Below are 57,671 nucleotides of genomic sequence, written 5' to 3' on the forward strand. Positions count from 1 at the left end.
GCATACAATTGAAAAGCTGTCGCAGTATGCAACTTACTTTCATATTCTCGTTTTCCGTTAGAATCTAATGCTGCTTTACGTTCGTTTAAAGATGATAATCCGGAAGAATCGTAATAGCTGTCTTTTATCCAGATTCCTAATGTTAATCCTTCTTGTACAGCATATAATGTTTGATTTAAATAAACCGGAATTGCAATAGAATCTGGTAAAAGCCTTTTCTTTAAACCTAAAATTGTTTTCGAAACTGATGTAATTTCTACATTACTACCAGAATTAGCTCTTGATAAATACAATAAAATAGAATTGTCTTTTGCGTCTTTATCTTTATTTTTTGCTCTATTACTTTGTTCCCATTGTACACTTTTTAAATAACCAGAAGCTTCATCGCGAAGCATGTCTAATTCGTTTTGTTTTATAGGAAATGTTGAGTTGTGTTGCATTCTTTTTCTAATTTTACTATGATTCTAAGACAGTTAGCAATTTATGTCTTTAAATTTCTATTGTATTTTTAAACTAGCTAATTCTATTGGGTTTCTTGCTAATTTATGTAACGCTTCTGGCGCATTATTGTGTAAAAGCTGAATAATTCTATGCGGTGCAAAAACATATTTTTGCTGAATAACTTCACTCCATTTTTGCATGGTTTGTTTTGAGAAAAATCCGCCTTCTGTAAAGGTTTCTCCAGAAAAAACCTCATCTATCTTTAAAGATAAAGCATACGATTCTAACGGAATTTCTTTTCTTGCAATTGCGCTTAAAATTGCATGCGTAATTTTATTTTCGTCTTTTGCAAAAACATTATGCAATGGTCCTAAATCTATTCTTTTGATATGTTTAGGTTCTAAATCGACTAATTTTCTGTCGATATTATATGCCATTGTATCTAAAGACATTTCTCTATCTGCTGTTTCTTTTAAAGTTTGATAAATCTTATCTCTGTCTTTTAAAACATTGTTACCTTTATAATTAAAATACATATAGCAAATAAAAGGCCTATTTTGGCTAACGTCGTAAAAGCTCCAACTTGTTAAATATTGATGATTTGCGTCTTCTGGTGCTTCTAAAATTTTACCTTGCACAAATCTGTTAAATATATATTTTTTATCTACGGATGAATAGTAGACTAAAGACGATGCTTTAAATAAATCTAACCTTCTAATTGGTTCTTTTTTAACTAAAAGCGTATTTAAAAAAGATTCTTTTAATGCATCTACACTTGTAAATTTATCTAAATACTCATTTCTTAATTCTAGATCGTTGTATAAAAATCGAAATTCTAAATAATTAGGAAAACCAGAATCTGTTAAATCTACTTTCATATTATCTTCTTCGTCATACATATATTTTATACGCATGGCTTCTATAGAATATAAAAGTAAATCTGAATATTGTTTAAAAATAAGCAACTCTTGTTGTGTACATAATTTTTCTTGCTGAACACTTACAATAAGTTCTTTTAAAACAAAATCTACCATTTTATGATAAAAAACATATTGTTCTTTTGAGTCTAATACCGCAGAATCTAAAGGTGTTGTAATCATGTTTTAATTTGATATTCTTAAAGCTAATAAATTGATTTGTTTTGGCAAAAAAGCCTGCGTTAAGGATTGTAATGGCATCCTTTTTTGAGGTACGATAAAAAGATATAATGAAAAGCCTGACCCCGATTTTTCATCGGGGAAACGCCCTGATTATTTTAAGACAACATATCGTCGTTAGAACTTGTTTGTTTTGGAGTTTCTGCTGGTGTAGCATCGTCTCCTGTTGGTGAATTTGCATCTGCTTTATAGTAATCTTCAAAAATTTCTTTCATATCGATACCATATCTATCTGCAAAGTTCTTTTGTATATCTACGTCTTTCTCTCTTATTTCATGTAATGCTTCTGCGTAAGTACTATAAACTCCTTTCATTACTTTTTCGTGAACCGGAATGTTATCCATCATATCTTGACGCGCTCTTGCACTTGCAGAGTGCATAGATGCTAAAGTTTCTCCGATATGCTCATCTGTTTTTACACCTAGATGCTCTAAAATTGCTGCAAATTCTTGATCTGTTCTTGCTTTTAAGGCAACAATATATCCGTCGTAATACTTTAATCTTTCTTCTGTATCACTTTTTAATTTTGCTCTATGCGTTTGTAAATTAGAACGTAAAGAAGTTAAAACTTTAATAGTTAAATTGTGTTTATGCACAAAACTATCTTTACTTGCTGCTAATGTTGTGTACGCATTTTTAAGACCTTCTAACTCTTCTACTTTTTGCTCTATTGCTGTTACTTTACCTATTGCTTCTGAGTATGCTGTAGATTGCTTGTCTGCAATTTCATCTAACTCTTGTCTTGCTTGTTTTAAAAGCGCATATTGCTCTTCTAGCTTATCTTCTACTTCTTTCTTTTTCTCTAAAGCTTTGGTATGGTTTTTAGAAGCTTCTACAATGGCAGTTTTTAGTTTTTCTTCTACTTCTTTTATTTCTACTTCTCTGTTTTTTAAACGTGTAACCGCTGCTTGAGATTTAAAAGAAAGTTCTCCTAATAATGTTTGAATATCTGCACTTTCTATACGTTGCTGAAATAATGCTTTTGCTTTATTATCTGCACCAGCACGTTCTTTTTCTGCTGCAGCAAATTCTATTTCTTCTTTTTTAATTTTAGATTTTCTTCCCCATAAATTGTTCCACCAAGTATCTGGTTTGTTTTGTGCATCTTCTAACTCTACTCTTGCTCTTTCTAAAGCTTTTTGTGCATCGTCAATTACTTTTTGCTCTGCTTCGTTTAATGCTGAAAACCCTTCAAACTTAATACCAACTTCATCTTGATAATCTGTTAAATCTTTAATAGCATCTAACAAAGAAGTTCTGTCTTCTTTTGCCATATCAACAACATCATCTAAAGTAGCATTTAAAATTTTTTGACGCTTTTCTGGGTCTTCTTCTTGAGAAAGTTTCGATTTCATGGTATCTATGGCTTTCCCCCAATTAACATCTACTTTTTCTGTTTTTTGTGTTGAATTCGTTTCTAATAAATCAAAATCATCAGACATATTGCATTGTGTTTTTTAAGTTGAACAATTTTTTTAAGTGTAGCAATTTCGTTATTTTTTTTCAAAAAAAGAATATTTACTTTACATATATGTTGCCTTAAATTCTTTTTTGTTACAAAAAAAATAAAGTTTTTAAAAGTTTATAAAATATTTCTTAATTTCTTGTTATTTTTAACTCAAATATTTTTTTTGCATGTTAAAAAAAACAACCTTAATCATCTTTTTTTTTGCAATCTGTTTTACTCTTGTAGAAAACAGCTATGCTCAATTAAGTAAAAAACACTTTATACCGCCATTAACTAGTTCAGAATTTGGTAACGCCAATCCAGAAAATCAATACTTATATATTTCTACGCCAAGTAATTCAAATGTTACTTATAAAATTATTCCCGTAGGCCAGCCGAATTCATCTGTAATTGAAGGAGTAGTAACAAAAAACACTCCAAAAAACCACCTAACAGGTAATGGTAATAGCCAATTATTTGTAACTTCTGCTGCTACTAGTCAAATAACAAATAATAAAGGTTATATAATTGAAGCTGATGATGCTATTTATGTATCTGTAAGAGTTTTAGCTGGCGGCGGTGCACAAGCAGGTGCATTGGTAAGTAAAGGAAATGCTGCTTTAGGAAAAATCTTTAGAGCAGGAATGTTTACTAATGAAAATCCTCAAGACAATTATTTAAGTTTTATCTCTGTAATGGCTACAGAAAATGAAACAGAGGTGATATTTTCTGATATTCCAACAGGAATTTCAATAAAAAATTATACCGGTTCATTACCAATTACTGTATCTTTAGATGAAGGCGAAAGCTATATTGTTGCCGCAAATAGTTTTGAAAACACCATAAATAGAGATGGATTAATTGGTGCACTTATAGAATCTGATAAGCCTATTGTTGTTAATTCAGGTTCTACAAACGGAAGCTTTCATAACGGAGGTGGAAGAGATTATGGTTTTGATCAAATTGTAGGTATCGAAAAATTAATTGTTCCTGGTAAAACTGGTAGTGAATATATATTTGTAAAAGGTGACGGAAATGATAATTGGGAAAATGTTTTAATTGTTGCTCACGAAGACAATACCGAGGTAAGAATTAATGGTGGAGGAATTTTTACGACTCTTGATAAAGGAGACTACACTCTTATAGAAGGAAATGAATACAATACGTTTGGCAATATGTTTGTAAAAACTTCTAAACCTGCTTTTGCTTACCAAGGTGTTGGCGCTAATAATAGTGAAGCAAACCAAGGTTTATTTTTTGTGCCACCCTTAAATTGCGAAAACAGAGGTAAAGTAGATAATATTCCAAATATAGAAAATATTGGTGGTGTAAATTTTACAGGTGGTGTAACAATTGTAACTAATAAAAATGCAACTCTTAGAATAAACTCTCAAGTTTTATCTAACTTTAACACAACCGGACCATTTAATGTTGATGGAAATACAGATTATGTAACCTATCAAGTCTCAGATTTAACCGGAAATATATCCATCGAAAGTAGCGAAGAGCTTTACTGTGCTTATTTTAACCAAAACGGTGCCGCTTCTTCTGGTAGTTTTTATTCAGGTTTTCCCTCGAATCCAGAAATAAATTTTGATGTTAACATCTCTTCACTTGGAAATTGCTTAGGAAACGACCTTACTTTAAATGCGGCAAACACAACTGTTTTTGATGGTGGAATTGAATGGCAATATTTTAACGAACTCATAAGTGATTGGACTTTTAAAAGTAACGCCACGTCATACAAACCTTTAATGTCAGAACCTGGCAAGTACAGGTTGATAGGAAAAATAACTTGTTCTAACAACGAATATATTTCAAATGAAATTTTAGTAAGTATTTGCCCTGATGATTATGATAATGACGGAATTATAGATAATATTGATTTAGACATCGACAACGACGGAATTCTAAATTGTGATGAATCTCTTGGCAACGCCAATGTAAACCTTTCTAACCTTAATACGCCTAACGTAGTTTTAGAAGACGGAACCGTTAAAAACATAATTTCAACCTCTTTTCTTATGCAAAGTGACACTAGTAATTCTTTTACTGGCACTAATAACGGTGATTTTACAAGCACATTAGTAAATGATATAAATGCTGTAAATGAATTTAAATTAAGTTTTTCGCAAAGTATAAACCTCCGCTTAAAACAAACAAATTCTACAACTCATCAAGTTAAAGAAAATGAATATTTTATTATAAAAATCAAACCAGAAAATAAAAACATCACACTCTTAAATCCAGACAATCAATTATTGGTAGATACAAATAATGATAATATATATGAATCTGGAATTACTGAATTTTCTGCTTCCGAAATAAAATTTAAATACAATACATCAATTGCTGGTACAGCAAGCACATTCAAATTTTTAGCAAATCAAATCGATGAAATTCATTTTTATCATTCAGCAACTAACACAGATGCTTCTACTTTTAGCGGTAATTATACAATTACTTGTTTTGAGAAAGACTCCGATAATGATGGTATAGAAGATATGTTTGATCTTGATTCTGATAACGATGGAATTCCTGATCTTTTTGATGCGTATGGTAAAGAGATAACTTTATTAAATACTGATGCAAATTCTGATGGTATTGATGATATTTTCAATTCAATTACAACCAATTTAGACACAGATAATGACGGCATAAAAAACTACTTAGATGTAGATGTAGACAATGATGGAATTTTTGATGGAACTGAAGCAAATCATGGTAAAATCATCAACTCTAACGGAATTTTAAATACTTTCATCGATACTAATAAAAACGGATTAGATGATTCTGTAGAAGATTCTAGTGCTCTTATAAATTATACAATTTTAGATACAGATGCAGATTCTATCTTTAATTTTGCTGAATTAGACGCAGATAATGATGCTTGTTTTGATGTTTTAGAAGCCGGTTTTAACGACAATGATAATAACGGAATTCTAGATACATCAACTTTTGATGTAAATAACAATGGTAAAGTAATTAATAATTCTGACGGATATACTTCTCCTAATTTAAACTACACAACCTCTGCACCAATAATTATAAATACACCCTTTGAAGATTTTATTTTGTGCGAAGAAACCATCGGTATTTTAACAATCGACGCCACTGCAGATGCTTACGAATGGCAACTATCTACAGACAATGGTAGTAATTTTACAACCTTAACTAATAATACAATTTATAGCGGCGCAGATACAAAAGACCTTCAAATTAATAATGTTTTACAAAGTTATAATAATTATCAGTTTAGAGTCATTTTATCGAGAACTGGTAACGCATGTAATTTTACTTCAAATGCTATAAAGATTACTGTTAATGGTAAACCCGAAATTTTAAATCCGGTGGTAACAATTTTACAATGCGCAGATGATCCAAGCGAAAACACCGTGGTAAACCTTACCGAAGCTGAAATAAATATAAGCAATAATACAACTCATAGTTTTAAGTATTTTAAAACAGAAACAGACGCTATTAATGGTGTGGCAGAAATAACAGATAAAGAACATTACCCGGTAATTGCTGGTTATGCAGAAGCTTGGGTTCGTACAATTTCTGAATCTGATTGCCATACAATTTCTAAAATAGAAATTAATGCAGCTTACGTTACTGATGTAGATTATGACAAAACATTTGAATCTTGTGATGATTTTCTAGACAAAAATGGTAATAACAATGTTGATAATTCTGACATTGACGGTATTACAAATTTCAATTTTAGTTCTGCAAGACAAGATATTATAAACAAATTTCCAACTGCAATTCAATCTGATATAATTGTTTCATTTTATAAAAATGCAGATAATAGAAACGCTGCTGTAAACCCAATAACTAATATATCAAATTATAGAAACAACTCAGATCCGGCTTTCGCTTTCAATCAAACTATTTTTATCAAAATTAAAAATAAGAACAACAATAATTGTGAAGGGATTGGTAAACTCTTTTTAAAAACGAACACTATCCCTGTATTTGAAGTTGAAGGTGAAGCACCAAACGACCCTATAATTATTTGCGCTAAAAATATTCCGTATAATTTAGAAGTGAAAAAACCTGTAGATGATTACAATTATGTTTGGAGAAATGAGAATGGAACTCCAATAGGTGGAAATTCAACATCAATACAAATTTCTAACGGAGGAAGCTATACAGTAACTGCATTTAGTAAAGACAATACAATCTGCGAAAACACTAAGACAATTGTAGTTCAAAAATCTGACTTTGACCAATTAGATGAAACATTTGTAAAAATTATAGATGATTTTACAAGTTCTAGTTCTGGTTTTAGTATCGAAATTGATATTCCGAAAACCCAAACAATTAACCAAACTTTTGAATATGCTTTAGAAGATGAAAATGGCAACATAATCCGTTCTTTTCAAGAAAATAATATTTTTTCTAATCTAAAGGGAGGAATTTATAATGTTGTTGTCGAAAATAAAAATGGTTGTGGTACCGCCAAACTTTTAGTTTCTTTAATAGAATATCCAAAATTTTTTACACCTAATGAAGATGGTGTTAATGATACGTGGCAAATAAAAGGGATTAATGATAAATTTTATAAACCTACTACTCTAAATATTTTTGATAGATATGGAAAACTTTTAGCCGAAATACCTATAGATAGCAACGGCTGGAATGGTACAAGTAATGGTAAAACACTTCCCTCTGGCAGTTATTGGTATTCGGTAAATTTAATTCCAGTAGATAGCAGTAAACCCATCATTTCTAAGAAAGGAAATTTCTCTTTGCTAAGAAAATAGCAATTAAATTACATATTTAGCAAAAATCATTAAACATTTCCTTAAAAACTAGAGGTTTTAAGAAGAATTTCACAAGTATATTTATTAATTTAGCAAAAACTAAGAAAAGATTTCCTATGGATATTAACTTCAATAAAAACGAAGATTATAACAAGCTTTTAGCTTCAGACTTACGTAAAAGATTAGTAAAAGTAAATTTAGGTGGCGGACAAAAAAGAATTGATAAACACCACGAAAAAGGCAAATTAACTGCCCGTGAAAGAATTGATTATTTATTAGACAAAAATGCTAAATCTATAGAAATAGGAGCTTTTGCAGGAGATGAAATGTATGAAGAACATGGCGGTTGCCCTTCTGGTGGTGTCGTTGTAAAAATAGGATACATTAAAGGTAAACAATGTATTGTTGTTGCTAACGATGCTACAGTTAAAGCTGGTGCTTGGTTTCCTATTACAGGAAAAAAGAATTTACGTGCTCAAGAAATTTCTATCGAAAATAAATTACCTATTATTTACTTAGTAGATTCTGCTGGTGTGTACTTACCAATGCAAGATGAAATTTTTCCAGACAAAGAACATTTTGGTAGAATTTTTAGAAATAACGCAATAATGAGTAGCATGGGGATTACACAAATTTCTGCCGTTATGGGCAGTTGTGTTGCTGGTGGCGCTTATTTACCTATTATGAGCGACGAAGCTTTAATTGTAGATAAAACTGCAAGTATATTTTTAGCCGGAAGTTATTTGGTAAAAGCTGCAATTGGCGAATCTATAGACAATGAAACTTTAGGGGGAGCTACTACTCATTGCGAAATATCTGGTGTAACAGACTATAAAGCCAAAGATGATAAAGATGCTTTAGATAAAATAAAATTTATCGTTGATAAAATTGGTGACTACGACAAAGCTGGCTTTAGTAAAACAGAAGCTTTTCCGCCAAAAGAGAATGAAGATGATATTTTCGGAATTTTACCAAGAGAAAGAAATGCGCAGTACGACATGTTAGAAATTATTAAGCGTTTGGTAGATAAATCTGAATTTGAACAATATAAAGAAGGTTACGGTCAAACAATAATTACTGGTTATGCTAGAATTGATGGTTGGGCAGTTGGTATTGTTGCCAATCAACGTAAATTAGTAAAAACTAAAAAAGGAGAAATGCAGTTTGGTGGCGTAATCTATAATGATTCTGCTGATAAAGCTACTCGTTTTATTGCCAATTGTAATCAGAAAAAAATTCCATTAGTTTTCTTGCAAGATGTTACTGGTTTTATGGTAGGTTCTAAATCTGAACATGGCGGAATTATAAAAGATGGAGCAAAAATGGTGAATGCCGTAAGTAATTCTGTGGTACCTAAATTTACAATTGTAATTGGTAATTCTTATGGCGCCGGTAATTACGCAATGTGCGGTAAAGCCTACGACCCAAGATTAATTGCTGCGTGGCCAAGTGCAGAGTTAGCTGTTATGAGTGGTAATTCTGCTGCAAAGGTTTTATTGCAAATAGAAACTGCTTCGTTAAAGAAACGTGGCGAAGAAATTACTCCAGAAAAAGAAGCCGAATTATTTGATAAAATTAAATCTCGCTACGATAAACAAATTTCTCCATATTATGCAGCCGCAAGAATTTGGACAGATGCAGTAATAAATCCGTTAGACACCAGAACTTGGATTTCTATGGGAATTGAAGCTGCAAACCACGCCCCTATTGAAAAGCAATTTAACATGGGAGTTTTACAGGTTTAGATAAAATAAAAGCTATGAAAAAGAAAAACATTTTATTTATACTCTTATTATTCTCTCTTTATACATTTTCTCAAGTTGAAAGAAAAAAGAGACTTATTAAAATTGAAGATTTTAGAAAAAAATATCCAAATAAAAAATTAGATTTATCAACTCACTTTTTTCATATTTATAAAAAAGACACATTAGTAGAAGATAACGATAAAAGATATTTAAATGCAAAATCTGTAGAGTATGAACCTAAAGATTCTTTGTTTTTAGAGGTATACAAAGATATAGTATATCAAAAGTATCAAATATCAAGCGTTAAAAATCAGAGAATGAAATTATGGAAAGAACCTTTAAAGATTTATTTTGCGCCATCTTTAAATCAATTTTATAGAAATAAAATAGAGGATGCAGCTAATAATCTATCTCAGAATATAGATTCTTTAGAAATTAGGTTTGTAAACAACATTAACGCATCAAATTATATTATTTATCAATTAGACGAAAATAATTCTAAAAAATATTCTGACGATATTAATAATAATGAATATGTTAATTATTACATTAAATGGAATCGATCTAGAATTTATGATGCAAAATTAGAACTTAACCTTAATAAGTACAAAAATGTAAATAGAGAAGTCAATGCCAATTTTTTACTTGTAAACTTTTACAAAACTTTAGGTCAATTTCATAATACATCAAAAGTTTCATGCGAAAGTGTCTTTTCTACTTGCAATTCAAATAAAAAAGAATTGACAGATTTTGATTTTGAAATTATTAAATATCAATATTCTTATGGAATTTGTAAATTCACTAATTTAGAGGATTTCGAAGAAAACCATAAAATAGCTAAAGAGAGAATTAGTAGAGGTGAAAAAATGATATTTATACATTTAGAATAAATAGGAATTATATCAAAATAAATAATAAATGACTAATATCACAATTAGTCATTTTTTTATGCCTTATTTTTGTAAAACAATACATTTAAAACATGAGTAAAGCTATATATATTGCTACGGTAGAGTCAGATAGTGGTAAATCTTTAATTTCTTTAGGTTTATTAAGAATGATGTTAACCAAATCTGCTAAGGTTGGTTATTTTAGACCAATTATTAATGAAATTGATGAAAATGGTTACGATGAACACACAAACACTGCAATAAATTTTTTCAACTTAGAAATAGATTATAAAGATTGTTACGCATATACACAAAGTGAAGTTGTTGAGCTCTTAAGTGAAGGAAAAGAAGATGAAGTAATACATTATGTAATAAAAAAATATAAAAAATTAGAAGCTAATTATGATTATGCACTAGTAGAAGGTACCGATTTTTCTGGTGGCGGAGGTTTTACAGAACTTGACGTAAATCTAATGATTGCTAAAAACTTAAATATACCTGCTTTAATTGTGGGTTCTGGAAACGGTAAAAGAAAGAAAGACTTTATAAACACAATGCAACTTTCTTACAGTTCTTTTATTAACAAAGAAGTAGATGTTATTGGCATTGTTGCTAATAAAATTGAAGAAGATGAAGTAGATTATATTAAAACAGAGTTAACAAATAGTTTTCCAAAAAAATTACAAATAGACATTATTCCAAAGGTAGATTTTCTTTCATTTCCTACTGTAAAAGAAGTTTTAAAAGCTTTAAATGGTCGTGTACTTTTTGGTGAACAATTTTTAGAAAATGCAATTGGTAGTTACAGTACTGGTGCCATGCAACTAAGAAATTATTTAACAAGAATTAAAGAAAATGCCTTGGTAATAACTCCAGGTGATAGAGCAGATATTATTTTAGGTGCTTTACAAGCAAATGCGTCTAAGAATTATCCAAAAATTGCTGGAATCATTTTAACAGGAACATTAATTCCTGAAGAATCTATTATAAAATTAATAGAAGGTGTGCAATCTACTGTTCCTATTATTTCTGTTGATGGTGGTACTTTTGGTATTTCTAATAAAATTGGAAATGTAAAATCTAAAATATACGCAACTCATAATAAGAAGATTCTTTTATCATTAGATACTTTCGACAAATATGTAAATGCAGAAGGTTTAACAAACATTTTAACTTCACATAAATCTGACAAGTTAACGCCTAGCATGTTTCAATATAATTTATTGCAAAAAGCTAGAGTAGAAAAAAAACATATTGTTTTACCTGAAGGAGATGACGAACGCATATTAGCGGCTGCAGCTCGATTACAATTATTAAATATTGTTGATTTAACTTTACTTGGAGACAGAAACACAATTCAATTAAAGTGTGATCAAATTGGATTACAAATAAATCTAGATGAAATTAATATTTTAAATCCTGAAGATTCAATACACAATAAAAGTTTCGCCAATACTTTATATCAATCGAGAAAACATAAAGGAATGACAGAAACAACTGCACTAGATTTAACTAGAGATGTTTCTTATTATGGTACTTTAATGATTATGGAAGGATTAGCAGACGGAATGGTTTCTGGCGCTGTACACACAACAATGCACACCATAAAACCGGCGCTACAATTGATAAAAACCAAACCCGGAGTTTCTGTAGTTTCGTCTGTATTTTTTATGTGCTTGTCAGACAGAGTTTCTGTTATGGGAGATTGCGCAGTAAATCCTAACCCAAATGCAGAACAATTATCAGAAATTGCAATTTCTTCTGCACAATCTGCAGAAGCTTTTGGAATAAAAGCTAAAATAGCTATGCTTTCTTACTCTTCTGGAAGTTCTGGTAAAGGTGAAGAAGTAGAAAAAGTTAGAAAGGCTACAGAACTTGTTAAGACTAAAAATCCTGAATTAAAAATTGAAGGACCAATACAATATGATGCAGCAGTAGATATGTCTGTAGCAAAAACCAAAATGCCTAATTCTGAGGTTGCAGGACAAGCATCTGTTTTAATTTTTCCTGATTTAAACACTGGAAACAATACTTACAAGGCAATACAAAGAGAAACTGGTGCATTAGCAATTGGCCCTATGTTACAAGGTTTAAATAAACCTGTAAACGATTTAAGTAGAGGCTGTACTATTGATGATATTTTTAACACTGTTTTATTAACTGCAATTCAAGCAAACCAACAATAATTATGAATATTTTAGTTCTAAACGCAGGTTCTTCTTCTTTAAAGTATCAAGTTATAGAAATGCCAAACGAAACAGTTAAATGTGTTGGTCTGGTAGAACGAATTGGTATGAAAGATGCTATTTTCAACCATGAAGTCGATGGTAAAAAACACCAGGAAGTTCTTCCTATTTTAAATCACGACATTGGTTTACAAAAAATTGCTAAAACTTTATTAGACAAAAAAAATGGTGTTTTAAATTCTGTTGATGACATAAAAGCGGTTGGACACAGAGTTGTACATGGAGGAAACAAATTCAATAAAACAGTAGTTATAACACAAGAAGTTAAAGACAATATTCGAGACTTATTTGATTTGGCCCCATTACATAATCCTGCTAATTTAACTGGAATTGAAATTGCTGAAACAATTTTTACTTCTGCAAAACAAATTGCCATTTTCGACACTTCTTTTCATCAAACAATGCCAAAAGAAGCTTATGAATATGCAATTCCTAATAAATATTTAGAAGAAAATCATATTAGAGCATATGGTTTTCATGGCACTAGTCATAAATATGTTTCAGAAAAAGCAATTGAATATTTAGGTCAAGAAAAATCAGAAAATATTATTACTATCCATTTAGGTAATGGCTGTAGTATGTCTGCCATTAAAAACGGAAAAAGCATAGAAAACTCATTGGGTTTTGGACCTATGAATGGTTTAATAATGGGAACTCGTTCTGGAGATATAGACCAATCTGTTATTTTCTTTTTGATGAAAAAATTAAATAAATCTGTAGAAGAAGTAAATACATTACTACAAAAAGAATCTGGAATGCTCGGTTTAACTGGTTTTTCCGATTTAAGAGAAATTACAGAAAAAGCGGCACAAGGAAATGAAGAATGCCAAAGGGCATTAAAATTAGCAGGTTATAGAATTCGCAAATATATTGGAAGTTACACAGCTATTTTAAATGGGTTAGATGCCATTATTTTTACAGCAGGTATTGGAGAAAACTCTTCTATTATGAGAAAATTAGCATGTGAAAATTTAGACTTCTTAGGCATCAATTTAGATTTTGAAAAAAATAAAATCCGATCTAAAAAAATAAGAGAAATACAAAAACCGAATTCAAAAGTAAAAGTTTTAGTAATTCCAACAAATGAAGAAATTGAGATTGCGAAACAAGCTTATCAATTATTAACCTAATAAAAAACCACGATTTTTTAAATTTAAAAAATCGTGGTTCGTTTTAATAATTTTATTTTTTTACAATTTTTGTCGTTCCAATTTTTCCTTTATCTGTTTCTATTTTTAGAACGTACACACCTTTATTTAAGTTTTTAAAATCTAATTGATTTTGTGTTGTAGAAAGCACCTTTTTCCCTAAAACATTATATAGACTTAGACTCTTAATTACAAAATTAGAATTATCAATAGTTAAAAAATCTTTTACAGGGTTTGGATATGTTTTAAAATCTGTAAGTAAAACATCTTTTACACTTGCTGTTGCTCCATTGTAAAGATATGTTGTTCTAAAATTATTATCACTACTTATTCTTGATACTATTTTATTAACAATACCATTAGAATTAACTAGAAAATCTAGACCAGATTTATCTTTAAAAGGATGAGCATATGCGGACATTTGTTCATTTAAGTCAAAAGTTATTGTCTCATTAGCAGCCACTACAAAAACACCATTTTCTAAGTATGATTCTTTTTCTACAACTATATTACCGTTAGCATCAAAAGTATTTTCTAATTTATAATCAGATACCCAAACAGAACCATTCCAAGTTTGTGAATCTTCTAAAACAACCCTTTTATTGGCATCGTAAGTATATAAAGTTCTACTATCATCTACCCAAGCACTTCCATTCCATGCTTTGTTTATAAAAGCACTAATAGTTCCATCAGAATTATAATTAATTGTAGTTTCAGAAGAGTCTTCATCGAAAACCCAAATACTTCCATTCCATTCATAACTTAAACCACCAGTAACTTTTCCGTTAGAATAAGTAAGATCTATTTTATAATCGTTAACCCAAGAATTGTTTTCATATTCCTCATCTAAAATTTGTATAACATTACCATCATTATTATAAGTGTATTTCGTTCTATATTGATAAGAAATTTGTGTTGTACCATTTGAGTATGAAACGTAAGAATAATTTGTAACCTTATTATTAGCATTATAACTATAAGAATCTTCAAAACTTTTTTCCCAATCTTGTAAAGTTGAATTCCAATAATAACCAGTTTCTAAGGTAAGATTATTATTTGAATCGTACATAAAAGTGCTTTTACTACTATTTGTCCAAGCAGTTCCGTCATATGATTCACTTAAACTAGAAGTCAATTTATTTTGAGCGGAGGTTATTAATCCACAAAAAACAAAAAGTATAAGAGTAATTTTTTTCATAATTGATAGTGTTTTAGAATAGATATAAAGCTATCTTAAAAAGTTAACTGAAACAATACCTATAAGTAGGTATATTTTAATAATAATTGAAGTTTAAAATAATTGTAAAACAAACTTCAAATTTTTACATTTGTAGCTATAATTTTAAAGAAAAAAGAAATGGGTAGAGCATTTGAGTTTAGGAAAGCAAGGAAGATGAAACGTTGGTCTGCAATGGCAAAAACATTTACCAGAATTGGTAAAGACATTGTAATGGCTGTGAAAGAAGGTGGCCCAAACCCAGAAACAAACTCTCGTTTACGTGCTGTTATTCAAAACGCCAAAGCGGCGAATATGCCAAAAGATAATGTAGAGCGTGCTATTAAAAAAGCTACAGACAAAGACACTGCTAATTATAAAGAGGTACTTTTTGAAGGGTATGCACCTCACGGAATTGCAGTTCTTTTAGAAACTGCAACAGACAATAATAATAGAACTGTAGCAAATGTTAGAGCAGCGTTTAATAAATGTGATGGAAACTTAGGAACTTCTGGTTCTGTTGTTTTTATGTTTGACCATACCTGTAATTTCACTTTGAAAAAAGAAGATATTACCATGGATATGGAAGAATTAGAACTAGAATTGATAGATTTTGAAGTTGAAGAAGTTTTTGATGACGAAGAAGGTGTTATTATTTATGCCCCTTTTGAGCAGTTTGGTGCAATACAATCTTTCTTTGAAGAAAATAATGTAGAAATTTTATCTTCTGGTTTTGAAAGAATACCAACTACAACAACTAAATTAACAGAAGACCAACAAGCAGATGTTGAAAAGTTATTAGAAAAGTTAGAGGAAGATGATGATGTACAAAATGTATACCACTCAATGGAAATCTAATCAAACTAACATTTCTGTAAAATAATAAAAGTCGTGATAATTAAATCACGACTTTTTTTGAATGTCTTATGCAATAAGTTCAATCCCCCAATCTTATTATTACATAGCTTATTCACTATTACCACAAATATAATATACTTTTTTTAAAATGTTAATTTTTAGCATCAATTTATCTACTACAAAATTAAAATAATAACAATTTAACTACTATATTTGCATTACAACAAAACCTAATAAACTTTAAATGAACGCATTAGTGGTTAAGAAAAAATTAACTATATTTTTATTATTATTTAATATTATTCTAATATTCTCTCAAGAGACTTTAATAAAAGATCAAGATAATTGGTTTTATTATGATAAAGGATACTTAGAAAACGATTGGGCAGAAATTATAAATTTATCAAAATGGCAAAAAGGTTTGACCCCAATAGGTTATGGAGATAAGAAGTTAACGACAATTATTAGTTATGGTGGCAATAAAAAGAAAAAACACATTACTAAATATTTTAAAAAAAACATAGTTATTAATGATGATTTTGTTGCTTATGAATTTAGACTAAAAAGGGATGATGGTGCTGTTGTATACATAAATGGTAAAGAATTGTTTAGAGATAATATGCCTAATATTACCATTGGAAAAACTACTTTAGCAAGTAGCACAACAAAAGGTGCTGAAGAAAAAAAATATTTTCAACATTTTTTTGAAAACAATATTTTTAAAAGAGGATTAAATACAATAAGTATCTCTATTCACCAAGCCTATGAATACTCAAGCGACTGTATTTTTAGTCTAGAGTTAATAGGTCATAAAAATCCAGAAATTTTATCTTTTGTCATTGAAAATAAAGACAAAACTAATAACGAATTATCTAATAAAATTAAAGTTCTAAATTCTAAGTTAGAATTTGACAAAATTTCTATACAGAAAGACAATCTAGAAAGCACTAATTACAATCTAAAAATTATTGTTCTTCTAATAATAGTACTTTTTATTATAGCTATTTTCGGATATTATTTTACTTTATTGAATTTTAAAAAAATAAATAAAGAAAAAAACAAAAAAATTGCTTCTTTAAGCGCAAAGAATAATAATAGAGACAAAAAAATTATAGTTTTAACTACAAACTTACTTCACAATAAACAATATTTTAAAGAGATTAAAGCAGACATTAAAGGTCTAAAAACCGAAGATAAAAAAACAGTAAAAAATATTGTTAATCAAATAGATAATGTATTAGAAAAGGATGAAGATTGGAAAACACTTACACAACACTTTAATGCCTTACACAACAATTTCTATGATAAATTAATTGAAAAACACCCTAGCATTACAGAGACAGAACTAAGACATTGCATGTTTATAAAACTACACCTGCAAACAAAAGAGATTGCAAGAATTTTTATGATAGACCCTAGATCTGTGCAAACTGCTCGTTATAGAATAAAAAAGAAATTAAATTTAAACGAAGACGAAAATTTAAGAGATTACCTTTTAAATTTTGATTAAAAACCTATTAGACTTAAAGTTTCATTTCTTTGTATTTTACCAGATTCTGTATACTTAAATTCTGGTAAAAAATAAATTTCTTTGGGTATTTCAAATTTAGTAAACACACCTAATGATCTCATGTTGTTTATAATATCTATTTTCAATTCTTGGGTATTTGAAATAAAATCTTCAACAACTAAGATTAATTTACTACCAAATAATTCATCTGAAATACCTGCAACAAAAAAAGGTTTTTCTAGAACTTTAACCAACTTACTTTCTATTAATTCTGGTTGTAATTTTACGCCTCCAGAATTAATTACGTTATCGAATCTACCCAACCATTCAAATTGCGTATCAGAAATTAATCGAACTACGTCATTTGTAAATAATATTTTTTCACTAACCTTTAAAGCTTTAATTACCAAACAACTTCTTTCATCAATATAAATGCTAACATTTGGTAAAGTTGTGTAATAATTAGATTTATTAAAATTGGTTTTTAATGGAGAAAAATTATTCAACTTTTTTACAGCAATATGTGTTATTGTTTCCGTCATTCCGTAGGTAGCAAAAACATCCGTAGAAACATTTTGTAGTTTTATTAATAAAGGGTTTGATACTACACCACCACCAACAATAAGTTTACGTATCTTATCTAAATAACTGATAGAATTTTCTACTTGCAAAGGTACCATCGCAGAAAAATCATACATTTTAGAAACATTCTCTAAAGGATTCGCATTTGATTGAACAATGTCTAAAGACCAACCTAAAGTAAGTGCTCTAATTAACATCATTTTACCCGCAACATAATTAATGGGTAAACATAACAAAGCTGTTGTTTCTGCTTTTAAACCAAAGTAATTCCCTGTTGCTATTGCAGAATTGAACATCTTCTCTTTTTGAAGTTCGATGTTTTTAGGCTTTCCCGTAGAGCCCGAAGTTCGAATTATTACAGAATTACTTTCTGAAAACCATTCTTCTAGAAACAGAAAAACATCATTAGATATTTTAGCAGTATAATTTAATACCTCTGTAAAGTTGGTAAAAGAGTTTCCGTTTAATCGAAAGCTATTGTGAATAAAATTCTTGCTATAATTCATCTATAACCCTGTAATTTTCCTTTAAATTAACAGGTTTTACTATAGATCCTGTTAACTTTTCTTTCCAATTAGACCAACCATATTTTTTTGAAAATAAAAACAGCATTAAAGGATATAAAACGAAAACTGGTAAAAACATTTCCCAAGTTACAGATGGCTCTGAGGTATCTATATATAAAGCGTCCGTTTGAAAAACTGTCCAATCTGTAGTTATAAAAAAGGCTGCAGTTATATTGTTTATAGCATGCAAACCTAACGCAATTTCTGTACCCTCATCCATTAGAGTTACAATTCCGTAAAACAAACCTGTACCAATATAAAAAACCATGGTAATTTGACCTAGCTTAGCAACTTCTGGATTAGCGCCATGTAAAAGACCAAATACAACAGATGTAAAAAGCAACGGAAACCATCTATTTTTTGCTAAAATACCTAAACCTTGCATCAAATAACCTCTAAATAACAACTCTTCTAGAGTGGTTTGAAATGGTAAAAACAAAAAAGAAATTGCCAATAATGTAAAAAATGGCTTCGCATTAAAATTCCAAGTATAATTTTCTGGAGCCATTAATATACCTATGTAAGAAAGTACAATTGCTAAGATTCCCCAGACAAAAAATCCGTAGAAAAAACGTTTCCAATCTACTTTATTTCTGCTGGTTATTAATGATTTAATTGTTCTTTTATGAATAAATTTAATACTAATAAATAGAAACATTAAACCTACAAAGAAAGTTGTTATCATTAGAAACAATAATAAATTTTTGTCTAAACCAGAAGTCATAAAGTTACTTTCTGCAAATTCCACAAATTGGTTTATATCTTTTGATTTTGCGGCAACAGCCATTGCTAGAGGAATAACACCTAATATTTGCCATCCAATAAAAACTAATATAATTGTAAAAACCCAATGATACCATTCATTTTTACCTTTATATGCTTGTTGTATAAAATTCATTATTTATAATTTAAAATTCCAATTTACAGAATTATTATATTTTAAAGCCCCATTATTTACCTCTAACGGACTTTCGAAATTATTTGTAAATAAACTACCAGTACCTAAACCTTGTGGCAAATTATTTTGCAAACTAAATGTGTATTGTGCAATTGCGTTTAAGCCAATATTACTTTCTAAAGCAGATGTAATCCACCAATTTATAGATTTTTTTTCTGCTAATTCAATCCAAGTATCACTTCCTTTAAATCCGCCTATTAAACTTGGTTTTAAAATAATATACTGCGGATTCACCATATCTAAAACATGTTTCTTTTCTTCTGTTGAAAAAACACCAATTAACTCTTCATCTAAAGCGATAGGTAAAGGTGTTTCATCACATAATTTAGCCATTTCTTCTAGTTGGCCTTGTTTTATTGGTTGCTCAATTGAGTGTAAATCTAATTCTGATAGCTGTTTTAGCTTTTCTAAAGCTTCCTTTGGGCTAAAAGCACCATTTGCATCAACTCTTAACTCTATTTCTTCTGAAGAAAATTCTTTTCTAATAGATTTTAAGAGATTTAATTCAGTTTCAAAGTCTATAGCACCAATTTTCATTTTAATACAAGTAAAACCTATTTTAAGTTTCTCTTGAATTTGAGTTTTCATAAACTTTTTATCGCCCATCCAAACCAAACCATTAATGGCTATTGATTTGTTCCCTTTTGTAAATTCTGAAGGAAATAAATTAAAACCATTACTACTTTCTAAGGATAAAAAAGCTTGTTCTAAACCAAATTGAATGGATGGATAAGTTTTTAACTCGATTAAAAGATGTTCTAATCCTAAATGAATATTATTACATACCCAAATTAGTTTTTCTTCATAATCTGCCACATCATCTATACTTAAACCTCTAAACAAACCCGTTTCTCCGAAACCTTTTTTACCGTCTTTATCAAGAATAATAAACCATGTTTCTTTAGTTCTTAAAACTCCACGTGATGTTCCGCTTGGGTTCTTAAAATTAAGAATGTATTTTTTATAGACTGCCTTTATCAACTTAAAACTATTTATTTTCGATGAAATCTTTAAAATTATTTAGATATGTTTGATCTTGTTCTTTAAAAGTACTTTTAAAATAAGGAAACATACATGCCATTATAAAAGAATCACTTTGGCAATTGGCATTTAAAGTAATTGTTGTTTTTCCGTTTTTTTCTGTAAAAAGATAATCATCTTTTTTTAACATATTTTCTGCGTCGTAAAACAACGTTAGTTTTTCGTTAGGAATATATGCAACAATTTTTTCTGTTAAATTAATTTCTTGTTCTTGATTGATAACTACAACATTATAAATACTACCTGTTATACCTGGGTTTTTCTTTACAATTTTTACAGATTGCACTTCAGGAATCCAATTTTTAATACTGTCAATTTTAGAAAAATTATTAAATACTTCTACCAAAGGTTTGTCTATTTCTACTTTAGCACTGTAGGTGGTTTCTTTAACTATTAGACCCGTAGCTAAAAAGGCTAAAACCAATACCGAAATAATTATTAAGATAATTTTTATTGTTTTCATTTGAGAATTTTAAAGGAGTTGACCCACAGAAAATAAAATGGCAAACAAAAAAGTACTTAAAGCAACTTTTTTTAATTCTCCATCTAATTCTGAAGGTATTTTATTTTTAGAAACGGTGTTTATATTTTTTATTAATGGTATAAATGCCATTAAAAATACTACTTGATAAATAGAGGTGAAATCTATAAAAACATACATAAATGTAAAAACTAATGCAGATATAATTAAAAAATAATGATATTTTTTAGCTTTAGATGTTCCTAATTTTACGACCAATGTATTTTTATTATTTACCTCATCTTCTTCTCTATCTCTTAAATTATTTAAATTAAGAACTGCTGTACTAAGAAAACCAACAGAAATAGCAGGTAAAAAAATATTGAAATTTAATTGTTTTGTATATAAAAAGTAGCTACCAACCACACTAAGTAAACCAAAAAATAAAAACACAAACAAATCTCCAAATCCGCTATAACCATAAGCAGATTTACCAACAGTATATTTTATTGCAGCAACAATAGAAGCTATTCCTAATCCAAAAAATAAGATTGAGTACGCGAAATTCTCACTACCAAAAGCAACGTAAATAAGCAACAAAGCGATTAATAGCGTAATTATTGCAGTAACAATCATTGCGATTTTCATTTGTTTAGGAGTAATTGCTCCAGAAGAAACCATTCTTGCCTCTCCTGTTCTGTTTTTATCACTACCTTTTATACCATCTCCATAATCGTTTGCAAAATTAGACAATACTTGAAACCCAATTGTTGTTAAAATAGCCAACCAAAAAATTGGCGATTTTAAGACCGAACCTACAGTATTTATTTCATTAAAGCCTAAAGAACTGCCTATAATAATTCCAGAAATAGATAAAGGAAGTGTTCTTAATCGAGCTGCTTTTATATAACTTTTTACATCCATGATTTACTACTAGATTCTATTTTAAACAATGTATAATTATATATTTTATTAGCATTTTCAAACGAAATACAAGGTATTTTAACTTTACCTGAAGCTGTTTGGAAAACAATGTCTGCAACACCTCTGTTTACTTGAAAAATATTTTGCTTTAAGGTTATGTTTTGAACTTTAAAAAAAGGCAAAAAAGTTTTATGAGTTTCTACAGTACCTCTAGCAAGCATAATTATATTATCATTAAAATAATAATATCTCTTTTTATAATTAAGCTCTATAGAAAACACAAAAATAGGTAGTAATATAATATTTAACCAAAATATATTAACATTTTCGATACCAAAATAGAACCCAAGATTTAATATTATAAAAAATATAAAACTTCTGTTATAAAGTCTAAATCGATAATATGGTTCTGCTTTATTTTTATTAAAATCGTTTAAATTTTCTTTGGGAAAAAGTAAATTTTTGATTGCTGTGATATGTATAGACTCACAACCCACAATTTTTATAGATTTATCTTTTTTCTTATTTACTTTACCACTAACCGCTTGTTTAAAAGTAATGAAAGAAATTCCTAATTTCTTTTTAACAGGATTATGAGAAATAGTTATGTGTTGTACCTTTTCTTTTTTTAAAACTACAGAATTCTTTGTAGTTAAACCTTGATAAATTTCAAAAGCATTATTTTTAAGATACATAGTTAAATTAAAATGTCTTAAAAAAACACGAACAATAGAACTAATTACAGCTACAATAGATAAAAACACTAATAAACTTATAATTAAAATAACACTTGTTTTTAATGCGGATGTATTATTCGATATAAAATTACTTAATTCTTCTTTTTTACCTAAACCTTTAAATAAGTCGTTTACTTGCTGAAAAAAACCGACTAAAAGTGCAAACAATAATAATAAACTTTGCAAATGATTTTCTGTAAGACTAACTTTTAACAGCGATAAAAAACCTATTTTTAATAGAGGTTTCTCTTCTTCTATTTCTATCTGGTCTGCTTTTAAATTTTGCTTTTTATTAATTATCGTAACAATATTCTTTAAATCTTTTGCATCTTTAAAAGTTAAGGCTTTTATAGAAATTTCTGCTTTACTAGACCCTGCAGTTTCAACATTAACTTCGTGTACATTTATAATTTGTTGAATAATATTCTGCTTAAAATTTATGTTCTGAATTCTATCAAAAGGAATAGAAGTATTTGTTTTTTTTATAATTCCTTTTTGTAAAACAAAGTGCTTGTCTTCTACTTTAAATTTAAAGTTTTTGAAAATTAAGTAAGCACGTATCAGTAAAAAGATTAGTAAAACTGCAACTCCTAAATAAATATATAAAAGCGTTTCTTGAGTAATTTTAGAAAATTTTTGAATAAATAAAAATAGTAGAATCCAAAAGGCTTTTAAAAATTTATAAATTAAGTTAAGATAAATTACAATAATTCCTTTTTTAGATTGTCTTCTAAATTGGCTAAAATCGTTTATATTATCCATCTATTTTGTTCGTGATGAATTCTTTAATTTGTAAAGATTGTTCTTTTAAAAGGCCTTTAATTTTTAAATCGTCGCTACTATCACCTGCTGTAAAAACACTTAAAGTTGCTAATCCGAAGAAACGAGAAATTGGGCCTTGATCTATTTCTATATGCTGAATTCTATTAAAAGGTACTGTGGTTAAACTCTTATATAAAAATCCTTTTTTGTAAGAAATATCTTTTTCTCTTACAGCATATTTTCTCTTTTTAAAACCTATAACTTCAAAAATAAATGTAACCACTAAAAGTAATATAAGTGCGGAAAATATCCATATATAATGTTGCCCTAACTCTAACCAATCTTTATAGATTATAAAAGATGCAACAGCAAACAAAACTAAGAACACTAAAATAAGGTTAATTAATATTACCTTAAAATAATTCTTTTCTATTTTTTTAAAATCTATACTTTCTATTTCTGGAAAAGAAAAAACCTCAATATTTTGAAAAGAATCTGTCATTAAATTAATTATGTAAAGCTTCTGAAATCGCTATAGGTTTATCATTTAACAAAGCTTGCACAAAAGCTCCTTGATACTTTTTTCTTAAAGTTCTACAAGATTCTTTTGCTTCTTGATACGTACTAAATGCCCCAAATCTGTATTTAGTTAACGAATTTTCTGAGTATAATGATACTCCTTCTAAGTTTTCTAATGATTGATTTGCATTCTTTAAAGCAGCAATTTGAACTGTAAAAATTAAAGTATTTTCTTTTATCATAGGTTCTATAACTGAAACTATAGAATCTTTTGGTTGAATTACTTCAACTGGTTTTTCTTGTTTCTTTTCTGTTTTAGAACAAAAAAGAAAGAGAAAAGAAAAACATAAAAAAAATACTTTTTTCATCTTTATAAATTATTTGCTTCTGCAATTAATTCTGCAATATCTTTTACAACAACCTCTGCTTCTTTTTCTTTAAATTTTATACCATCTGTCATCATAGTATTACAGTAAGGACAACCTGTTGCTATAATATCTGGTTTTGTTTCTAAAGCATCTTCTGTTCTTAGAATATTAATTTCTTTATCTCCTTTTTCGGCATCTTTAAACATTTGAGCACCACCAGCACCACAACATAAAGCTGTAGATTTGTTACGTTTCATTTCTGTTAAATTAACACCTAATCTTCTAATTAGATCTCTTGGAGATTCATAAACCTCGTTTGCTCTACCTAAATAACAAGGATCATGAAAAGTAACTTTTTTTCCTTGCAAAGTAGTGTCATTAATATTTAAACGACCTTCTGATATAAGGTTTTGTATGAATTGTGTATGGTGAAGTACTTGATATTTACCACCTAAATTAGGATATTCATTTTTTAAGGTATTAAATGAATGCGGATCGCAAGTAACAATTTTCTTTACTTCATATCCGTTTAAAACTTCAATATTCATCATTGCTTGCACCTGAAAAAGAAACTCGTTTCCTGCTCTTTTTGCTGCATCTCCTGTAGAAGATTCTTCAGTTCCTAAAACTGCAAAATCTACATTTGCTTTATGTAAAATTTTTACAAAAGCTCTAGATATTTTTTTAGCTCTATCGTCATAACTTCCTGCTGCTCCAACCCAAAACAACACTTCTGGTTGTTTACCTTGAGCCATCATATCTGCCATTGTTGGTACGTTCATCTTTTAAGATTTTAGTGTTTCATTTTAATTTCTAAACTAGAAAATTAAAATCAAAAAAATTAATTCTATTCTTCGTTAGCCCAATTTAACCTATCTTGTTGATTGTATGGCCAAGGTGCACCGTTGTTTTCTATGTTTGTCATCATAGAATTTAATTCTTGTGGCGCAGCACTTTCTTCCATAACTAAATATCTTCTCATATCCATTATAATAGAAAGCGGATCGATATTAACAGGACATTCTTCTACACAAGCATTACAACTTGTACAAGCCCATAATTCTTCTGGAGTAATATAATCGTTTAATAATTGTTTACCGTCTTCTTTAAAAGCACCACCATTAGCATCGATATTTCTACCAACTTCTTCTAAACGATCTCTTGTATCCATCATAATTTTACGCGGAGACAACTTTTTACCTGTTAAATTCGCAGGACAAGAAGATGTACAACGACCACATTCTGTACATGTGTAAGCATTTAAAAGCTGAACTTTATTAAGATCTAAAACATCTGATGCTCCAAACTTTTCTGGCACCTCTTCCTCTGCTCCTTCTACAGGTGCAGCATAAGGGTCTGCATCCGGGTCCATCATTAACTTTACCTCATTAGTTACAGATTCTAAATTTGTAAATTGTCCTTTCGGATTTAAGTTTGCAAAGAATGTGTTTGGAAAAGCTAATAAAATATGTAAATGTTTTGAATAGTATAAATAATTTAAGAATACTAAGATTCCTAAAATATGAATCCACCAAGCTGCTCTCTCGATAAGGTGTAAAGTTTCTGCTGTGAAACCATCAAATAATGGCGCCACAAATTGACTTATTGGATTTCCAATTCCGGCTTGCTGGAAACTTGTATCTGTGGCGTTCATCACAATAAAAAGTGTCATCAAAACCATTTCGAAATATAAAATCATATTCCCGTCTGCTTTTGGCCAACCTTTCATTTCAGAGCTTAAAAAACGTTTAATATTTGCAACGTTTCTTCTTGTCCAGAAAATAATTACAGCTACAAATACTAAAAATGCTAAAATTTCGAATGTTCCAATAAGAAATCCGTAAAAAGCGTCTCCCAAGAAACCTAAAAAGATTCTATGCGTTCCAAAAAGACCATCAATAATAATTTCTAAAACTTCTATATTTATAATGATAAAACCAACATAAACAACAATGTGTAAAAATCCAGAAAATGGTCTTTTTACCATTTTAGATTGCCCTAAAGCAATCTTTATCATATTTTTCCAACGTTCTGGTTGGTTGTCTGTTCTATCAATTTTTTTACCTAAATTAATATTTCTATATAATTTACGAATATTCATCACAAAAAAGCTGATACCAGCAATTAATGCGATAGCAAATAGGATATTTGGTAAGTACTGCATGTAAATAGGGCTAATTATTAGTTAAAATTAGGTTTTATTTCTTCGTCGTAAGGCTCTGGACTTTTACCAAAGATAGAAAAATGTATATATCTTTTTGGATTAAGTTTAATATCTCTTAGCAATTCTTCTAGTTCTTTAGTAGCGGCTTCTAAATTATCGTACATTCTTTTGTCGTTAATTAGTTTACCGATTGTACCTTCACCAGAATTTATTTTTTTAGACATCGCATTAAAATTACTAACCGCTTCTTCTGCTTTTCTAATAATTTTATTAAAGTCTACAGTATTTAAGCTATCAGAAACTTTACTGAAGTTTTCTGTAATATTTTTTGTGTTTTCGAAAGTAACTTTTAAATTTTCTTGGTTATCTACAACCATGGCATTAACAGCTTGTATTGTACTTCTAATATCTGATATTGTACCAGATAAATTAGATACAGAACTATTTATACCGTTAATTGTTTTATCGTTTAATATCTTGTTAACACCACTAAATAAAGTATCTGCTCTAACAATTACCCTTTCTATTTTTTGTTGCAATGGGTTTAATCTTTCACCGATTGATGTAAAAAGACTCTCTTCCATTTCACCTTCTAAAACATCTCCAGAAACTGCCATTTCCCCTTCATAGTTTGGCACAATTGCCAAATTAGAACCACTTAACGGATTAGGTGAGTAAATTTTTACAATACTTTTTTTAGAAAACTGAAAATCATTATCTACAATAAACGTTACAATTAAATGCCCTCTTTTTTCTTCACTTGTATCAAACTCTATCTTGTCTACTTTACCAACTTTTAAACCATTAATTGTTACGGCGCTAGATCTAGAAAGACCTCCAATTTTAGCGTATTCTACTTTAAAAGTTCTTGAACCAGGATCTAGTATATTTTGTCCTTTTAGGAAATTAAATCCCCAAACAAAGATTACAATAATGATTAATGCAATTATTCCTGTTTTTAATTCTTTAGACATGTCTAGACGTTTTACAACAAAATTAGTGATAATTTTTGTTAGAATCTGTTTATTTTACTGCATTTTTAAAGCCTCTTGAACAGAAATTTTTTGTCCGTTATTAATAGCCACAATAAATGCACTTTTGTAACCTTTTGATTTTGCAAGAGATAACGCCTTCTTAACTAAATTATAAGAAGTAGAGTTGCCATAATAATATTTATAATAACTACCAACTTTAACGCGTTCTATGTTTTTTAAACCTTTAAAATTATAAGATTTAGTTGCAATTTTATTTTTACCAGATGCAACTTGTACTTTAAATTCTACTTCATCAAAATAATTTTTACTAGTTACATCTTCTAAAACTGTGTTTAATTTTTGATTTTTGATATAATTATAAATAGCGTCTGCAATTTCATTTGCCATTTTAGTTTGACCGCTACTAGAATTTAAAAACCTACCTTCTTTTTTATTTGTTAAAAAACCCAATTCTACCAAAACACTTGGCATAATAGTTTCTCTTAAAACCTGAAAGTTATCTTGCTTTACTTTTCTATTATTTCTCTTTAAATTAAAAGTGAAGTTATTCTGAATAAGGCTTGCAATAGCTAAACTTTTATCTAAATTTTCTTCTTGTAACAAAGACAACCCAATTACAGATTCGGCAGAATTAGAATCGAAACCTTCATATTTATTTTGATAATTATCTTCTAGTAAAATTGCAGCATTTTCTCTTTTTGCTATTTCTAAGTTTTTTTTATTTCCTCTTAAACCTAAAACAAAAGTTCCTGCTCCGTATGCATTTGATGTATGCGAATCGCAATGAATTGATACAAACAAATCTGCTTTGGCATGATTTGCAATATCACCTCTTTTCCAAAGATCTATAAAAACATCCGATTTTCGTGTAAAAATAACTTTAACGTCTTTGTACTTCTTTAAGTTAGCACCTACTTTTAAAGCTACCTTTAAAGCAATATTTTTTTCTTTATATCCGTTACCTAAATTACCAGGATCTTTGCCTCCGTGGCCAGCATCTAAAACCACTACATACTCTTTTTGAGCATGTATTGCTACGCTGTTTCCTACAAATATGAAGAGTAGTAGAAAAAGAATTTTACTTTTGATGATATTTTTGTGTTTTTGTTGGGATTGCATCAATAAAATTTAACTAATTTTGAATTCTTAAATTTGGTGTTTCAAATATTACGCCATATTTTTATTCATTTACAAAAATAGTATTAAAAGCATTGCAAACAAACCTATCATATATACTTTTATTTTGCTGCTTCTTTTTTACAAAGTTAGGTTTTTCTCAAGATATTAAACCTACTAAAAAAATAGTAGTTCCTATAAAAAAGAAAGATACTATTCCGAATAAAAAAAGAGATAGTATTTTATCTGTAAAAAAAGACTCTTTAGCTATCAAACAAAAAGATTCTGTGTCTATAGATTCTATAAAACCTAAAGAAACTATAGAAGATCTTATTACCCACGTTGCTAAAGATTACACTATTCAAAATGCCAAAGACAAATCTGTAACGTTATATAACGAAGCCAATATTACATATACAGATATCGATTTAAAAGCAGGTATTATAAAAATAGATTATACTAAAAACACCCTTTTTGCAAAAGGAATTATAGACAGCACAGGTTATACACAAAGGCCAATTTTTAAACAAGGCAACGAAGAATCAGAACAAGATTCTATCATCTATAATTTTAAATCTAAAAAGGCAATAATTTACGGTTTAAAAACCAAACAAGGTGAAATGTTTACGTTTGGTAATAAAACTAAACGTGTAAACGATTCAACAATTTATGTAAGAGATATAAAGTTTACAACTTCAGAGAAATTAGACTATTATATTGGCACAAATAAAGCTAAAATTATTCCTGGTAAGAAGATTATTGTTGGTGGCAGTCAATTATACATTGCAGATATTCCAACACCTATTTATTTACCTTTTGCTTATTTTCCAATTACACAAACCAGCATCTCTGGTTTCTTAATTCCGGCTTTTGATACAGGTAGTAGCGATCGAGGAATCGGATTTCAAAATGGTGGTTATTATTTTGCAATTAATGATTATGTAGATTTAGGTATTACTGGTGATGCATATTCTAATGGTAGTTGGGGGTTTAGAGCAAATTCTAATTATAAAGTTCGTTATCGTTTTAATGGTTCTTTTAATTTTAGTTACGAAAACAATATAAATGGTATTAGAGGTTTTGATGATTTTAGTAAAAGTAATAACTTTAATTTAAGGTGGTCACATAATCAAGACACAAAAGCAAGCCCTAATTCTCGATTTACAGCTTCTGTTAACCTAGGAAGTAGTAAGTTTTTTAGAGAATCTCAAAATCAATTTAACATTGCACAAACACAAACCAACACGTTTAACTCTTCTATAAATTATAGTAAAACTTTTGTAGGCACTCCATTTAACTTAAATGTAACTGCCCAACATCAACAAAATACAAATACAGAAAAAATTACTATGACGTTGCCTGCTTTAACTTTAAACATGAATAGAATTTATCCGTTTGCAGGTAAAAATGGAGTAAAAAAGAACGCGATTCAGAAAATGGGTTTTAACTACATTTTAGATAGTAAATACCTTATCAATACTACAGATGATGATTTTTTAACGGCTAAAATGTTTGAAACGGCTAGAGCCGGTATGCAACATAGAACTGGTACAAATACAAATTTTAAAGCGTTTAAATATTTTACAGTGTCACCAAGTGTAAATTACGAAGAAACTTGGCAATTTGACTATATTGATAAAAAATACGATGCTGTTAATGAAACGGTAGTTACAGATACAATTAGCGGATTTAAAACATTTAGAGAATATAATGCAGGTTTAAGTTTATCTACTAATATTTACGGTACTTTTAATATTAATAAAGGTCGATTAAAAGCAATAAGACATACAATTAGGCCTTCTATTTCTTATTCTTACAGACCAGATTTTGAAGAACAATACATTCGAAAAGTACAAGCCAGTACAGATCCTAATGATTTAGAGGAATTTACAATTTTTGATCAAGGTATTTACGGTTCTCCTTCTTCTGGAATAAGTAATTCAATCGGAATCACATTAAATAACGTTTTAGAAGCTAAAGTTGCACCTAAAGATCCTAATAGTGATGCCGAAGATGAAAAAATATCAATTTTAAATAATTTAAATTTTAGCAGTTCTTATAATATTGCTGCAGACAGTTTGCGTTGGTCTAATGTTAATTTTTCTGCAGGAACAAGACTTTTAAAAGACAAATTATCAATAAATTTTAGTGGTTCTATAGATCCTTATAAAGTTGTTGCTTCTGCCTCTGGATCTCCAATTAGAATTAACGAATTTAACTCAAACTTTTTAGGACGATTATCTAACGCAAGCTTAACAGCCAATTACTCTATTTCTAGCTCTGATTTTAAAAAAGATAAAGAAGGTAAAAAAGAAAACAACAGAGACCCTAACAATACACCAGATATTACAGGCGCAAATATAGATCCGACCAACAGATTCGGACAAGTAAACAATGCAGTAAATAACACAGAAGAAGACAAAAATAAATCTGCAAAACTATACCATGCAGACATACCATGGACATTAAGTTTAGCTTACTCTACAAGTTATGTAAATAACGGAATTGATGGCGGAAACATTGGTATACATAGTATTATTTTTAATGGAAATATAGAATTGTCTCCTAAATGGAAGTTAGGATATTCTTCTGGTTATGATTTTAAAGATGGTGCATTTACTTTTTCTAGATTTAATTTTACAAGAGATTTAGATAGTTGGAATTTTAACTTTAATTGGGTTCCTTTCGGTACAAACTCTTCTTATACATTTTTTATTGGTGTAAAATCTTCTGTACTATCAGACTTAAAATGGGATAAAAACAAACCGCCAGATAGAAGACTTTTTTAAAATGAATGTAATCTCTTTTTTAGGTTTAACATCATTTGGGTTTTATTCAATTTATACAGCAATTAAATCTTTAGATAAAATTGATTTATTTTATAAGGAAGGAACAAGAAAAGAAGCTCTTGTAACAAAAATTAGAGAAGTAGAAACAAAAATTGATAATACTTTTGATGAAGATGGTTTTGTAATTAATCATGAAAAAATAAATTATTTCTACACCGTTAAATTTATTGATAAGAGAGGGAGAGAAATTGAACAAGAATTGGAGTTTTCTACTACAGAAAATCAGAAAAGAAACCCACCTTTTAATATAAGCATTATATATAAATCTAATAAAAATCAAGAAACAGAAATCATTTTAGAAACTAATAAGTCTAGAAGAAATTTTTATTTTTTATTTATTATGGGCTTAATATTTCTTTTTAACGCTGCATATAATTATGATGGAGAAATTGAAATTATATTTAACTTTATAAACAACTTACTACAATGAAAAAAATAATTACAACTAAGAACGCACCTGCTCCTATTGGGCCGTATAATCAAGCAGTTTTAACAGGAAACACATTATACACTTCGGGTCAAATTGCAATTAATCCAGATACAGGAGAATTAGTTTTAGATTCTATTGCAAATGAAACAAAGCAGGTAATGGAAAATATGAAACAGGTTCTATTAGCGGCAGAAATGACTTTTGAAAACGTTATAAAGTCTTCAATATTTATTTCTGACATGCATAACTTTTCTGAAATAAATGCGATTTATGGTACTTATTTTAATGAAGAAACGGCACCTGCTAGAGAGACTGTAGAAGTTGCAAACTTGCCTAAATTTGTTAATGTAGAAATTAGCATGATTGCAGTTAAATAATCCTTTAAAAATATTCATAAAAAAACCTGATAGAAGATTCTATCAGGTTTTTTTTTATAATCTATTGTGCATCTTACAAAGTTGCAGCATATTCAATTAAATCTACAATTTTAGTAGAATATCCTATTTCGTTATCATACCAAGAAACTACTTTTACAAAGTTATCGTTTAAAGCAATACCTGCTTTAGCATCAAAAATAGAAGTTCTTGTGTCTCCAACAAAATCTTGAGAAACAACCAAATCTTCTGTATAACCTAAAACACCTTTCATTGGTCCGCTTTCTGATGCAGCTTTCATTGCAGCACAGATTTCATCATAAGAAGCAGATTTTTCTAATTTCACAGTTAAATCAACTACAGAAACATCCATAGTAGGAATTCTAAATGCCATACCAGTTAATTTACCGTTCATTGCAGGAATTACTTTTCCTACAGCCTTAGCAGCTCCTGTAGAAGAAGGTATTACGTTACCAATTGCGGAACGCCCACCTCTCCAGTCTTTCATAGAAGGACCATCAACAGTTTTTTGTGTTGCAGTTGCAGCATGTACAGTTGTCATTAAACCTTCTACAATACCAAAGTTATCGTTTAAAACTTTTGTAATTGGCGCTAAACAGTTTGTTGTACAAGACGCGTTAGAAAATATTTTTTGATCTGCTTTTAATTCAGTGTTATTAACACCCATTACAAACATAGGAGTATGATCTTTAGAAGGTGCAGATAATACTACTTTTTTTGCACCAGCTTCTAAGTGTTTACCAGCTGTTTCTTCTGTTAAGAAAAAACCTGTAGACTCTATAACATAATCTACATCAACTTCATTCCACTTTAAATTAGCAGGATCTCTTTCAGCAGTAATTCTAATTTCGTTACCGTTAACAACTAACTTACCATCTTTAACTTCTACAGTACCATCAAAAGCACCGTGAACAGAATCGTATTTTAACATGTAAGCTAAATAATCTACATCTAATAAATCATTAATTGCTACTACTTGTACATTATCTCTTTTTACTGTAGATCTGAATGCTAATCTTCCAATTCTTCCAAATCCGTTAATTCCTACTTTTATCATTTTTTTTACTTTAATTACTAGTTAATATTATGTTGTCATTATATCAGAAACTCTTAAAAGTTCTTGATTGATAGAATGACCACCTTTTATTGCTTCTGCAATACTTGTACTAATTACTTCGTTGTCTTTTAAACCTACCATAAGGTTCGTCTTACCGTCTAACAATAATTCTACAGATTTAACACCTAATCTACTTGCTAAAACTCTATCAAAACAAGAAGGAGAACCACCTCTTTGCATGTGACCAAGTACAGAAACCCTTACGTCATATTCTGGTAAATTCTCTTCTACATATTGCGCTAATTCATAAACATTTTTACCCGATTTATCACCTTCTGCAACTACAACAATACTAGAAGATTTACCTGTTCTTCTACTCTTTTTAAGAGACTCTAACATTCTATCTAATCCAAGATCTTCTTCTGGAATTAAGATTTCTTCTGCTCCTGCACCAACACCTGCGTTTAAAGCTATAAAACCAGCATCTCTACCCATTACCTCTACAAAGAATAATCTGTTATGAGAAGACGCGGTATCTCTAATTTTATCAATTGCTTCTACTGCTGTATTTAAAGCGGTATCATATCCTAATGTATGTGATGTACCAAAAATATCGTTATCTATAGTACCAGGAATTCCTATAATTGGAAAGTTATATTCTTCATTAAAAATTACAGCTCCGGTAAAAGAACCATCTCCACCAATTACAACCATGGCTTCAATTTCATTTTCTTGTAAGTGTTCAAAAGCTTTTGCTCTTCCTTCTTTAGTTCTAAATTCTTGCGATCTTGCAGATTTTAAAACGGTACCACCTTTGTTAATGATGTTATTTACGCTTCTTGCTGTAAGCTCTATAAAATCACCTTCAATAAGCCCTTCATACCCTCTATATATACCTACACAACTTACTCTGTAGTATGCACAAGCTCTTACTACAGACCTTATTGCTGCATTCATTCCAGGAGCATCTCCCCCAGAAGTCATGACTGCTATTTTTTTAATTTTCTTCATATTCTATATTGTAAAATTACTGCTTTTTAAGCACTTAAATAAATAAATCTACGAAATCGTTTTAGCCTATTTCCCCTTTATTACAAAGGAATCTTTATTAAAAAACAGACTAAAATTAGATGTTTTTAGTAAAAGTAATAAATAATTTTGAGGCCTATTTAAACAAGAAGTTATCAAACTAAAATTGATAAAACTTTATTTTAAAAAATATATAAATTAAGACTAATGATTAATTTCCTTCAAAATTGTCAGGTAAAATCACCTTTGTTTTTATTGTGTCTTTCTTTTGTAGTTTGCTCTTTTCTAATTTGTTTTTTTTCTTAAAACCTAACTTTTTTAAGAGCCCAGAAAGTGTATTAAAATTAACTTGATAAGATAAACCAACACCTTGCGTATAGCCTTGGTCTTCGATTGTATATTGAATTTCGTTTTGCCTATTAAAAATAACTCCTCTAAAATTGCCTTCTTTATTTAATAGAACCTCTACTTTAACTTCACCAACAACACTAGACTGAGTCTGTGCTCCAATAGGAACGCCTACCTTACCATTTATTATAACTCTATCACTTACTTGAGTACTTACAGATAAATCTACTTGATTATCTGTATTTAATCTGTCTAAATCGTTATTACTTTGCCCTTGCTGATAATCTACACCCAATTGAAATTTACTATCAGGACTATTAAATAAACTAGAAAAAGCTGCTGCAATTGCACTAGAAGCAGTACTTGTTATGGTTGCATTGGCATCAAAATTTACTTTATCTGGATTTACAAAATTACCAAATGCAAGTAAAGAGATAAACTGTGTTGTTTTTTCATTTACATTATTGTCATTTAATATAAATTCTAATTCGTTTGCAATTGTTGGATCTACATTTGTAAGCTGAATATCTAATTCTTGCTTCGAATTAAACAAACCGCCGGTAATTCTTGTTACTAAGTCTACTTCTATATTTCTGTTCGAATTAAAATTTTCTAATAAAACTCCAGGATTTGCTTTTGCTTTATAAACTGCCGTTACATCTAAATTTGCGTTTGCCGGATTCCCGTTCCAAGAAACGGTTCCTCCTTTTTGAATTACAAATGGCTTATTTACAAAACCGCCATACTTAAAATCGTAAACTCCGCTATCTACCACATAATCGCCAAACATATTAAATTTACCACGTGTGTTAATTTCTATTTGTAGATTACCCGAACCTTTACCAGATAATTGGCTTCCGTAAACCTCATCAATAACAACCTGGGCTACAGCATCTTTTGTTACTTCTAAATCGATGTTTAAAGACAAACCTTTTAATGCTTCTAAAGCGATTTCATTTTGTCTTTCTTTTACAACTGTTTCATCCGACTTAAAATGAATTAAGCTAAAGCTGTCCACAGTTTCTACATCTTTTAATGGAACCACAAAAATTGTCCCAGGCATTGTTTTTGCATTTACATCTATAGTTAACCTATCTGTTAACCCAAAAATATCTGCAGAACCATCAATATACGCTGTACCATAATACAAAGCTTCTTCTTCATTTTTGGTATCTAAAACCATTAGATTGTCACTTTCAATTTTTAACCTTAAAAACCATTGCTTAAAATTAAAATGAGAAATATCTCCTCTTAAAATTCCTCTTGTTTTATTTTTTGTGTCTAATAATTTAAAGTCTTCTAAAATAAATGATTGTTGCAATAAAGTAATTTCAGATTCACCTTCAAAATCATAATCTACATTTAAATAAGGAAATTTTAATCCTGCATTTTTAAGACGCAAGCTCCCTTCCATATCTGGGTTGCTTAAAAAACCTCTTAATGTAAAATCTCCAGAGGCTGTTCCTCTTAAAGATGACAATACATCTTGCCCTAACGGACTAAAAGCGTCTAATTTAAATTCTTCTAAAAAAACATTTAAATCTATTATTGGTCTTTGTGCAGAAAAATCTAAAGCACCAGTTGCTGCAATACTTTTAACGTCTTTATTTTCTATCGATAAATCTACGCGATATTTTTTATAAGAATTTTCTCCTTTAACATTTACAAACAAATTACCTTGTTTAAAATCATTTACTTGAAAATCTTTTACAGTTAAAGAACCTTCTGGCGTGTAGTTACCTTCGTTTTGAACAAAATCTAAATGCCCAGACAGCACACCTTTTAAAGCTAAACTATCTATTTTAGGTAAAAAACTTTGCAATTTAACCTTTGTAAAATCTGCCAAAAGTATTTTTTGCTCTGTACCTTTTAAATTACCCGTAAATTCTATTTTTTGTTCTCCGGAAACAAATTTGAATTGACTAAAGTTAAATTCGTTTGTATTTAAATCAAAAGTTATTTTATCAGTATTCTTTTTATCTGGATTAATATTCCAGGTGTTTTCTTTAAAAACAAAAGATGATTTTTCGAAACCTAAAACAGATTTACCTTCTGGATTAAAAGTATAGAAGAAATCTAAATTAAAATCTTCATTTTTCTTTTTCCCTCCTTTAAACACAGATTTAAAATACAACGTATCATTTTCTGTTCTGTTTAACAAGTTTAATTTAGATATATTGTAGTAATCGGTATTAATTTCTTCTGCAGTTAAAGAAGTGTTGTATAAAGGGTTTTTATTATCTGTTCTTAAAGAAATTGTTTTTACTTCTGTACCGTAAGCATCAATTCTTGGCGAATTAAATGTTAGTCTAAAGAAATTTTCATCAGAAATTATTCTTCCTTTTAATTTTGTTTTATCGTCAATTGAAATTTTAGGAAAAAAAACATTTACAATTTGGTTGTAAACAGTAAAATTAAAATCTAAAAACTGATTAGGAGCTACCGTGTATGGATTGTAGTTTGTATATATACTTCCTAATGCGTTCTGTGCTACTTTTGGCAACTCGGAAAACGAAAACTTACCAGTAATATAACCTTGCGCAATATCTTTAGATGCAACATCAATCGTTTTAACACTATCTTTAATAGATGATGTAACTGCAAATTCTTTAAATGTATATTCTTTTTTCTGATTAGTGTATAACACATTTTTAAAAACTGCTTTACCAAGAATATCATCAAAAGTATTACCTTCTATATCTAATTCTATGTTCCCTTTTACTACAGCTGTAGAGTCTCTAACAAATAAATTAGTTTCTTTAAGGTTTAAGTACTCGATATCCGACTTAAAATCGAACTTATGAACTTTAGCTGATAAATCTGCCAATCCATTAAACTTCATTTTAAAATTCGCATCATCAATAACTAAATCTCCGTCGAATTTGTTATTCTGATACTGGCCATTTGCAACGATATTTTTGTAAGTATACTTATTAAAATTTAGTTCAGAAATATTACCCACAAACTTTGTATTGATATTTTCTAACTTAAAACCGCTACCATTAACATCACCCACTAAAGAAACTTTACCAAACAAAGGATCATTAAAAAAAGTACCAATATTAAAATTAATCAATTCTATATCACCAACATAAGAAGCTGTATCAATTTCATCTATATTATCAATTTCTAAATCTGAAACCACACTACCAATTTGAGAATTCATTCGTAATGAAGCTCTCATTCTAACCGGAGTTACATTTACATTTCCACGAATTCTAAACAAACCTAATTTATTAAATTCTGTAGGCAAATTTTTACCTAACAAATTAGGCAGAATACTTTTTAAATCGTTATATGTTGCTGTTAAATTATTTAAATCACCATCAAAAACAAAACCTCTTTCGGTATTAACTACGTTTTTAAAAGCTAGATTTCCGTTTAATTTAATTCCTTTTTCTGATGACAGATTTAAGTTATTTAATTTAAAATCGTTTAGTTTACCGTTCATATCTCCAGAAAAACTAACTACATCATTTCCATTTAACTCTTTGTAGAACTTATTTAAATCTTGAATCTTAATACTACTTTTTTCAAATTTTGCACTTATATCAACTTTATCATTAAAATCTTTTAAATCTTCTCTCTTGTATGTAAAATCGATATCACCAAAAACATTCGAATTTTCCGTTTGTAATTGTGTATCGTAAAACTTCATATCCGTTTTAGTAAACTTGTAATCTGTAGTAAAATTGGTAATTTCTAAACCTTGATTCGTTTTAAAATATAAACCTCTTGCATTTATAGAAACATTAGCCCCTTCTATAGATAAATCTTGTACATTACCACCAGTATTGTATGCCGCAAAACTTAAGGGAGTTGTGTTATTCTCGTTTACTAATTTAAAATCTAAATTTTGTACATAAACATTGGTTGCTTTTAAAATAAATTTTGGTGCTAAGGAATCTTTTTTCTGATTATTATTGAAAGAATTTAAAAAAACAGCCATATTATCTTCTGTTTCTCCTTTATAAGTTTTCATGTAATAATATGCATCTTGCAGTGTAATATCACCTAATAACAATTGATTATTTAAAACTTTTTTAGCACTTAACAACGAAGTATTTAATGCAGAAACAAAAATTAAAGTATCTTTATGATGATCTCTAATTTGTACATCTTTAAAAGCTACACTGCCTAAAAAAGACAGGTTTACCTTACCAATACTTAAATTAGTATTGTAACTTTCATTAATTTTTTTAGTAGCATATGCACCTAGTTTTGTTTGCACAAAAGACGTAGAAAGCAAAATGCTTATTAATAGTAGAAAAAGTACAAAGTACCCTAACCATTTTAATATTTTTTTACTAAAGTTTTTAATGATAGTGTATTTTAGTTTTTATAGAATATTTAAAGAAAAGTAATCAAAAATATTGCCACATATTACAAAGAACGTGCAAATTTAACAAAGAATTAAATTTCTATTATTAAAAAAGGAAAATCAACTTAAAATTATACTTAATTTTGCAAATTATATAGCTTTTTAATTTTTATGAAAACACCCATTTATATTTTAGGTATAGAATCTTCTTGTGATGATACAAGTGCATCTGTAATTTGTAACGGAAAAGTACTAAGCAATGTCGTTGCAAACCAAGAAGTGCATTCTAAATATGGTGGTGTTGTACCAGAATTAGCATCTAGAGCTCATCAACAAAACATTGTACCCGTTGTGCAACAAGCGTTAGAACAAGCTAATATTGAAAAAGAAAAATTATCTGCAATTGCATTTACACGCGGTCCTGGTTTAATGGGTTCGCTTTTGGTTGGCACATCTTTTGCTAAATCTTTAGCACTTGGTTTACAAATTCCATTAATTGATGTAAATCATATGCAAGCTCATATTTTGGCTCATTTTATAGAAGATGAGGATAGTAAAATTCCGCCATTTCCTTTTATTTGCTTAACAATTAGTGGCGGTCATACGCAAATTGTAAAAGTTTCTGATCATTTTAAAATGGAGGTTTTAGGTGAAACAATTGATGATGCTGTTGGAGAAGCTTTTGATAAATCTGCAAAAATTTTAGGATTGCCTTATCCTGGTGGACCTTTAATAGATAAATATGCGAAATTAGGAAACCCGAAAGCTTATCCTTTTACGAAACCTAAAGTAGGCGATTTAGATTTTAGCTTTAGTGGTTTAAAAACCGGAATTTTATATTTTATTCAGAAGCAACAAAGAATAAACCCAAATTTTATTGAAGAAAACCTTAACGACATTTGTGCTTCGATACAATATACAATTGTAGAAATTTTAATGACCAAATTAAAAAACGCGGTTAAACAAACAAACATAAAACACATAGCAATTGCTGGTGGTGTATCTGCAAATTCAGAAATTAGAAATCGATTAGGATTAGCAGAAAAACATTTTGGTTGGACAACTTACATTCCAAAATTCGAATACACTACAGATAACGCTGCAATGATTGCCATAACAGGTTATTTAAAATACTTAAACAAGACCTATTCTGATGTTACTGTAACAGCAAAAGCTCGTTTAAAAGTTACAGATTAATATCATGAAAAACCTTGCATACAGACTTTCATTTATCATCTCCTATTTTTTAATTTGGATTGGTTATTTTGTCTTTGCTCGTTTGTTTTTTTTACTTTTTTATGTTTCTGAAACTTCAAAACTAGATTTTATTACCATCTTAAAAACCTTTGGTTATGGTTTACGACTAGACGCTTCTTTTACCTCCTATTTAAGCATCATTCCGTTTTTTCTTGTCGTAATTTCTATTTTAACAAGTCCTTTACAAATTAGAAATATTATTAAATGGTATTCTTATTTCGCCATTACAATTATAACTTTATTTTTAATTATTGATGCAAGTCTTTATGCTGCTTGGGGCGTTCGTTTAGACACTACTTTTTTAACGTACCTTAACACCCCAGAAGTAATGATTGCTTCTGCTTCTAATTTTCAAATTATTTCTGGATTAATTTTATGGCTCTTAATTTCTTTTGCCTTTATCAAACTTTTTCAAAAGATTATTAATAAAAACTTTAAAATTTCAAAAACTAAAAACTTATTACAAATACCTATATTTATATTACTTACAGCTTCTTTAATTATACCTTTAAGAGGTGGTTTACAAGAGATTCCTATAAATCAAAGCAATGTTTATTTTTCTAAAAAAATGTTTGCAAATCATGCAGCTATCAATTTTATTTGGAATTTTTCTAACACAATAACTCATAAAACAAGTAACATCAATATTTATAAACAGTTTGATAAAGAGGTAGCCGTAAACATCATCAATAAAACTAAAAATCAACTTTTAAAAAGTGATAGAGATTCTATTTTAAATATAAAAAAACCCAACGTTATTTTAATTATTTGGGAAAGTTTAACTGCCAAAGTTGTTGGCGCCTTAAATGGCGAACCAAACGTAACAGAAAACTTAAACAGATTATCTAAAGAAGGTATTTGGTTTACAAATTTCTACGGAAATGGAGATAGAACAGATAAAGGAATTCCTGCAATTTTAAGTGGTTATTATCCGCAGCCAGTTAAAAAAATAATGAGAATGCCCAACAAATCTAGAAGTTTACCAATGCTACCTAAAGAAATGAATGCCTTGGGCTACAAAACGTCTTTTTATTATGGTGGCGATTTAAACTTCGGGAATTTAAACACTTATTTAAGAATTGCAGAAATAGATAAAATTGTTGATGGTAGTGAATTTGATAAAAAAGATTGGAACTCTAAATGGGGTGCTTTTGACAATGTATTTTTAGAACGTTTTGGTAACGATTTAGCTAAAAAACAAGAAAAACCTTTCTTTGCTATTGCCTTAACATCAACTAGCCATGAACCGTTTGAATTAAACGACACTTATAAATTTGGCAAAAAAAATCATGACGAACTGTTTAGAAGCTCTCATGCTTACACAGATAAATATATTGGAAAATTTATTGATTTTGCCAAGAAACAAGATTGGTATAAAGAAACACTAATTGTTATTATGGCAGATCATGGACACAGTTCGCCTAAACATGAAGGTGAATACTTTTCACCAAAAAAATTTCAAATTCCGATGCTTTGGCTTGGTGGCGCATTGCAACAAAAAGGAGTAAATGTTGATAATATAACAAGCCAAGTAGATTTTTCTTACACACTTTTAGATTTATTAAAAGGAAATAATACCGAATTTAAGTTTGGCAAAAACCTCTTTAACAATTCAGACAAGCAATATGCGCATTATGTATTTAATAAAGGCTTTGGTACTTTAAATAAAGATGGTTTTTATCTTTTTGATTATGTTAGTAAAAAACCTATGCAGAAATATGGTAAAACTAGTGCTAATTTAGATTCCTTAGGAAAAGCAATAACCCAAGACTCTTATCAAGATTTTTTAGAAAGAAAATAACCTAAATTCACTTTTATAAATAATAAGAGTAACTTAGCTAAAATTTTTATTTGTGATTCAAAAACTTAGAAAATTTGGTTTTTTTACCAAAGGATTCGTTTACATTATTATTGGCATACTAACTTTTTTAACTGCTTTAAATTTTGGTGGTAAAATTTCTGATAAAAACGGTGTAATTTCGTTTTTAGAAAACCAGATTTTTGGTAAAGTTCTTTTGTTAATTCTTAGTTTAGGTTTAATGTCTTACGCTTTATCGAGGGCTTATAAATTTTACGACGTTCTTAAAAATGAAGATTCTAATAAAAAATACATTGCTGCTGTAAACTATCTTTTTAGAACATTTTTTTATGGCTCTTTTGCTGTTTCAATATTTCTTAAAGTATTTAATAAAGCTTCAAGTGATGTCACTAAAGAAACGCTAGTTTCTAGAGTTTTAAAAATAGAAAACGGTAATATAATTCTAATTCTAATTGGAGCTATTTTTTTAGGATCTGCAATAAATCAATTTTACAAAGTAATTTCTAACAGTTATTTAGAAGATATTAAAAAGAGTAAAAATATTGCCTCATTTAATGTCTTAAAAAAAACAGGAGCGTTTGGAATTTTTGCTAGAGGAATTTCTTTTCTTATTTTCTCTTGGTTTATCATTTCTGCTGCTTTTTATAACAATCCTCAGAAAATTAAAGGCACTCAAGAAATGTTTAGCTTTCTAAACTCTTTAACTTTTGGTAATATTTTAATGGCTATTATGGCATTGGGTTTTGTATGCTACGGAGTTTTTCAATATTTTTATGGAAGATATAGCAACTCTTAAAATCTAAAAAAACACACTGTTTATGAAAAGTATTTCTATTTTGCTTGTTTTTCTTTTTTCGATAAGTTTAGTAGCTCAAAAATTACCAGAAGGTTTTGTATATCTTGATAACATAATTCCGACTGTAAAAGTTGAATTAAGGTATTTTTCTAACAATAATTTTATAGGTAAACCAATTGAAGGTTATCGAAGTAATTGCATTATAACAACTACTACCACAGCAAATGCACTAAAAAATGTCCAAGAAGAATTAGCAGAAAAAAACTTGGGTCTAAAAATCTTTGATGCTTATAGACCACAAAGAGCGGTGAATCATTTTGTAAGATGGGCCAAAGTACTAGAAGATACTTTAATGAAGAAAACCTATTATCCGAAGGTTAAAAAATCTGAACTTTTTAAACAAGGTTATATTGCTTCTCGCTCTGGCCATTCAAGAGGAAGTTCAGTGGATCTTACAATTGTAGATTTAAAAACAAATAAAGAATTAGACATGGGTAGTATTTATGATTTTTTTGGTTCAGAATCGCATCCATCTTATAGAAACATCTCAAAAAAACAATTAGAGAATAGAATATTACTGCGTAATATTATGATAAAACACGGATTTAAGCCTTACAAAAATGAGTGGTGGCATTTTACTATTAGAAACGAACCTTTTCCTAAAACTTACTTTAATTTTGAAGTAAACTAATTAAGTTTAACAAAAACTAAACAGGTTCAATTTATTTAGGCATTATATTTGTACACATACAGTTAGAAAACTATTCTACATGAAAAACAAACTTATTTTATTTATTTTATTTACATGCGTTTTTTCAACATCAAATGCTTTTGCTCAATTAGATAAAAATAACGGAGCTAGTAATAAAGGTAAAATTAAAGCTGTAATTTTAAACAATGCCAAACCAGTAGAAAAACCCAAATCCATTGAATTAAAAGGAAATAATGGTTTTAAACAAGCGTATGATAACGAGCAAAAAAAATTAAAGAAAAAACAAGAAGAAGATAAAATTAACAATAAAGGCGTCATTTCTCAGAAAAGAATAAATGAAGCTCGATTTTTAAAAGCTTTTAAAAAAATTAACGGGCAATATATTTATCCAGTTATAGACCAAGATTTGGGTAGTTTTAGAACGAACTCGAATAGTGTAAATATAATTTGTAGAGATTTTCAATATCCCGACGGAGATCGAGTAACCATAATGGTTAATAACATTCCTGTAGTTACAAACATTACTTTAAAACAAAGGTACCAAAGCTTTACAATACCTTTAGATGTTGGTATTAATAAAATCTCTTTTGTAGCTTTAAATCAAGGTACCTCTGGCCCAAATACAGCAGCTTTTAAAGTCTATAATGATGCTGGTGATTTACTTTCTTCTAATGAATGGAATTTGGCAACAGGTGCTAAAGCAACATTAGTAGTTGCAAAAGACAAATAAACAGTTAACGAAATCGTTGTAGTTAAATGTATAAAATCAAGTTTTTTTATTCTATTTAAAACAGTTATTTTTGTATTTCGATTATTAAAATTTAATAAAATAATCTCACAACAAACAATTTATCACTAGAATGAAAAAAATCACTAAACAAACGTATTTAGACTGGTACAAAGACATGCTTTTTTGGCGTAAGTTCGAAGACAAACTAGCTTCTGTTTACATTCAACAAAAAGTTAGAGGTTTCTTGCATTTATATAATGGACAAGAAGCAATTTTAGCAGGAGCATTACACGCAATGGACTTGTCTAAAGATAAAATGATTACTGCATACAGAAATCACGTACAGCCAATTGGTATGGGAGAAGATCCTAAAAAAGTGATGGCAGAATTGTATGGTAAAGCAACTGGTACTTCTAAAGGTATGGGTGGTTCTATGCATATATTTTCTAAAGAATTTGGTTTTTACGGTGGTCATGGTATTGTTGGAGGTCAAATACCTTTAGGTGCTGGTATCGCATTTGGTGATAAATATAAAGGTAGTGATGCTGTTACTTTAACATGTTTTGGTGATGGTGCTGCAAGACAAGGTTCTTTACACGAAGCTTTTAACATGGCAATGTTATGGAAATTACCAGTTATTTTTATTGTTGAAAACAATGGATATGCAATGGGTACTTCAGTAGAAAGAACAGCAAACCATACAGATATATGGAAATTAGGTTTAGGATATGAAATGCCTTGTGGACCTGTAGATGCAATGAATCCTATTAAAGTTGCAGAAGCTGTAGATGAAGCAATACAAAGAGCTAGACGTGGAGACGGACCTACATTTTTAGAAATGAAAACTTACAGATACAGAGGACACTCTATGTCTGATGCACAACATTATAGAACTAAAGATGAGGTAGAAGAATACAAGAAAATTGATCCTATCACTCAAATCTTAGATATAATTAAAGAAAAAGAATATGCTACTGCAGAAGAAATTGCTGCAATAGATAAAGAAGTTAAGGATAAAGTAAAAGAATGTGAGCAGTTTGCAGAAGATTCTCCTTATCCAGAAACTCAACAAATGTTCGACATGGTTTATGAACAAGAAGATTATCCTTTTATAAAATAAAATATGGCTACAGTAATAAACATGCCCCGATTAAGTGACACCATGGAAGAAGGTGTTGTGGCAAAATGGTTAAAAAATGTTGGAGATAAAATTGAAGAAGGAGACATTTTAGCCGAAATTGAAACAGACAAAGCTACAATGGAGTTTGAGTCGTTTTATGAAGGAACATTATTACATATTGGTATTCAAGAAGGCGAAACTTCTCCAGTTGATGTATTATTGGCAGTTATCGGTGAAGAAGGTGAAGATATTTCTGATATTTTAAATGGAAATTCTTCTAACGACAGCTCTTCTGAATCGAACAAAGAAGAGAAAACTGAAGAACCAAATACTGAAAAATCTGAAGAAAACACCTCTAATAGTTCTGTTACTATTCCTGAAGGAGTGCAAGTAATTACAATGCCTCGTTTAAGTGATACGATGACAGATGGTACTGTAGCTACTTGGTTAAAAAATGTTGGTGATGCAGTTGAGGAAGGTGATATGCTTGCCGAAATTGAAACAGATAAAGCTACAATGGAGTTTGAATGTTTCTACGAAGGAACAATTCTTTACATTGGTGTGCAAGAAGGTGAAACTGCGCCGGTAGATAGTTTATTAACTATTATTGGACCAGAAGGAACAGATGTATCTGCTATTGTAGAAAATGGTGGTGCCGTTTCTAACTCGAATGATTCTGAAACTAAAAAACCTGATGCTAAAAAAGAATCTTCTAAAGAAGAAGTTAAACCTGAAAATTCTAAACCAGCTGAGATAAATAACAATAATTCTACGAGTGTTAATGGCGGAAGAATTCTAGCATCTCCTTTAGCTAAAAAGATAGCTTCTGATAAGGGTATTAATTTAGCCGATGTTAAAGGTTCTGGTGAAAATGGTAGAATTATTAAAAAGGATGTAGAAAACTACACTCCTTCTGTTAAAACTGAAGAAAAAATATCTACAACCAATACAGAAGCATCAACTACTGTTGCTGCAGGAGTAGAAAACTCTAGAGAAGTTAAAAACTCTCAAATGCGTAAAGCAATTGCAAAATCTTTAGGGAACTCTAAATTTACTTCTCCAGACTTTAGTTTAAATATCGAAGTAAACATGGATAATGCAATGGCTTCAAGAAAAACAATTAATTCAATACCAGATACAAAAGTATCTTTTAACGATATGGTTGTTAAAGCTTGTGCAATGGCATTAAAGAAACATCCTCAAGTAAATACATCTTGGTCAGACGCAAGCACTATTTACCATGATCATATTCATGTTGGTGTAGCAGTTGCTGTTGCAGACGGATTACTTGTTCCTGTTATTAAGCATACAGATCAATTAAGTTTAACTCAAATTGGTGCTGATGTAAGAGATTTAGCCGGTAAAGCTAGAAATAAAAAAATTGCTCCTGCAGAGATGCAAGGAAGTACTTTTACAGTTTCTAACTTAGGTATGTTTGGTATTGATAATTTTACATCAATAATTAACCAACCTAACTCAGCAATTTTATCTGTAGGTGCAATAGTTGAAAAACCAATTGTAAAAGACGGACAAATAGTTGTAGGTAACACTATGAAGTTAACACTAACTTGTGATCACAGAACTGTAGATGGTGCAGTAGGAGCCCAGTTTTTACAAACTTTAAAAACTTATATAGAAAACCCAGTTACTATGTTAGCTTAGGTTTTAAAAATATTTTTATTTTGAAAAGCCCGCTTAATAAGCGGGCTTTTTTTATTTTCTTATTACAAATATGGCTACACTAGAAGATAAATTAAAAAACCCTGTTTGGTATTCTTTACAAGAAACACATAACAAATTTCTTATAGAGTACAATGGCGTTAAATTTTACAACCCTGAGATAAATAATTTTGGTTCGTTTTTTGAAGTAGATAAAACATTAAAAGCTGCTGATAATTACACTAAAATAACAGATAAGTTTTTCTTTGTTTCAGAAAATGATGTTCCTGTAATAAATACTGATAAAATCAAATTAGAAAAAAAGATTAATGGCTGCCAAATGGTTTTAGATCAATTAACCGAGGTTGCTCTAATTGATGAAATTACGCCGTTAACTAAAAAGCATATAGATGAAGTTTATCAACTTATTTGGTTAGTAATGCCAGGATTTTATCAAAAGAAAGGTTTTAATATGGGTAAATTTTTCGGCATCTTTAAAGAAAATAAATTAGTAGCAATTACGGGGCAAAGAATGCAAACCAATGATTTTATTGAAATTAGTTCTGTTGTAACACATCCCGATTTTACAAGGCGTGGTTTAGCCAAACAATTAATTTATCATACTACAAAAGATATTTTAAACGATAAAAAACTGCCTATTTTACATACAAACAAAGGCAATGCGGCAATACCCTTGTATGAAAAGCTAGGTTTTAAATATACTAGAGATATGAATTGGTGGCTTTACAAAAAGCTATAGCATAAAAAAAGCCCTAAGATATATCTTAGGGCTTTTTAAGTTTAAGATTTAAAAACTTATTTTTTTGTTGTAGTACTTTTTGTTGTAATTTTCATTTCCATTCCGCCTGCATTCATGTTCATAATTAAGTCTAAAGTTTCTTGAACACCAGAATCAGCATTTACAATTAAATTTCCTTTTACATCTCCAGTCCCCATACCAGAAACGGTTCCAGAAACATCAATATAAACCTTTCCTGCATCGATTTTAGAGACTGTATAAACAGTTTTTATAGTCATTCCCTGCTCACTTACTTCATCTTCCCAAGAAGAACCTACAGATACTTTTTCTTCCGGATAAGTAACTCCTTTAGTTTGTTTTGTAAACTGATCCATCATAGGATTAGAAGGATCAACTTTTGTTTCTAAAATTTTACCTCTTGATGTTAAAGTAGAGATAATTTTTGCCTGCATCATTGGCTTAAACTGTTGACTCATCATCTTACCCATTTCATCTAAATCTTCTTCTTTTGTAGAAGAATCATAAGTCATCACATTACCACCTTGTAACATATTCATGTTTATAGACTTAATGTTAGATGAAGTTGTTATTTTTTCATTAGAAGCCTCTGTAACTTCCATAGACATAGTCATTTTCATATCAACACCACCTTGAGCGCCCATACTTTGAGACTGGTCTAAATTTACTAAATAAGTATCTCCTTTTTTATAATTAGCTCTTAACAACACAGATTCTTGAGCAGTTGTGTTAAAAGCAACAGACAATACAAATAATAATAACAATTTTTTCATTTTTATCTTTTTAAATTTTAGTTTTATTTGGTTACGAATATAATACAATACAGCATAAAAAAACACGGAAAATTAATCCTTTTTTATATTCTATACTTTAAATATCGAAACGATAATTCATTTTAAAAGCAACACCCCAATTTTGTCTATGCAAGTGTTTGTTAAGGTTATCTGTAACCACTAAATATACATAAGAAAGCGGTTTATACTCCCACTGTAATCTTGTATTAATATTAAAATTATCTCTTTGGTTATTATACTGTAAATATGTTGTCCAGTTTAAACGATTGTTAAAAAATAACTCTCCAGTAAATCGTGTTAAATGAAATGTTTCTTTACCTAATTGATGTAAATTAATTCTGTCTTGATTATAACTTAATTCTATGTTAGCAAAAGGCAGTAATTGATAATTTAAATACATACCTACGGATATTCTATTACCATTGTAATAAGCCCCTTTTTGAAAATTTACATTATACCTAAAATCTTGATTATTGGCTGAATTGTAACCTACTTTTAAAAGTGCAAAATTGTATTTTCTAGGGTTTATAACATTTCCATTTCCTAAAGGATCAAAACCATATTTTAAATCTATTTCATCATAGTTAAGTACATAATATACAGCAGAAAAATCTTTAAAGAACACTGCAGAATTTAAAAAATGAGAAACTTGATTTACACTTCCGTCATCATTAAAATAAGTATTATTTTTATAATTTACATATCTAACTGAATTCAAATTTTTAGAGTTTTCATAAAATTTCTGATACTCAAAACCTGTATTAGCTTGCAAATAACCTTCCCTAACAATTTTGTTATTTATAGCATCAAAATTATACAAACGTGGCGTAAACCCAACATCAGACAGAAAATTCTCTTCAACTTTTTTCAAAGAAAAATTCCATTCTAAACCTCGTTTATTATACCAAACACCTAAATTGTAAAGATTATTTTTATTATCTACATCATTATTTAAGCTCTTCGCATAATTTATCAAGGCAATCCATTTATTATTTGTTGATTTAAAATTTAAATTTGTACCTACTACTCTATTATAATCATTTATAAAACTAAAATTATTTGTAGTTTGTCTGTTAACTACAAAAGCAGTAGATGTAAAGTTTTTAGTTAACTGATGTTCTGCAACTAAAGTTCCGTAATTTTGAGGTAAATTATTACCTTCTTTTTTAGTTTGGACATTTAAAACGCCAATACGAGTTTTACTACTTAAATTACCGCTTAATTTAATACCGAATTTTATATCGGAATTAGCACCGATTCGTCTAGAATAAAATGGATTTACACCATCTACACCTAAGTTAGAAAATAAATCTGCATTTTCTAAAAAGAAATTTCTTCTTTCTGGAAAATTTATAGCAAAACGAGTTAAATTAGTTACTTGTTGGTCTACATCAATTTGAGAAAAATCTGGATTTACTGTTACATCTAATTTTAAGGAGGATGTAAGGTTGTACTGCACATCTAAACTTGGTTTAAAAGATGTAGTTTTACTTCTTTTAAAGACATCTTCTGCAAAACTTGTGGTAACCGAAGGTGTAATTGTAAATTTAGAATTAGACTTTTGGGGGAGTTTATCTATTGTAAACTTTTCTGTAAAACGTAAATCTAAATTGGCATAATTCCTTTTTACATTTTTAAAAATTGTCCAAGAATTATTTTTAATATCTCTAACATAAAACTGAATACCGAAAGTAGTATTTGTATTATTAAAATTTAAAGATTTTAAAGGAATCGCAATTTCATATTGCTTTTTTTTACCATTTAATATTGCTTTCGATTGCCAAACTGTATTCCAGCTAAAACTTAAATCGTAACTTCCATTAACTCTTCCAATTAATCCGTCTGTTTGGTTTCCTAGAGAGTTTACAGCAAAAAAATAACCGTTTTGTTCTTGATTTTGTGTATCTATAACCATAACAAAAGAATCGCTTAAAAAAATAGAAGTATCTCTTTTTAAAGTACTAACTTTAGTTTTTTCTGTGGTATCAAAATAAGTTGCACTTATAAATAAATACTCGCCATTATGAAATAATTTTACAGATGTTTGATTATCTGCTAAACCAATATCCGAAGGTAAATAATTATAAAAATTTGTATACTCAGGTAAATTAGTCCAGATGAGCTCATCAAAAAAACCATCAATTTTAACAGAGGTATCAACATATTTAATGTTGGCATTTTGAGCAATTAGTGATGTAAAACTAAGTATCACTATAACAAAACAAAATAGATTTTTAAAGCTATTTATCATCACTAACTTTTGTAGCTGTTTTACTAATTATCACCCAATTTTGATCGATTTTTTTCAACAAAAACAAATCTATATACACCCATTTTCTATCTGGTCCAGAAATTTCAACTTTAGCCGTTGCAATATCTTTAATTACCTCTATTGCTAGAACTTTAGAATTTCTTCCATTAAATTTTCCTATTTCAGAATTTTTAAAGAAAGCAACATACTCTTTTGGTGAATAAACATTAAACCCTTTTTTGCTTGTTAAATATAACGTAGCCTTACTATAAAAAGCACTTTCTAACATTTTTGGCTTATTATACGAACTACCCTCTGTATAATTTTTTAAAGTTTTTTCTATTAAAGAAGTTTCAGATTGAGAAAAACTTATTTGAAGATTAAAAATTGCTACAAATAAGAACATGTAATTTTTCATAAATATTAATTTTAAAGATTATTTTTCAAATCTCTAAAATCAATCAAAAGAACAAGTGAAGTATTATAAATTATGTGTCCGAAATTATAAATTTGGATATAATTCTTAATAGAATTGTTTTCTATATGCAGACGGTGTTTTACCTACTAATTTTTTAAAGGTAGCGTAAAAAGTAGATTTTGATGAAAATCCAGCTTCAAAACCAATAGCTTCTAAAGTAAACTGATTATTTTCTTCTAAAATTCTTTTTGCCTCTGTAATTCTGTGTTCATTTAAAAAAAGAGCAAAACTTTTACCCAAATTATCATTTAATAATTGTGATAATTGATGTGAAGTTATATTTAATTCTTTGGCAATATCAATTAATTTAATATTTGTGTTTTTATACAGCTCTTTGTCTTGCATTAATTTATGCAAAGCTGTTAATATCTCATTCGCTTTATTATCATTAATTTTTTTTGAAGCATATTTTTCTGGAATATCCTTAAATACATTTTCTCTATTACTTTTAGATAAAAGAAAAATTAAAAGCCCGTAGAAGATAACAGAAAAAGTAATAGTACCAACCAAGTATAAATAGAAATAACCAATTATATAAGCCGCAAATATTAAAACGTTACCCATCAAGACACATACCAACCAAGATTCTGAAATAGTTAATTTCTGACTTCTTCTAAAAACTTTTAGCATTATATTCTTTAAGACAAATATTGAAAATACTAAATACAAGCCCCAAATACTATAAATTGTATGTACAACATATAATCGCCACAACTCTACATTCGATTTATAAGGTTTTAAGAAACCAAAAATTGTAATGATAAGAATAAGAATTATGATATGAATTTTCCATGATTTAGAGAAAGTCTTTTTATTTTCTACCGAAGATTTTAGATAGTAATATAAAAACACACCAATTACAAAGCAAGCAGATAAACCTATTTGAGATATTAATAAATCTCGGTTTTCTCTTTCTGTAAAAATAATATAAACCGATTTACCAATTCTTAAACTTAAGCTTAACAATAAAAAACCAAACAAAAGATTTTGGGTACGTTTTTCTTTACTGAAGAATAAAAAATAAAGACTTGCCAAGAAACCATTAAAAACACCTAATGAGCAAATAAAAAATAAAATAGGATTTTCGAAAGACATAGTAGTAATAAATTCTAAATTCAAAGTAACAAAAAAACGCTTGGAAAATCCAAGCGTTTTGTTAATCTATTTATAATTTACTTTATTAAAAATCTTGATTTACATCCCAAGCTTCTAATATTTCTTTTAAAGTTTTAATAAACATTCCACCTAAAGCACCGTTTACAACTCTATGATCGTAAGAATGAGAAACAAACATTTTTTGTCTAATTCCAATAAAATCGCCTTCTGGTGTTTCTATTACCGCAGGTACTTTTCTAATTGCACCTAAAGCTAAAATTGCAACTTGTGGTTGATTAATAATTGGAGTTCCCATTACAGAACCAAAACTACCAACATTAGTAACTGTATACGTACCACCCTGAATTTCATCTGGCTTCAATTGATTATTTCTTGCTCTAACAGCTAAGTCGTTTACAGACTTTGTCATACCAACCAAATTTAATTGATCTGCATTTTTAATAACAGGAACAATTAAATTACCATCTGGTAAAGCTGCAGCCATACCCAAATTGATATTTTTCTTCTTTATTATAGTATCTCCGTTTAAAGCGATATTAATTAAAGGATATTTTTTTATTGTAGAAGCTACAGCCTGCATTAAAATTGGCGTAAAAGTTAATTTTTCTCCTTCACGTTTAAAGAAGGCATCTTTAACTTTAGACCTCCATTTTACAATGTTTGTAACATCTATTTCGATAAAAGATTGCACGTGTGCAGATGTCTGTACAGAATCTACCATATGTTTTGCAATCAATTTACCCATTCTACTCATCTCTATTACCTCATCTTCTCCGTTTACCGAAACAGGCGCAGCTTTAGCAACAGGTTTTGCTGCTTTTATAGTAGCTTGTACTGACGCTTTCTCTGAAGTTTTTGGTGCATTATTTCTATTTTCTATAAAAGATAAAATATCTTCTTTAGTAACACGACCGTCTTTGCCAGAACCAGAAATATTTTCTAAATCTTCCATAGAAACATTTTCTTTCTGAGCGATATTACGAACTAAAGGAGAGTAAAATTTACCAGATTCTGAATTTTTAGAAATCGGTGTAGTCTTAATCTCGACAGCCTTATCAATAGTTTGCTCAACAGCAGCTATTTCTGCAATCTTTTCTTCTGCTACTTCTTTAGGAGATTCTGTATTTACTTGTCCGTTATCTTCGCCTTCTGTTTCTATTACAGCAATTACATCACCAACGGCAACAACATCATCTTTCTGAAATAAAATTTCTATTAAAGTTCCTTCAACTTCACTAGGTACTTCAGAGTCTACTTTATCCGTAGCAATTTCTACAACCGCTTCGTCTAATTCTACCGTATCTCCTACTTCTTTTAACCAAGAAGTTATTGTTGCTTCTGCAACACTTTCACCCATTTTAGGTAACTTTAATTCAAATCTTGCCATTTCTTACTGATTTTTCAGGACACAAAAATACAAAAAAGCATGTTTTTACACTAATTTTTAAGACTAAAAATAAATGTTAATAATAACTTAAATTAAATTATTCGTAAAAAGTATGTTAAATTAAAAATTTATATAAATTAAATTCAATAAAAATGAACTTAAATTACGAAATCAATAACTAAACCCATTCTTTAGGATTTGCTAATACTTCTAGTAATTTTGCTTCGTTAGAGTTTTCTTCTGGTTGATGATTATACTTCCATTGTACAACGGGCGGTAAGCTCATTAAAATACTTTCAATTCTTCCGTTGGTTTTTAAACCAAACAAGGTTCCCCTGTCATGAACCAAATTAAATTCTACATAACGACCACGTCTAACTTCTTGCCAATCTTTATGATTTTCATCAAATGCTATCTCTTTTCTTCTATTTACAATTGGCACATAACTTTCTAGGAAACTATCTCCTACTTGGGTAACAAAATTAAATCTGTCTTCTATAGAAAATTCTTCGGTTTCTTTTAAGTAGTCGAAAAATAGACCTCCAATTCCGCGTGCTTCATTTCTGTGAGCATTCCAAAAATACTCATCACAAGTCTTTTTAAACTTCGGATAAAATTCTGAATTATGCGCATCACAAGCTGCTTTACAAACCGAATGAAAGTGAATTGCATCTTCATCAAACAAATAATAAGGCGTTAAATCTTGTCCGCCACCAAACCATTGCGTTACAATATTGCCAGCATCATCATACATTTCAAAATAACGCCAATTGGCATGAACCGTTGGTACAAAAGGATTTATAGGATGTAAAACTAAACTTAATCCGCAGGCAAAAAAATTACCTTCTTTTACTTTAAATTGATTTCTTAAAACTTCTGGCAATTCACCGTGCACAGCAGAAATATTAACACCTCCTTTTTCAAAAACATTTCCATTTTCTATTACACGTGTTCTACCACCACCACCTTCTGGTCTTTTCCAAATATCTTCTTTAAACGAAGTTCCTCCATCAATTTCTTCTAATTTAGAAGTAATTTTGTCTTGTAATTTTTCTATGTATTTATAAAACTGATCTTTCATTATTCTAAAATATTCAACGTATTATTTTTATAATTAACAGCTATCATCTTATTTAAAAACAATTTATTTCCTGTCGTTCCAATAACTTGTAATCCATTAAGAAAAGTTTTATTTACTGGTCTTGTATTATAATGCATTTTAAAGTTTTTTAAATTCATATCCATTAAATAAACATCTTCTTCTATAGTAGAACCGTAAACATCATAATATTTTCCAAAAGATGAGACACTCAAAGTATCCATATTACTGTTTTTCTTTACTCCATTCCAAATAGTTTTATCAAAAGTAATTAATGAAAAAACACTTGACCCTGTATCAAACATTATATAAAATGAATTACCTCTTAATTTAATAGGCAAATAAACTCTGTTAATATCATCTAAAACAAATGGTATACTTTTTTTAATCTTGTAATTCGACGGTATTTCTTCTAGAATAGTTAATCTTTCAGAAACATAATCCATTATAAGAATTTTATTTTTTAATAGATCTACACCTAAAGTTCCTAAATGAATTCTACTTGTATCAAACTCTTCTTCTGTATATATCTTCCCCGTATTTGGGTAAAGAAATACTTTTTTTTGTAGTACTACAGTATCCTTAAATTTTAAATTTAAATTACTTAATCCTGATTTTACCTGTAAATTATTTAAGTTTTTATTACCTGATATACTATCAAGTTTTTTTAACAGTTTTGTATTATTTTCTATAAAAGATGAAATTGTGTTTTCTTTAAAAAAACTTTCTGCTCCTGTATCAAATTGTGCAGAAAAACGGTTTGGAAAACTGTCTATTTTAAAACTGAGAAAAATTGCAGCTTTTTCAAATTTATGTCCACTCATATTTATGGGAACCCAGTTGAAATCTATCCAATAAGATTCTCTCTTAGAGCATGAAGTAAAAAAAACTATTATGCTCAAAATAAAGAATAGATTTCTTGCTTTCATTTTTGTTAACAATTAGTTCTTATAAATAACTGATTATTGTTCTTTTAACAAATCTACTGTTTTTGTAGTTGCTGCAGTTACAGATAAAGGTAAAACAATAATGATTCCTATAAACGGTATTAGCAAACATAGCATAAACACAATTCCGTTTCCTATTGCTATCCCTTTGTTTTTACGAACAAAAGAAATACTATCGTTATAATTTAAATGACGCTCTAATGTGTAATCTATATTACCAAAACCAGCATAGTAAGACTGTACTAAAAACAGTAAAATGGTCGAAAAAATATTTACTACCGGAATAAATTTTAATAATAAAATAGGAATCGTAATTAATAATTCTTTGGATAAATTTCTGATATTAATTCGAATTCCTCTAATTAATTGTTCGTTAAAACTTGTTTTTCTGTGTTGATGTTTTAAACTTCCGTTGAAATAATTTTCTATTTTTTCTGAAACCGGGCTCATAAACGGAGCAGACAAAGCTAAAACGATGTGTTTGTATAAAATTAAACCTATTACCAAGACAAAAATTCCGCCAATAAAAGATGCAAAGGATGTAAACGTTTCTTTGCCCCAATCCCAAATCCAAACTTTAGCTATAAAACCACCTACATTGTCCGATAACCCATAAGCTGTAAAACCAATAATGGTTGCTGTAACAACACTAATAATTATAGGAATTATAAAATATTTCCAAAGTTTTAATTTTGAAATTAAATTAACAGCTCCTAAATATGCTTTTATTGCTGAAAGTATATTTTTTATCATTAGCCTTGGTTTGCGTTAGCGATTGTAATGGCATCCTTTTTGCTTTTTCTGCAAAAAGATATAATGGAAAGCGCGACTTTGTTTTTTTTAACAAAGTAACGCCCAAATTACTTATTTAAATCATAGATTTATTACAATAAGTAGCTTGTTCAAAATTTCTAATATTCATAGAAATGATAGGAACCTTTGGAAACAGCGTTGTTAATGTTGCTACAATTGCGTAGGATAAATCAGATTTTTGTTCTTCTGTTCTACCTTCCATAATATTACCAAAAACATGTATAAAATCTGCTTCTGCACTTTGCACTAAAGAGTGTTTAAATGGATTTAAACGAACTTTTATATCATCTCTATCAAATAATCCTGTAGAGAATGCTGTTTCAAAAACAGCTTCAAGCACCTTTCTTGGTTCTTGAAGCTTTAAAATATTTTCTGAACAGTCTAAAATAAAATGAGGCATTTTTTAATTTGCTTTATATTCTTTTACTGCATCTACAAATGCTTTTGCATGATCTAACGGAATATTTGGCAAAATACCATGTCCTAGATTTACAATGTATTTATCTTTACCAAACTCATTAATCATCTGGGTTACCATTTTCTTAATTTCTGATGGTGGAGAAAACAATCTTGTTGGATCGAAATTACCTTGCAAAGTTATATTTCCGCCAGATAAATAACGTGCATTTCTTGCAGAACACGTCCAATCTACACCTAACGCAGAAGCACCAGATTTAGACATTTCGTTTAACGCAAACCAACAACCTTTACCAAATGCAATTACCGGAGTAATATCTTTTAAAGCATCGATTATTTGTTGCATGTATTGCCAAGAAAATTCTTGATAATCTACTGGAGATAACATTCCTCCCCAAGAATCAAATACCTGAACAGCATCTACACCAGCCTCTACTTTTGCTTTTAAAT

At 29.1% G+C, this 57,671-nt stretch carries 47 protein-coding genes (2 of these 47 running past the window's edge); 18 read left to right on the forward strand and 29 right to left on the reverse strand.

The window, feature by feature from the left end; translation table 11 throughout:
• The 3 genes from ACYPV9_RS09190 to ACYPV9_RS09200 form a co-directional block, all read right to left on the reverse strand.
• Positions 1-440, reverse strand: partial view of an AAA family ATPase gene (locus ACYPV9_RS09190; protein WP_459743180.1) — the beginning only. The gene continues 1,519 nt to the left of window position 1, outside the view; only the first 440 of its 1,959 coding nucleotides appear in the window; its start codon is at positions 438-440; the stop codon falls past the left edge of the window.
• Positions 441-497: 57 nt separating this feature from the next.
• A complete protein-coding gene (locus ACYPV9_RS09195; RefSeq protein ID WP_459743182.1) occupies positions 498-1,541 on the reverse strand; it encodes a hypothetical protein in 1,044 nt (347 codons plus the stop codon).
• 155 nt (positions 1,542-1,696) lie between these two features.
• On the reverse strand, positions 1,697-3,040 hold the full coding sequence (locus ACYPV9_RS09200) for a microtubule-binding protein (RefSeq protein WP_459743184.1): 1,344 nt from the start codon (positions 3,038-3,040) through the stop codon (positions 1,697-1,699).
• Between the two features lie 193 nt (positions 3,041-3,233).
• Between ACYPV9_RS09200 and ACYPV9_RS09205 the strand changes: the two genes are divergently transcribed.
• The 5 genes from ACYPV9_RS09205 (at position 3,234) to ACYPV9_RS09225 (ending at position 13,825) form a co-directional block, all read left to right on the forward strand.
• Positions 3,234-7,814, forward strand: coding sequence for a T9SS type B sorting domain-containing protein (locus tag ACYPV9_RS09205; protein ID WP_459743186.1), 4,581 nt, complete (start codon positions 3,234-3,236; stop codon positions 7,812-7,814).
• Between the two features lie 116 nt (positions 7,815-7,930).
• Positions 7,931-9,559 (forward strand): acyl-CoA carboxylase subunit beta, encoded by a 1,629-nt coding sequence (locus ACYPV9_RS09210; protein WP_459743188.1) that lies wholly within the window; start codon positions 7,931-7,933, stop codon positions 9,557-9,559.
• 14 nt (positions 9,560-9,573) lie between these two features.
• Positions 9,574-10,449 (forward strand): hypothetical protein, encoded by an 876-nt coding sequence (locus ACYPV9_RS09215; protein ID WP_459743190.1) that lies wholly within the window; start codon positions 9,574-9,576, stop codon positions 10,447-10,449.
• 92 nt (positions 10,450-10,541) lie between these two features.
• On the forward strand, positions 10,542-12,635 hold the full coding sequence (gene pta, locus ACYPV9_RS09220; RefSeq protein ID WP_459743192.1) for a phosphate acetyltransferase: 2,094 nt from the start codon (positions 10,542-10,544) through the stop codon (positions 12,633-12,635).
• A 2-nt stretch (positions 12,636-12,637) separates the two neighbouring features.
• A complete protein-coding gene (locus ACYPV9_RS09225) occupies positions 12,638-13,825 on the forward strand; it encodes an acetate/propionate family kinase (RefSeq protein WP_459743194.1) in 1,188 nt (395 codons plus the stop codon).
• A 52-nt stretch (positions 13,826-13,877) separates the two neighbouring features.
• Here the strand turns inward: ACYPV9_RS09225 and ACYPV9_RS09230 are convergent, their stop codons facing one another.
• Positions 13,878-15,041 (reverse strand): T9SS type A sorting domain-containing protein, encoded by a 1,164-nt coding sequence (locus ACYPV9_RS09230; RefSeq protein WP_459743196.1) that lies wholly within the window; start codon positions 15,039-15,041, stop codon positions 13,878-13,880.
• A 159-nt stretch (positions 15,042-15,200) separates the two neighbouring features.
• Between ACYPV9_RS09230 and ACYPV9_RS09235 the strand changes: the two genes are divergently transcribed.
• Both ACYPV9_RS09235 and ACYPV9_RS09240 read left to right on the forward strand, forming a co-directional pair.
• Complete coding sequence (locus tag ACYPV9_RS09235; RefSeq protein WP_077808730.1) at positions 15,201-15,917, forward strand: YebC/PmpR family DNA-binding transcriptional regulator; 717 nt, start codon at positions 15,201-15,203, stop codon at positions 15,915-15,917.
• Between the two features lie 244 nt (positions 15,918-16,161).
• Entirely contained in the window at positions 16,162-17,427 is a 1,266-nt protein-coding gene (locus ACYPV9_RS09240; protein ID WP_459743198.1) for a helix-turn-helix transcriptional regulator, read from the forward strand.
• On the opposite strand, the gene ACYPV9_RS09245 is transcribed toward ACYPV9_RS09240, so the two are convergent.
• The 12 genes from ACYPV9_RS09245 to ACYPV9_RS09300 form a co-directional block, all read right to left on the reverse strand.
• On the reverse strand, positions 17,424-18,515 hold the full coding sequence (locus ACYPV9_RS09245) for an AMP-binding protein (RefSeq protein ID WP_459743200.1): 1,092 nt from the start codon (positions 18,513-18,515) through the stop codon (positions 17,424-17,426). The genes ACYPV9_RS09240 and ACYPV9_RS09245 overlap by 4 nt on opposite strands.
• Positions 18,505-19,473, reverse strand: a complete 969-nt coding sequence (locus tag ACYPV9_RS09250) for a CPBP family intramembrane glutamic endopeptidase (protein WP_299065271.1) — start codon at positions 19,471-19,473, stop codon at positions 18,505-18,507. Before ACYPV9_RS09250 ends, ACYPV9_RS09245 begins: the two co-directional genes overlap by 11 nt.
• Before the next feature lie 3 nt (positions 19,474-19,476).
• Positions 19,477-20,514 (reverse strand): o-succinylbenzoate synthase, encoded by a 1,038-nt coding sequence (locus tag ACYPV9_RS09255; protein ID WP_459743202.1) that lies wholly within the window; start codon positions 20,512-20,514, stop codon positions 19,477-19,479.
• Between the two features lie 7 nt (positions 20,515-20,521).
• On the reverse strand, positions 20,522-21,037 hold the full coding sequence (locus ACYPV9_RS09260) for an SRPBCC family protein (RefSeq protein WP_299065267.1): 516 nt from the start codon (positions 21,035-21,037) through the stop codon (positions 20,522-20,524).
• 9 nt (positions 21,038-21,046) lie between these two features.
• A complete protein-coding gene (gene menA, locus ACYPV9_RS09265) occupies positions 21,047-21,958 on the reverse strand; it encodes a 1,4-dihydroxy-2-naphthoate octaprenyltransferase (RefSeq protein ID WP_459743204.1) in 912 nt (303 codons plus the stop codon).
• The gene (locus ACYPV9_RS09270) at positions 21,949-23,457 is read right to left on the reverse strand and encodes a PH domain-containing protein (protein ID WP_459743206.1); all 1,509 of its coding nucleotides are present in this window, start codon (positions 23,455-23,457) and stop codon (positions 21,949-21,951) included. Before ACYPV9_RS09270 ends, menA begins: the two co-directional genes overlap by 10 nt.
• Complete coding sequence (locus ACYPV9_RS09275) at positions 23,450-23,959, reverse strand: PH domain-containing protein (protein WP_299065262.1); 510 nt, start codon at positions 23,957-23,959, stop codon at positions 23,450-23,452. Before ACYPV9_RS09275 ends, ACYPV9_RS09270 begins: the two co-directional genes overlap by 8 nt.
• A gap of 4 nt (positions 23,960-23,963) precedes the next feature.
• Positions 23,964-24,344 (reverse strand): SPOR domain-containing protein, encoded by a 381-nt coding sequence (locus ACYPV9_RS09280; protein ID WP_299065260.1) that lies wholly within the window; start codon positions 24,342-24,344, stop codon positions 23,964-23,966.
• 2 nt (positions 24,345-24,346) lie between these two features.
• Positions 24,347-25,126, reverse strand: coding sequence for a (Fe-S)-binding protein (locus ACYPV9_RS09285; protein ID WP_459743209.1), 780 nt, complete (start codon positions 25,124-25,126; stop codon positions 24,347-24,349).
• A 65-nt stretch (positions 25,127-25,191) separates the two neighbouring features.
• Positions 25,192-26,508 carry a 4Fe-4S dicluster domain-containing protein gene (locus ACYPV9_RS09290; RefSeq protein WP_459743211.1) on the reverse strand — a complete coding sequence of 439 codons (1,317 nt, stop codon included), beginning with the start codon at positions 26,506-26,508 and terminating at the stop codon, positions 25,192-25,194.
• A 17-nt stretch (positions 26,509-26,525) separates the two neighbouring features.
• On the reverse strand, positions 26,526-27,482 hold the full coding sequence (locus ACYPV9_RS09295) for an MlaD family protein (RefSeq protein WP_299065254.1): 957 nt from the start codon (positions 27,480-27,482) through the stop codon (positions 26,526-26,528).
• 54 nt (positions 27,483-27,536) lie between these two features.
• Positions 27,537-28,622: an N-acetylmuramoyl-L-alanine amidase family protein gene (locus tag ACYPV9_RS09300; protein WP_299065252.1), complete on the reverse strand. Its 1,086-nt coding sequence runs from the start codon at positions 28,620-28,622 to the stop codon at positions 27,537-27,539.
• Positions 28,623-28,714: 92 nt separating this feature from the next.
• Here ACYPV9_RS09300 and ACYPV9_RS09305 point away from each other — a divergent pair, with 92 nt between their 5' ends.
• From ACYPV9_RS09305 to ACYPV9_RS09315, 3 genes are read left to right on the forward strand one after another with little or no spacing between them, the layout of a single operon-like run.
• The gene (locus tag ACYPV9_RS09305) at positions 28,715-31,408 is read left to right on the forward strand and encodes a putative LPS assembly protein LptD (RefSeq protein WP_459743214.1); all 2,694 of its coding nucleotides are present in this window, start codon (positions 28,715-28,717) and stop codon (positions 31,406-31,408) included.
• 1 nt (position 31,409) lies between these two features.
• A complete protein-coding gene (locus tag ACYPV9_RS09310; RefSeq protein ID WP_459743216.1) occupies positions 31,410-31,898 on the forward strand; it encodes a hypothetical protein in 489 nt (162 codons plus the stop codon).
• The gene (locus ACYPV9_RS09315) at positions 31,895-32,275 is read left to right on the forward strand and encodes a Rid family detoxifying hydrolase (RefSeq protein ID WP_299065247.1); all 381 of its coding nucleotides are present in this window, start codon (positions 31,895-31,897) and stop codon (positions 32,273-32,275) included. The genes ACYPV9_RS09310 and ACYPV9_RS09315 overlap by 4 nt, the downstream gene beginning before the upstream one ends.
• A gap of 73 nt (positions 32,276-32,348) precedes the next feature.
• Here the strand turns inward: ACYPV9_RS09315 and gap are convergent, their stop codons facing one another.
• From gap to ACYPV9_RS09330, 3 genes are all read right to left on the reverse strand, one after another.
• Positions 32,349-33,350, reverse strand: a complete 1,002-nt coding sequence (gene gap / locus ACYPV9_RS09320; protein WP_299065245.1) for a type I glyceraldehyde-3-phosphate dehydrogenase — start codon at positions 33,348-33,350, stop codon at positions 32,349-32,351.
• A gap of 27 nt (positions 33,351-33,377) precedes the next feature.
• Positions 33,378-34,361: a 6-phosphofructokinase gene (pfkA, locus tag ACYPV9_RS09325; RefSeq protein ID WP_299065244.1), complete on the reverse strand. Its 984-nt coding sequence runs from the start codon at positions 34,359-34,361 to the stop codon at positions 33,378-33,380.
• A 229-nt stretch (positions 34,362-34,590) separates the two neighbouring features.
• Positions 34,591-38,958: a translocation/assembly module TamB domain-containing protein gene (locus tag ACYPV9_RS09330; protein ID WP_459743220.1), complete on the reverse strand. Its 4,368-nt coding sequence runs from the start codon at positions 38,956-38,958 to the stop codon at positions 34,591-34,593.
• Positions 38,959-39,219: 261 nt separating this feature from the next.
• On the opposite strand from ACYPV9_RS09330, the gene tsaD reads away from it, so the two are divergent.
• The 8 genes from tsaD (at position 39,220) to ACYPV9_RS09370 (ending at position 47,901) form a co-directional block, all read left to right on the forward strand.
• On the forward strand, positions 39,220-40,245 hold the full coding sequence (tsaD, locus tag ACYPV9_RS09335) for a tRNA (adenosine(37)-N6)-threonylcarbamoyltransferase complex transferase subunit TsaD (RefSeq protein ID WP_459743222.1): 1,026 nt from the start codon (positions 39,220-39,222) through the stop codon (positions 40,243-40,245).
• Between the two features lie 4 nt (positions 40,246-40,249).
• Positions 40,250-42,106: an LTA synthase family protein gene (locus ACYPV9_RS09340; protein WP_459743224.1), complete on the forward strand. Its 1,857-nt coding sequence runs from the start codon at positions 40,250-40,252 to the stop codon at positions 42,104-42,106.
• 52 nt (positions 42,107-42,158) lie between these two features.
• Positions 42,159-42,920, forward strand: a complete 762-nt coding sequence (locus tag ACYPV9_RS09345; protein ID WP_299065237.1) for a DUF1206 domain-containing protein — start codon at positions 42,159-42,161, stop codon at positions 42,918-42,920.
• Between the two features lie 22 nt (positions 42,921-42,942).
• The gene (locus ACYPV9_RS09350) at positions 42,943-43,611 is read left to right on the forward strand and encodes a M15 family metallopeptidase (RefSeq protein ID WP_459743227.1); all 669 of its coding nucleotides are present in this window, start codon (positions 42,943-42,945) and stop codon (positions 43,609-43,611) included.
• Positions 43,612-43,690: 79 nt separating this feature from the next.
• Positions 43,691-44,362 carry a hypothetical protein gene (locus ACYPV9_RS09355; RefSeq protein WP_459743229.1) on the forward strand — a complete coding sequence of 224 codons (672 nt, stop codon included), beginning with the start codon at positions 43,691-43,693 and terminating at the stop codon, positions 44,360-44,362.
• A gap of 130 nt (positions 44,363-44,492) precedes the next feature.
• Entirely contained in the window at positions 44,493-45,482 is a 990-nt protein-coding gene (pdhA, locus tag ACYPV9_RS09360) for a pyruvate dehydrogenase (acetyl-transferring) E1 component subunit alpha (protein ID WP_299065231.1), read from the forward strand.
• Between the two features lie 3 nt (positions 45,483-45,485).
• Positions 45,486-47,144 (forward strand): dihydrolipoamide acetyltransferase family protein, encoded by a 1,659-nt coding sequence (locus ACYPV9_RS09365; protein WP_459743231.1) that lies wholly within the window; start codon positions 45,486-45,488, stop codon positions 47,142-47,144.
• Positions 47,145-47,214: 70 nt separating this feature from the next.
• Complete coding sequence (locus ACYPV9_RS09370) at positions 47,215-47,901, forward strand: GNAT family N-acetyltransferase (RefSeq protein WP_459743233.1); 687 nt, start codon at positions 47,215-47,217, stop codon at positions 47,899-47,901.
• Positions 47,902-47,957: 56 nt separating this feature from the next.
• Here ACYPV9_RS09370 and ACYPV9_RS09375 read toward each other — a convergent pair whose 3' ends face one another.
• From ACYPV9_RS09375 to hemE, 10 genes are all read right to left on the reverse strand, one after another.
• On the reverse strand, positions 47,958-48,692 hold the full coding sequence (locus ACYPV9_RS09375) for a DUF6263 family protein (protein WP_459743235.1): 735 nt from the start codon (positions 48,690-48,692) through the stop codon (positions 47,958-47,960).
• Between the two features lie 97 nt (positions 48,693-48,789).
• Positions 48,790-50,964, reverse strand: a complete 2,175-nt coding sequence (locus tag ACYPV9_RS09380; RefSeq protein ID WP_459743237.1) for a DUF5916 domain-containing protein — start codon at positions 50,962-50,964, stop codon at positions 48,790-48,792.
• Complete coding sequence (locus ACYPV9_RS09385; RefSeq protein WP_299065222.1) at positions 50,954-51,382, reverse strand: nuclear transport factor 2 family protein; 429 nt, start codon at positions 51,380-51,382, stop codon at positions 50,954-50,956. The genes ACYPV9_RS09380 and ACYPV9_RS09385 overlap by 11 nt, the downstream gene beginning before the upstream one ends.
• 105 nt (positions 51,383-51,487) lie before the next feature.
• Positions 51,488-52,561, reverse strand: coding sequence for an AraC family transcriptional regulator (locus ACYPV9_RS09390; protein ID WP_459743239.1), 1,074 nt, complete (start codon positions 52,559-52,561; stop codon positions 51,488-51,490).
• 61 nt (positions 52,562-52,622) lie between these two features.
• Positions 52,623-53,945, reverse strand: coding sequence for a dihydrolipoamide acetyltransferase family protein (locus tag ACYPV9_RS09395; RefSeq protein WP_459743241.1), 1,323 nt, complete (start codon positions 53,943-53,945; stop codon positions 52,623-52,625).
• A 178-nt stretch (positions 53,946-54,123) separates the two neighbouring features.
• The gene (hemF, locus tag ACYPV9_RS09400) at positions 54,124-55,026 is read right to left on the reverse strand and encodes an oxygen-dependent coproporphyrinogen oxidase (RefSeq protein ID WP_459743243.1); all 903 of its coding nucleotides are present in this window, start codon (positions 55,024-55,026) and stop codon (positions 54,124-54,126) included.
• A complete protein-coding gene (locus tag ACYPV9_RS09405) occupies positions 55,026-55,868 on the reverse strand; it encodes a hypothetical protein (RefSeq protein ID WP_299065215.1) in 843 nt (280 codons plus the stop codon). Before ACYPV9_RS09405 ends, hemF begins: the two co-directional genes overlap by 1 nt.
• Before the next feature lie 138 nt (positions 55,869-56,006).
• A complete protein-coding gene (locus tag ACYPV9_RS09410; protein ID WP_459743245.1) occupies positions 56,007-56,744 on the reverse strand; it encodes an EI24 domain-containing protein in 738 nt (245 codons plus the stop codon).
• 115 nt (positions 56,745-56,859) lie between these two features.
• Entirely contained in the window at positions 56,860-57,204 is a 345-nt protein-coding gene (locus ACYPV9_RS09415) for a 5-carboxymethyl-2-hydroxymuconate Delta-isomerase (RefSeq protein ID WP_459743247.1), read from the reverse strand.
• A 3-nt stretch (positions 57,205-57,207) separates the two neighbouring features.
• Positions 57,208-57,671, reverse strand: partial view of a uroporphyrinogen decarboxylase gene (hemE, locus tag ACYPV9_RS09420; RefSeq protein ID WP_299065210.1) — the 3' portion only. The gene runs 565 nt beyond the window's last position; the window shows 464 of its 1,029 coding nt (coding positions 566-1,029); its start codon lies off the right edge, out of view — the gene reads right to left on this strand; the stop codon is at positions 57,208-57,210.

The organism is Polaribacter sp. OB-PA-B3 (genome assembly GCF_054589375.1).

What these genes read in the sequence shown, in the direction of transcription:
- ACYPV9_RS09395 (WP_459743241.1), bottom strand. Translation starts at nt 53,945, where the DNA reads ATGGCAAGATTTGAATTAAAGTTACCTAAAATGGGTGAAAGTGTTGCA.
- ACYPV9_RS09215 (WP_459743190.1), top strand. Translation starts at nt 9,574, where the DNA reads ATGAAAAAGAAAAACATTTTATTTATACTCTTATTATTCTCTCTTTAT.
- ACYPV9_RS09250 (WP_299065271.1), bottom strand. Translation starts at nt 19,473, where the DNA reads ATGAATTTTATACAACAAGCATATAAAGGTAAAAATGAATGGTATCAT.
- ACYPV9_RS09340 (WP_459743224.1), top strand. Translation starts at nt 40,250, where the DNA reads ATGAAAAACCTTGCATACAGACTTTCATTTATCATCTCCTATTTTTTA.
- ACYPV9_RS09195 (WP_459743182.1), bottom strand. Translation starts at nt 1,541, where the DNA reads ATGATTACAACACCTTTAGATTCTGCGGTATTAGACTCAAAAGAACAA.
- pta (WP_459743192.1), top strand. Translation starts at nt 10,542, where the DNA reads ATGAGTAAAGCTATATATATTGCTACGGTAGAGTCAGATAGTGGTAAA.
- ACYPV9_RS09245 (WP_459743200.1), bottom strand. Translation starts at nt 18,515, where the DNA reads ATGAATTATAGCAAGAATTTTATTCACAATAGCTTTCGATTAAACGGA.
- ACYPV9_RS09270 (WP_459743206.1), bottom strand. Translation starts at nt 23,457, where the DNA reads ATGGATAATATAAACGATTTTAGCCAATTTAGAAGACAATCTAAAAAA.
- ACYPV9_RS09375 (WP_459743235.1), bottom strand. Translation starts at nt 48,692, where the DNA reads ATGAAAAAATTGTTATTATTATTTGTATTGTCTGTTGCTTTTAACACA.
- ACYPV9_RS09285 (WP_459743209.1), bottom strand. Translation starts at nt 25,126, where the DNA reads ATGAACGTACCAACAATGGCAGATATGATGGCTCAAGGTAAACAACCA.
- gap (WP_299065245.1), bottom strand. Translation starts at nt 33,350, where the DNA reads ATGATAAAAGTAGGAATTAACGGATTTGGAAGAATTGGAAGATTAGCA.
- hemF (WP_459743243.1), bottom strand. Translation starts at nt 55,026, where the DNA reads ATGAAAGATCAGTTTTATAAATACATAGAAAAATTACAAGACAAAATT.
- ACYPV9_RS09205 (WP_459743186.1), top strand. Translation starts at nt 3,234, where the DNA reads ATGTTAAAAAAAACAACCTTAATCATCTTTTTTTTTGCAATCTGTTTT.
- ACYPV9_RS09210 (WP_459743188.1), top strand. Translation starts at nt 7,931, where the DNA reads ATGGATATTAACTTCAATAAAAACGAAGATTATAACAAGCTTTTAGCT.
- ACYPV9_RS09225 (WP_459743194.1), top strand. Translation starts at nt 12,638, where the DNA reads ATGAATATTTTAGTTCTAAACGCAGGTTCTTCTTCTTTAAAGTATCAA.
- ACYPV9_RS09350 (WP_459743227.1), top strand. Translation starts at nt 42,943, where the DNA reads ATGAAAAGTATTTCTATTTTGCTTGTTTTTCTTTTTTCGATAAGTTTA.
- ACYPV9_RS09310 (WP_459743216.1), top strand. Translation starts at nt 31,410, where the DNA reads ATGAATGTAATCTCTTTTTTAGGTTTAACATCATTTGGGTTTTATTCA.
- ACYPV9_RS09235 (WP_077808730.1), top strand. Translation starts at nt 15,201, where the DNA reads ATGGGTAGAGCATTTGAGTTTAGGAAAGCAAGGAAGATGAAACGTTGG.
- ACYPV9_RS09405 (WP_299065215.1), bottom strand. Translation starts at nt 55,868, where the DNA reads ATGAGTGGACATAAATTTGAAAAAGCTGCAATTTTTCTCAGTTTTAAA.
- ACYPV9_RS09380 (WP_459743237.1), bottom strand. Translation starts at nt 50,964, where the DNA reads ATGATAAATAGCTTTAAAAATCTATTTTGTTTTGTTATAGTGATACTT.
- pfkA (WP_299065244.1), bottom strand. Translation starts at nt 34,361, where the DNA reads ATGAAGAAAATTAAAAAAATAGCAGTCATGACTTCTGGGGGAGATGCT.
- ACYPV9_RS09370 (WP_459743233.1), top strand. Translation starts at nt 47,215, where the DNA reads ATGGCTACACTAGAAGATAAATTAAAAAACCCTGTTTGGTATTCTTTA.
- ACYPV9_RS09280 (WP_299065260.1), bottom strand. Translation starts at nt 24,344, where the DNA reads ATGAAAAAAGTATTTTTTTTATGTTTTTCTTTTCTCTTTCTTTTTTGT.
- ACYPV9_RS09385 (WP_299065222.1), bottom strand. Translation starts at nt 51,382, where the DNA reads ATGAAAAATTACATGTTCTTATTTGTAGCAATTTTTAATCTTCAAATA.
- ACYPV9_RS09410 (WP_459743245.1), bottom strand. Translation starts at nt 56,744, where the DNA reads ATGATAAAAAATATACTTTCAGCAATAAAAGCATATTTAGGAGCTGTT.
- ACYPV9_RS09230 (WP_459743196.1), bottom strand. Translation starts at nt 15,041, where the DNA reads ATGAAAAAAATTACTCTTATACTTTTTGTTTTTTGTGGATTAATAACC.
- pdhA (WP_299065231.1), top strand. Translation starts at nt 44,493, where the DNA reads ATGAAAAAAATCACTAAACAAACGTATTTAGACTGGTACAAAGACATG.
- ACYPV9_RS09415 (WP_459743247.1), bottom strand. Translation starts at nt 57,204, where the DNA reads ATGCCTCATTTTATTTTAGACTGTTCAGAAAATATTTTAAAGCTTCAA.
- ACYPV9_RS09260 (WP_299065267.1), bottom strand. Translation starts at nt 21,037, where the DNA reads ATGAAAACAATAAAAATTATCTTAATAATTATTTCGGTATTGGTTTTA.
- ACYPV9_RS09240 (WP_459743198.1), top strand. Translation starts at nt 16,162, where the DNA reads ATGAACGCATTAGTGGTTAAGAAAAAATTAACTATATTTTTATTATTA.
- ACYPV9_RS09300 (WP_299065252.1), bottom strand. Translation starts at nt 28,622, where the DNA reads ATGCAATCCCAACAAAAACACAAAAATATCATCAAAAGTAAAATTCTT.
- menA (WP_459743204.1), bottom strand. Translation starts at nt 21,958, where the DNA reads ATGGATGTAAAAAGTTATATAAAAGCAGCTCGATTAAGAACACTTCCT.
- ACYPV9_RS09355 (WP_459743229.1), top strand. Translation starts at nt 43,691, where the DNA reads ATGAAAAACAAACTTATTTTATTTATTTTATTTACATGCGTTTTTTCA.
- ACYPV9_RS09275 (WP_299065262.1), bottom strand. Translation starts at nt 23,959, where the DNA reads ATGACAGATTCTTTTCAAAATATTGAGGTTTTTTCTTTTCCAGAAATA.
- ACYPV9_RS09290 (WP_459743211.1), bottom strand. Translation starts at nt 26,508, where the DNA reads ATGCAGTACTTACCAAATATCCTATTTGCTATCGCATTAATTGCTGGT.
- ACYPV9_RS09315 (WP_299065247.1), top strand. Translation starts at nt 31,895, where the DNA reads ATGAAAAAAATAATTACAACTAAGAACGCACCTGCTCCTATTGGGCCG.
- tsaD (WP_459743222.1), top strand. Translation starts at nt 39,220, where the DNA reads ATGAAAACACCCATTTATATTTTAGGTATAGAATCTTCTTGTGATGAT.
- ACYPV9_RS09365 (WP_459743231.1), top strand. Translation starts at nt 45,486, where the DNA reads ATGGCTACAGTAATAAACATGCCCCGATTAAGTGACACCATGGAAGAA.
- ACYPV9_RS09200 (WP_459743184.1), bottom strand. Translation starts at nt 3,040, where the DNA reads ATGTCTGATGATTTTGATTTATTAGAAACGAATTCAACACAAAAAACA.
- ACYPV9_RS09295 (WP_299065254.1), bottom strand. Translation starts at nt 27,482, where the DNA reads ATGTCTAAAGAATTAAAAACAGGAATAATTGCATTAATCATTATTGTA.